Source organism: Streptomyces sp. NPDC045021 (assembly GCF_056432645.1).
Window position 1 is genome coordinate 56637 of the sequence record NZ_JBWKIQ010000014.1, and the last position, 55628, is coordinate 112264.

The 55628-nt window shown below is 71.4% G+C and carries 53 protein-coding genes and 1 other RNA gene (1 of these 54 only partly in view); 22 read left to right on the plus strand and 32 right to left on the minus strand.

The window, feature by feature from the left end:
* Nucleotides 1-36 precede the first annotated feature (36 nt).
* The 3 genes from AC07DC_RS33460 to AC07DC_RS33470 are packed head-to-tail and all read left to right on the plus strand — an operon-like array spanning nucleotide 37 to nucleotide 2944.
* Nucleotides 37-972 carry a Nif3-like dinuclear metal center hexameric protein gene (locus tag AC07DC_RS33460; protein WP_478918250.1) on the plus strand — a complete coding sequence of 312 codons (936 nt, stop codon included), beginning with the start codon at nucleotides 37-39 and terminating at the stop codon, nucleotides 970-972.
* The gene (locus AC07DC_RS33465) at nucleotides 969-1712 is read left to right on the plus strand and encodes a zinc ribbon domain-containing protein (protein WP_478918381.1); all 744 of its coding nucleotides are present in this window, start codon (nucleotides 969-971) and stop codon (nucleotides 1710-1712) included. The genes AC07DC_RS33460 and AC07DC_RS33465 overlap by 4 nt, the downstream gene beginning before the upstream one ends.
* Entirely contained in the window at nucleotides 1712-2944 is a 1233-nt protein-coding gene (locus AC07DC_RS33470) for a bifunctional RNase H/acid phosphatase (protein WP_478918251.1), read from the plus strand. The genes AC07DC_RS33465 and AC07DC_RS33470 overlap by 1 nt, the downstream gene beginning before the upstream one ends.
* A gap of 148 nt (nucleotides 2945-3092) precedes the next feature.
* On the opposite strand, the gene eda is transcribed toward AC07DC_RS33470, so the two are convergent.
* Nucleotides 3093-3710: a bifunctional 4-hydroxy-2-oxoglutarate aldolase/2-dehydro-3-deoxy-phosphogluconate aldolase gene (eda, locus tag AC07DC_RS33475; protein WP_478918252.1), complete on the minus strand. Its 618-nt coding sequence runs from the start codon at nucleotides 3708-3710 to the stop codon at nucleotides 3093-3095.
* Between the two features lie 106 nt (nucleotides 3711-3816).
* Entirely contained in the window at nucleotides 3817-4605 is a 789-nt protein-coding gene (gene yaaA, locus AC07DC_RS33480; protein ID WP_478918253.1) for a peroxide stress protein YaaA, read from the minus strand.
* A 67-nt stretch (nucleotides 4606-4672) separates the two neighbouring features.
* On the opposite strand from yaaA, the gene AC07DC_RS33485 reads away from it, so the two are divergent.
* Entirely contained in the window at nucleotides 4673-6199 is a 1527-nt protein-coding gene (locus AC07DC_RS33485; RefSeq protein WP_478918254.1) for an RNB domain-containing ribonuclease, read from the plus strand.
* A gap of 18 nt (nucleotides 6200-6217) precedes the next feature.
* Nucleotides 6218-6623: RNase P RNA component class A (rnpB, locus tag AC07DC_RS33490), an RNA gene on the plus strand.
* A 76-nt stretch (nucleotides 6624-6699) separates the two neighbouring features.
* Here the strand turns inward: rnpB and AC07DC_RS33495 are convergent.
* The 4 genes from AC07DC_RS33495 to AC07DC_RS33510 all read right to left on the minus strand — a co-directional run bounded on the left by AC07DC_RS33495 (nucleotide 6700) and on the right by AC07DC_RS33510 (nucleotide 9175).
* Nucleotides 6700-7179: a hypothetical protein gene (locus tag AC07DC_RS33495; protein WP_478918255.1), complete on the minus strand. Its 480-nt coding sequence runs from the start codon at nucleotides 7177-7179 to the stop codon at nucleotides 6700-6702.
* Between the two features lie 54 nt (nucleotides 7180-7233).
* Nucleotides 7234-7590 (minus strand): molybdenum ABC transporter substrate-binding protein, encoded by a 357-nt coding sequence (locus tag AC07DC_RS33500; RefSeq protein WP_478918256.1) that lies wholly within the window; start codon nucleotides 7588-7590, stop codon nucleotides 7234-7236.
* 52 nt (nucleotides 7591-7642) lie between these two features.
* Nucleotides 7643-8383 (minus strand): nucleotidyl cyclase domain-containing protein, encoded by a 741-nt coding sequence (locus AC07DC_RS33505; protein WP_478918257.1) that lies wholly within the window; start codon nucleotides 8381-8383, stop codon nucleotides 7643-7645.
* Nucleotides 8384-8497: 114 nt separating this feature from the next.
* Nucleotides 8498-9175: a hypothetical protein gene (locus AC07DC_RS33510; RefSeq protein ID WP_478918258.1), complete on the minus strand. Its 678-nt coding sequence runs from the start codon at nucleotides 9173-9175 to the stop codon at nucleotides 8498-8500.
* Between the two features lie 233 nt (nucleotides 9176-9408).
* Between AC07DC_RS33510 and AC07DC_RS33515 the strand changes: the two genes are divergently transcribed.
* Both AC07DC_RS33515 and AC07DC_RS33520 read left to right on the plus strand, forming a co-directional pair.
* Complete coding sequence (locus AC07DC_RS33515) at nucleotides 9409-10083, plus strand: Crp/Fnr family transcriptional regulator (protein WP_478918259.1); 675 nt, start codon at nucleotides 9409-9411, stop codon at nucleotides 10081-10083.
* Between the two features lie 337 nt (nucleotides 10084-10420).
* Nucleotides 10421-12052: a TROVE domain-containing protein gene (locus tag AC07DC_RS33520; protein WP_478918260.1), complete on the plus strand. Its 1632-nt coding sequence runs from the start codon at nucleotides 10421-10423 to the stop codon at nucleotides 12050-12052.
* A 36-nt stretch (nucleotides 12053-12088) separates the two neighbouring features.
* On the opposite strand, the gene AC07DC_RS33525 is transcribed toward AC07DC_RS33520, so the two are convergent.
* The 3 genes from AC07DC_RS33525 to AC07DC_RS33535 form a co-directional block, all read right to left on the minus strand.
* Complete coding sequence (locus AC07DC_RS33525) at nucleotides 12089-12952, minus strand: PhzF family phenazine biosynthesis protein (protein ID WP_478918261.1); 864 nt, start codon at nucleotides 12950-12952, stop codon at nucleotides 12089-12091.
* Nucleotides 12953-13021: 69 nt separating this feature from the next.
* Nucleotides 13022-13948 carry a tyrosine-protein phosphatase gene (locus AC07DC_RS33530; RefSeq protein ID WP_478918262.1) on the minus strand — a complete coding sequence of 309 codons (927 nt, stop codon included), beginning with the start codon at nucleotides 13946-13948 and terminating at the stop codon, nucleotides 13022-13024.
* Between the two features lie 111 nt (nucleotides 13949-14059).
* A complete protein-coding gene (locus AC07DC_RS33535) occupies nucleotides 14060-14824 on the minus strand; it encodes an SDR family oxidoreductase (protein WP_478918263.1) in 765 nt (254 codons plus the stop codon).
* A gap of 76 nt (nucleotides 14825-14900) precedes the next feature.
* On the opposite strand from AC07DC_RS33535, the gene AC07DC_RS33540 reads away from it, so the two are divergent.
* Nucleotides 14901-15212, plus strand: a complete 312-nt coding sequence (locus AC07DC_RS33540) for a 4a-hydroxytetrahydrobiopterin dehydratase (protein WP_478918264.1) — start codon at nucleotides 14901-14903, stop codon at nucleotides 15210-15212.
* A gap of 108 nt (nucleotides 15213-15320) precedes the next feature.
* Here AC07DC_RS33540 and AC07DC_RS33545 read toward each other — a convergent pair whose 3' ends face one another.
* Complete coding sequence (locus tag AC07DC_RS33545) at nucleotides 15321-16235, minus strand: DUF4429 domain-containing protein (RefSeq protein ID WP_478918265.1); 915 nt, start codon at nucleotides 16233-16235, stop codon at nucleotides 15321-15323.
* A 95-nt stretch (nucleotides 16236-16330) separates the two neighbouring features.
* Nucleotides 16331-17473 carry a Gfo/Idh/MocA family protein gene (locus AC07DC_RS33550; RefSeq protein WP_478918266.1) on the minus strand — a complete coding sequence of 381 codons (1143 nt, stop codon included), beginning with the start codon at nucleotides 17471-17473 and terminating at the stop codon, nucleotides 16331-16333.
* A gap of 53 nt (nucleotides 17474-17526) precedes the next feature.
* Here AC07DC_RS33550 and AC07DC_RS33555 point away from each other — a divergent pair, with 53 nt between their 5' ends.
* Genes AC07DC_RS33555 through AC07DC_RS33565 form a run of 3 tightly spaced genes read left to right on the plus strand, consistent with a single transcriptional unit; the run spans nucleotide 17527 to nucleotide 20091 of the window.
* Complete coding sequence (locus AC07DC_RS33555) at nucleotides 17527-18795, plus strand: multidrug effflux MFS transporter (protein WP_478918267.1); 1269 nt, start codon at nucleotides 17527-17529, stop codon at nucleotides 18793-18795.
* A gap of 17 nt (nucleotides 18796-18812) precedes the next feature.
* Nucleotides 18813-19010 carry a hypothetical protein gene (locus AC07DC_RS33560; RefSeq protein ID WP_478918268.1) on the plus strand — a complete coding sequence of 66 codons (198 nt, stop codon included), beginning with the start codon at nucleotides 18813-18815 and terminating at the stop codon, nucleotides 19008-19010.
* Entirely contained in the window at nucleotides 18976-20091 is a 1116-nt protein-coding gene (locus AC07DC_RS33565; protein WP_478918269.1) for a serine hydrolase domain-containing protein, read from the plus strand. The genes AC07DC_RS33560 and AC07DC_RS33565 overlap by 35 nt, the downstream gene beginning before the upstream one ends.
* A gap of 22 nt (nucleotides 20092-20113) precedes the next feature.
* Here AC07DC_RS33565 and AC07DC_RS33570 read toward each other — a convergent pair whose 3' ends face one another.
* Nucleotides 20114-21304, minus strand: a complete 1191-nt coding sequence (locus AC07DC_RS33570) for a YncE family protein (protein ID WP_478918270.1) — start codon at nucleotides 21302-21304, stop codon at nucleotides 20114-20116.
* Nucleotides 21304-22068, minus strand: a complete 765-nt coding sequence (locus AC07DC_RS33575; protein ID WP_478918271.1) for a polysaccharide deacetylase family protein — start codon at nucleotides 22066-22068, stop codon at nucleotides 21304-21306. Before AC07DC_RS33575 ends, AC07DC_RS33570 begins: the two co-directional genes overlap by 1 nt.
* A 188-nt stretch (nucleotides 22069-22256) precedes the next feature.
* On the opposite strand from AC07DC_RS33575, the gene AC07DC_RS33580 reads away from it, so the two are divergent.
* Nucleotides 22257-22949, plus strand: a complete 693-nt coding sequence (locus tag AC07DC_RS33580) for a CDP-alcohol phosphatidyltransferase family protein (RefSeq protein ID WP_478918382.1) — start codon at nucleotides 22257-22259, stop codon at nucleotides 22947-22949.
* Nucleotides 22950-23041: 92 nt separating this feature from the next.
* Here AC07DC_RS33580 and AC07DC_RS33585 read toward each other — a convergent pair whose 3' ends face one another.
* The gene (locus tag AC07DC_RS33585; RefSeq protein ID WP_478918272.1) at nucleotides 23042-23497 is read right to left on the minus strand and encodes an FAD synthase family protein; all 456 of its coding nucleotides are present in this window, start codon (nucleotides 23495-23497) and stop codon (nucleotides 23042-23044) included.
* A gap of 230 nt (nucleotides 23498-23727) precedes the next feature.
* Here AC07DC_RS33585 and AC07DC_RS33590 point away from each other — a divergent pair, with 230 nt between their 5' ends.
* The 3 genes from AC07DC_RS33590 (at nucleotide 23728) to AC07DC_RS33600 (ending at nucleotide 28043) form a co-directional block, all read left to right on the plus strand.
* Nucleotides 23728-24999 (plus strand): glycosyltransferase family 4 protein, encoded by a 1272-nt coding sequence (locus AC07DC_RS33590; RefSeq protein ID WP_478918383.1) that lies wholly within the window; start codon nucleotides 23728-23730, stop codon nucleotides 24997-24999.
* A 66-nt stretch (nucleotides 25000-25065) separates the two neighbouring features.
* Nucleotides 25066-26742, plus strand: a complete 1677-nt coding sequence (locus AC07DC_RS33595) for a tyrosine-protein kinase domain-containing protein (RefSeq protein ID WP_478918273.1) — start codon at nucleotides 25066-25068, stop codon at nucleotides 26740-26742.
* Nucleotides 26739-28043, plus strand: coding sequence for an MATE family efflux transporter (locus tag AC07DC_RS33600; protein WP_478918274.1), 1305 nt, complete (start codon nucleotides 26739-26741; stop codon nucleotides 28041-28043). The genes AC07DC_RS33595 and AC07DC_RS33600 overlap by 4 nt, the downstream gene beginning before the upstream one ends.
* Here AC07DC_RS33600 and AC07DC_RS33605 read toward each other — a convergent pair.
* The 5 genes from AC07DC_RS33605 to gmd all read right to left on the minus strand — a co-directional run bounded on the left by AC07DC_RS33605 (nucleotide 27948) and on the right by gmd (nucleotide 34644).
* Nucleotides 27948-29432, minus strand: coding sequence for an O-antigen polymerase (locus AC07DC_RS33605; protein ID WP_478918275.1), 1485 nt, complete (start codon nucleotides 29430-29432; stop codon nucleotides 27948-27950). The two genes, AC07DC_RS33600 and AC07DC_RS33605, sit on opposite strands and share 96 nt — an antisense overlap.
* A gap of 28 nt (nucleotides 29433-29460) precedes the next feature.
* Complete coding sequence (locus tag AC07DC_RS33610) at nucleotides 29461-30621, minus strand: glycosyltransferase (RefSeq protein ID WP_478918276.1); 1161 nt, start codon at nucleotides 30619-30621, stop codon at nucleotides 29461-29463.
* 7 nt (nucleotides 30622-30628) lie between these two features.
* Nucleotides 30629-31318 carry a hypothetical protein gene (locus AC07DC_RS33615; RefSeq protein ID WP_478918277.1) on the minus strand — a complete coding sequence of 230 codons (690 nt, stop codon included), beginning with the start codon at nucleotides 31316-31318 and terminating at the stop codon, nucleotides 30629-30631.
* A complete protein-coding gene (locus AC07DC_RS33620; RefSeq protein ID WP_478918278.1) occupies nucleotides 31315-33525 on the minus strand; it encodes a LamG-like jellyroll fold domain-containing protein in 2211 nt (736 codons plus the stop codon). Before AC07DC_RS33620 ends, AC07DC_RS33615 begins: the two co-directional genes overlap by 4 nt.
* Nucleotides 33526-33630: 105 nt before the next feature.
* Nucleotides 33631-34644 carry a GDP-mannose 4,6-dehydratase gene (gene gmd / locus AC07DC_RS33625; protein WP_478918279.1) on the minus strand — a complete coding sequence of 338 codons (1014 nt, stop codon included), beginning with the start codon at nucleotides 34642-34644 and terminating at the stop codon, nucleotides 33631-33633.
* Nucleotides 34645-34741: 97 nt separating this feature from the next.
* Between gmd and AC07DC_RS33630 the strand changes: the two genes are divergently transcribed.
* Entirely contained in the window at nucleotides 34742-35686 is a 945-nt protein-coding gene (locus AC07DC_RS33630; RefSeq protein ID WP_478918280.1) for a GDP-L-fucose synthase family protein, read from the plus strand.
* A 34-nt stretch (nucleotides 35687-35720) separates the two neighbouring features.
* On the opposite strand, the gene AC07DC_RS33635 is transcribed toward AC07DC_RS33630, so the two are convergent.
* Nucleotides 35721-37199 carry a sugar transferase gene (locus AC07DC_RS33635; protein WP_478918281.1) on the minus strand — a complete coding sequence of 493 codons (1479 nt, stop codon included), beginning with the start codon at nucleotides 37197-37199 and terminating at the stop codon, nucleotides 35721-35723.
* A gap of 308 nt (nucleotides 37200-37507) precedes the next feature.
* Between AC07DC_RS33635 and AC07DC_RS33640 the strand changes: the two genes are divergently transcribed.
* Nucleotides 37508-38506: a small ribosomal subunit Rsm22 family protein gene (locus AC07DC_RS33640; protein ID WP_478918282.1), complete on the plus strand. Its 999-nt coding sequence runs from the start codon at nucleotides 37508-37510 to the stop codon at nucleotides 38504-38506.
* A 112-nt stretch (nucleotides 38507-38618) separates the two neighbouring features.
* Here AC07DC_RS33640 and corA read toward each other — a convergent pair whose 3' ends face one another.
* The 4 genes from corA to AC07DC_RS33660 form a co-directional block, all read right to left on the minus strand.
* Entirely contained in the window at nucleotides 38619-39707 is a 1089-nt protein-coding gene (corA, locus tag AC07DC_RS33645; RefSeq protein WP_478918283.1) for a magnesium/cobalt transporter CorA, read from the minus strand.
* Between the two features lie 59 nt (nucleotides 39708-39766).
* The gene (locus tag AC07DC_RS33650; RefSeq protein ID WP_478918384.1) at nucleotides 39767-41350 is read right to left on the minus strand and encodes a phytoene desaturase family protein; all 1584 of its coding nucleotides are present in this window, start codon (nucleotides 41348-41350) and stop codon (nucleotides 39767-39769) included.
* Nucleotides 41351-41402: 52 nt separating this feature from the next.
* Nucleotides 41403-42221, minus strand: coding sequence for a dimethylargininase (ddaH, locus tag AC07DC_RS33655; protein ID WP_478918284.1), 819 nt, complete (start codon nucleotides 42219-42221; stop codon nucleotides 41403-41405).
* Nucleotides 42222-42593: 372 nt separating this feature from the next.
* On the minus strand, nucleotides 42594-43247 hold the full coding sequence (locus tag AC07DC_RS33660) for a biliverdin-producing heme oxygenase (protein ID WP_478918285.1): 654 nt from the start codon (nucleotides 43245-43247) through the stop codon (nucleotides 42594-42596).
* Between the two features lie 199 nt (nucleotides 43248-43446).
* Here AC07DC_RS33660 and AC07DC_RS33665 point away from each other — a divergent pair, with 199 nt between their 5' ends.
* Complete coding sequence (locus tag AC07DC_RS33665; RefSeq protein ID WP_478918286.1) at nucleotides 43447-44157, plus strand: bifunctional DNA primase/polymerase; 711 nt, start codon at nucleotides 43447-43449, stop codon at nucleotides 44155-44157.
* A 28-nt stretch (nucleotides 44158-44185) separates the two neighbouring features.
* Here the strand turns inward: AC07DC_RS33665 and AC07DC_RS33670 are convergent, their stop codons facing one another.
* The 5 genes from AC07DC_RS33670 to map all read right to left on the minus strand — a co-directional run bounded on the left by AC07DC_RS33670 (nucleotide 44186) and on the right by map (nucleotide 49500).
* Nucleotides 44186-45160, minus strand: coding sequence for an SCO2278 family lipoprotein (locus AC07DC_RS33670; RefSeq protein ID WP_478918287.1), 975 nt, complete (start codon nucleotides 45158-45160; stop codon nucleotides 44186-44188).
* Nucleotides 45042-46004, minus strand: a complete 963-nt coding sequence (gene efeU / locus AC07DC_RS33675) for an iron uptake transporter permease EfeU (protein ID WP_478918288.1) — start codon at nucleotides 46002-46004, stop codon at nucleotides 45042-45044. The genes AC07DC_RS33670 and efeU overlap by 119 nt, the downstream gene beginning before the upstream one ends.
* Nucleotides 46005-46010: 6 nt before the next feature.
* Complete coding sequence (gene efeB, locus AC07DC_RS33680; protein ID WP_478918289.1) at nucleotides 46011-47333, minus strand: iron uptake transporter deferrochelatase/peroxidase subunit; 1323 nt, start codon at nucleotides 47331-47333, stop codon at nucleotides 46011-46013.
* 12 nt (nucleotides 47334-47345) lie between these two features.
* The gene (gene efeO, locus AC07DC_RS33685; RefSeq protein ID WP_478918290.1) at nucleotides 47346-48476 is read right to left on the minus strand and encodes an iron uptake system protein EfeO; all 1131 of its coding nucleotides are present in this window, start codon (nucleotides 48474-48476) and stop codon (nucleotides 47346-47348) included.
* A gap of 166 nt (nucleotides 48477-48642) precedes the next feature.
* Complete coding sequence (gene map, locus AC07DC_RS33690) at nucleotides 48643-49500, minus strand: type I methionyl aminopeptidase (RefSeq protein WP_478918291.1); 858 nt, start codon at nucleotides 49498-49500, stop codon at nucleotides 48643-48645.
* Between the two features lie 67 nt (nucleotides 49501-49567).
* On the opposite strand from map, the gene AC07DC_RS33695 reads away from it, so the two are divergent.
* Nucleotides 49568-49816 carry a hypothetical protein gene (locus tag AC07DC_RS33695; protein ID WP_478918292.1) on the plus strand — a complete coding sequence of 83 codons (249 nt, stop codon included), beginning with the start codon at nucleotides 49568-49570 and terminating at the stop codon, nucleotides 49814-49816.
* A gap of 18 nt (nucleotides 49817-49834) precedes the next feature.
* On the opposite strand, the gene AC07DC_RS33700 is transcribed toward AC07DC_RS33695, so the two are convergent.
* Both AC07DC_RS33700 and AC07DC_RS33705 read right to left on the minus strand, forming a co-directional pair.
* Complete coding sequence (locus AC07DC_RS33700) at nucleotides 49835-51184, minus strand: MFS transporter (RefSeq protein WP_478918293.1); 1350 nt, start codon at nucleotides 51182-51184, stop codon at nucleotides 49835-49837.
* Nucleotides 51185-51290: 106 nt separating this feature from the next.
* On the minus strand, nucleotides 51291-51962 hold the full coding sequence (locus AC07DC_RS33705; protein WP_478918294.1) for a hypothetical protein: 672 nt from the start codon (nucleotides 51960-51962) through the stop codon (nucleotides 51291-51293).
* Nucleotides 51963-52060: 98 nt separating this feature from the next.
* On the opposite strand from AC07DC_RS33705, the gene npdG reads away from it, so the two are divergent.
* A complete protein-coding gene (npdG, locus tag AC07DC_RS33710) occupies nucleotides 52061-52798 on the plus strand; it encodes an NADPH-dependent F420 reductase (protein WP_478918295.1) in 738 nt (245 codons plus the stop codon).
* 96 nt (nucleotides 52799-52894) lie between these two features.
* On the plus strand, nucleotides 52895-53092 hold the full coding sequence (locus tag AC07DC_RS33715; RefSeq protein ID WP_478918296.1) for a hypothetical protein: 198 nt from the start codon (nucleotides 52895-52897) through the stop codon (nucleotides 53090-53092).
* Here AC07DC_RS33715 and AC07DC_RS33720 read toward each other — a convergent pair.
* The gene (locus AC07DC_RS33720) at nucleotides 53065-53835 is read right to left on the minus strand and encodes a site-2 protease family protein (protein WP_478918297.1); all 771 of its coding nucleotides are present in this window, start codon (nucleotides 53833-53835) and stop codon (nucleotides 53065-53067) included. The genes AC07DC_RS33715 and AC07DC_RS33720 overlap by 28 nt on opposite strands.
* 68 nt (nucleotides 53836-53903) lie before the next feature.
* Between AC07DC_RS33720 and AC07DC_RS33725 the strand changes: the two genes are divergently transcribed.
* A protein-coding gene (locus AC07DC_RS33725; RefSeq protein WP_478918298.1) for an AfsR/SARP family transcriptional regulator crosses the window boundary here: on the plus strand, nucleotides 53904-55628 show its 5' portion. Its footprint extends 1638 nt past the window's final position; 1725 of the gene's 3363 nt are visible here — the first part of the coding sequence; the start codon lies at nucleotides 53904-53906; its stop codon lies beyond the right edge, outside the window.

The following is a 55628-nucleotide window of genomic DNA, read 5'->3' on the forward strand; positions in this document are numbered from 1 at the left end:
CCGGTCGGCGCGGGGGAGGGCGGTAACCTTCCTACCGTGCCCTCACTGTCCGACGTCATCGCCGCGCTCGAAACCCTCTGGCCCCCTCATCAGGCCGAGCAGTGGGATGCCGTGGGCCTGGTCTGCGGCGATCCCGGGGCGGAGGTCACGCGGGTGCTGTTCGCCGTCGACCCCGTCCAGGAGGTCGCCGACGAGGCCGTACGGATCGGCGCCGACCTGCTGGTCACCCACCATCCGCTGTACCTGCGCGGTACGACGACGGTCGCGGCGACCGGCTTCAAGGGCCGCGTCGTGCACACATTGATCAAGAACGATGTGGCCCTGCACGTCGCGCACACCAACGCCGACCGCGCCGACCCCGGAGTCTCCGACGCTCTCGCCGGCGCCGTCGGGCTGCGGATCACCGGCCCGCTCGTACCGGACGCGACCGACCCGTCGGGCCGCCGCGGTCTCGGTCGTATCGGTGAGCTGGACATTCCGCTCACCCTGGCCGAATTCGCCGCCCGGGCCGCCCGCGGCCTGCCGCGTACCGCGACCGGGCTGCGCATCGCCGGGGACCCGGAGCAGCTGGTCCGCACCGTCGCCGTCTGCGGCGGTTCGGGCGACGGCCTCTTCGACGACGTCCGCGCGGCGGGCGTCGACGTCTACCTCACCGCGGACCTCCGCCACCACCCGGCCTCCGAGGCCCAGCAGCAGGGACTGTCGTCCGACGGTAGGCCGGCGCTGCTGGATGCCGCACACTGGGCAACCGAGTGGCCGTGGTGCGAGCAGGCCGCGGGCCAGCTCGACGAGATCTCGGACCGGCACGGCTGGGCCCTGCGGACGTATGTGTCGCACCAGGTCACCGACCCGTGGACAGCCCACGCCCCCGCCCCGGAAGCTTTGTCCACCACCTCTTCGTCCCGCCAGTCGCCCGAAGCCACCCCGACGAGCGCCTCGCGCCCGCAGTCTCACCCAGGAGCCCCCCGCTGAACGCCGCCCCCGCCGACCAGATCCGCCTCCTCGAAGTCCAGGCGCTCGACTCGCGTATCCAGCAGCTGGAACACAAGCGGCACCACCTCCCCGAGCACGCCGAGCTCGACCGCCTGAACGCCGATGTCACCCAGCTGCGCGACCTGCTCGTCGCCGCGCAGACCGAGGAGAGCGACACCGCCCGCGAGCAGGTCAAGTCCGAGCAGGACGTGGACCAGGTGCGCCAGCGCGCCGCCCGCGACCAGCAGCGGCTCGACTCCGGCGCCGCGGCCTCCCCGAAGGACCTGGAGAACCTGCAGCGCGAGATCGTCTCGCTCGCCAAGCGGCAGAGCGACCTCGAGGACGTCGTCCTGGAGGTCATGGAGCGCCGCGAGACCATGCAGGAGCGGGTCCAGGAGCTCTCCCACCGGCTGGAGTCCGTGCAGGCCAAGGCCGTTGAGGCCGAGACCCGCAAGGCCGTCGCGCTGGGGGACATCGACGCCGAGAGCTCCAAGGCGGTCAAGGAGCGCGAGATCGTCGCCGGCGCCGTCCCGGCCGACCTGCTGAAGCTCTACGACAAGCTGCGCTCGCAGCAGGGTGGCGTCGGCGCCGCCCGGCTCTACCAGAAGCGCTGCGAGGGCTGCCGCCTGGAGCTCAACATCACCGAGCTGGGCGAGGTGCGGGCGGCTCCGGCCGACGCCGTCGTCCGCTGCGAGAACTGCATGCGCATCCTGGTCCGTACCGCGGACTCCGGCCTCTGATGGCTCGTGGTTTCGTCGTCGAGGCCGACGGCGGGTCCCGGGGCAACCCGGGCCCCGCGGGGTACGGCGCGGTCGTCCTCGACCCGGCGACCGGCGAGACCCTCGCCGAGGCCGCCGAGTACATCGGTCACGCCACGAACAACGTCGCCGAGTACCGGGGTCTGATCGCCGGGCTGCGGGCCGCCAAGGCCCTCGATCCCGAAGCCGCGGTCCGGGTCCGGATGGACTCCAAGCTCGTCGTCGAGCAGATGTCGGGGCGCTGGAAGATCAAGCACCCGGACATGCGCCCGCTCGCCGCCGAGGCCAAGTCCGTACTGCCGGCCGGCCAGGTGACGTACGAGTGGATCCCGCGCGAGAAGAACAAGCACGCGGACCGGCTCGCGAACGAGGCGATGGACGCGGGCAAGAAGGGCAGGCAGTGGGAGCCCAACGCTCCCATCGTCCGCAGCGAACTCGGGCTGGGCGGCGGCCAGGACACCGGCGGCGTCGAGCTTTCGGAGCAGGGTTCGGCTCAGGTCCCGGGCCAGGATCCGGGCCAGGTCCAGGGCCCGCTTCAGGACGCGCTTCCGGAGACCGCACCGAGCGCGGGCTGGTCTTCGGCCGCCGACCTCGGGACGCCCACCACGTTCGTCCTGCTCCGGCACGGCGAGACGGCTCTCACGCCCGAGAAGCGGTTCTCGGGCAGCGGCGGTTCCGATCCCGACCTGTCGGAGAAGGGCCGCTGGCAGGCCCAGCAGGCCGCGAACTCGTTCGCGGCCCGGGGCACCGTGCAGGCGATCGTCAGCTCCCCGCTGGCCCGCTGCCGGCAGACGGCGGAGGCCGTCGCGACCCGCCTCGGCCTCGACGTACGGATCGACGAGGGTCTGCGCGAGACGGACTTCGGTGCCTTCGAAGGGCTCACCTTCGCCGAGGTGCGGGAGCGTCATCCGGCCGAACTGGACGCCTGGCTGGCCTCGGCCAAGACCTCCCCGCCCGGCGGCGAGAGCTTCGCGGCGGTCGCCCGCCGGGTCGCGCTCTCCCGCGACAAGCTGATCGCGCGGTACGCCGGGAAGACGGTGCTGCTGGTCACGCACGTCACCCCGGTCAAGACACTGGTCCGGCTCGCGCTGGGCGCGCCGCCCGAGTCCCTGTTCCGCATGGAGCTCTCGGCGGCCTCCGTCTCGGCGGTGGCCTACTACGCCGACGGCAACGCCTCGCTGCGCCTGCTCAACGACACGTCGCACCTGAGGTAGTCCGGGGGGCCGAGCGGCGGTGGCCTTGCCCGCCGGCCCTTGCTCGCACCGGCCTTGCTCGCCTGTTTGCCGCCTGCCTGCCCGCCTGATTGCTCGCCTGCCTGCCTGCCTTGCTTTGTCGCCGTCCGGCGCGTCCGGCCCTCCGGGGTCAGCCGCGCAGGGCGGCGGCTTCGCGTGCGAGGGCCTCGACGCGTCCCCAGTCCTTGGCGCGGAGCGCCTCGGCCGGCAGCATCCAGGTGCCCCCGACGCAGCCGACGTTGGGCAACGCCAGGTAGCGCGGCGCGGCTGCCGCGTCGATCCCGCCCGTGGGGCAGAACCGCGCGAGCGGCAGCGGTGAGGCGAGCGACGTCAGATACGCGGTGCCGCCGGCGGCCTCGGCCGGGAAGAACTTCAGCTCCGTTATGCCGCGTTCCAGCAGCGCGACCACTTCCGACGTCGTCGAGACGCCGGGCAGGAAGGGCAGCCCCGAGGCGCGCATCGCCTCCAGCAACCGGTCGGTCCACCCCGGGCTCACGAGGAAGCGGGCCCCGGCGGCGACCGCCGCGTCGACGTGCTCGGGCGTCAGCACCGTGCCCGCGCCCACGACCGCGTCCGGGACCTCGCGCGCGATGGCGGCGATGGCGTCGAGCGCGGCGGCCGTCCGCAGGGTGACCTCGATCGCGGGCAGCCCGCCCGCGACGAGGGCGCGGGCCAGCGGTACGGCGTCGGCGGCGTCCTCCAGGACGACGACGGGGACGACGGGGGCGAGGTCGAGGACGGAAGTCATGCCCGCCATCCTGCATGCGGCCCAGCATCATGCGCAACGAGCGTTGCACATGATGCAATACGCGTTTCCGCGGCTCGTGTGTCGGCGCGAGCCGGTCCCCGCAGGCTCAGTGGATCTCGGTCACCAGCACGTCGAGCTTCCCCGGCGCCTGCTCCTCGATCACGAAACCCAGATCCCGCAGCGTCGCCGCGAGCTTCACCGGAGTCTTCGGCTTCGCGCCCGACTCCAGGAGGGCGCGCACCAGCCGGCCCTTGGTGGCCTTGTTGAAGTGGCTGACGACGGACCGCTTCTCGACGCCGTCGACCACCGTCACCTGCAGCACTCGCACGGTGGCCGTCAGCGCCGCGAGCTCGCTCCGCGGCTTCGGCTTCCACGCGCTCGCGTACGCCGACGACCGCAGGTCCAGCACCAGGCCCTCACCGGCCGCCTCCGGGACGACGCCGGCCATAGGCTCCCGCCAGTACGCGCCGAGCGCGCCCAGCGCGGGCAGCTTCACCCCCATCGAGCAGCGGTACGACGGGATCCGGTCCGTGATCCGCACCGCGCCCCACAGCCCCGAGAAGACCAGGAGGGAGTCCTTCGCGCGCCTGCGGGCGGCGGCGCTCAGCGTCGCGAGCCCCAGGGCGTCGTAGAGCACGCCCGTGTACAACTCCCCGGCCGGCAGCGTCGGCGCGGTGAGCAGCCCCGCGTCCTTGGCGACCTCGCCGCGCAGCCCGGGGCTCAGCCCGAGCACGTCCGCGGCCTTCTCCTCGTCGCCCGAGCACAGCTCCACCAGCTCCGCCAGCACCGTCGACCGCGTCCCGGTCAGCCCGGGAAGCGAGAGCGACCCCAGCTCGACGGCGGGACCGGCACCCACGGTGGCCTTGCCCTCGGACGGCGGAAGCAGGACGAGCACAGCAGTTCTCCCTCGGACGGACCAACACGAACCGGATGCAGCCTACGGCCCGCCATACGCTCACTTCATGCCCCGCCGCCACCTGCTCGTCCCGGCCGCCGACGGAACCCTGCTGCGCGACGCGCTGCGTGAGCTGCGCGTCCGGCTCGACGTGCCGGGCGACTTCCCGGCAGCCGTGCTCGCCGAGGCCCGGCAGGCGGCGGAGAACCCCCGGATGCCGGAGCTCGACGCCACCGACATCCAGCTCTTCACGATCGACCCGCCGACGTCCACGGATCTCGACCAGGCCATGCACCTCGCCCGCCGGCCGGGACCGGGCGGGGCAGGGGTCGGGGCCGGGACTGGGACTGGGACTGGGACTGGGGGCGGGGGATACCGGGTGCACTACGCCATCGCCGACGTCGCGGCCTTCGTCACGCCCGGCGGCGCCCTCGACGCCGAGGCGCACCGCCGCGTCACCACTCTCTACTTCCCCGACGGACGCGTCCCCCTCCACCCCCAGATCCTCAGCGAGGGCGCCGCCAGCCTGCTCCCCGGCCAGGACCGCCCCGCCCTGCTGTGGCGGATCGACCTCGACGCAGCCGGCCAGGTCACCGCCACCGATGTCCGCCGGGCGCGCGTCCGCAGCCGCGCCAAGCTCGACTACGCGGGCGTCCAGCGCTCCATCGACGACGGCACCGCTGAGGAGACCGTCGCCCTCCTCAAGGAGATCGGACTGCTGCGCGAGCAACTCGAACGTGACCGTGGCGGTATCTCCCTCAACGTTCCCGAGCAGGAGATCGAGCAGCGCGCCGACGGCGACGGCTATGTACTCGAATACCGCGCCGTACTGCCCGCCGACGGCTGGAACGCCCAGATCTCGCTGCTCACCGGCATGGCCGCCGCCGACCTGATGCTCCGGTCCGGCACCGGCATCCTCCGGACGCTCCCCGCCGCCCCCCAGAGCGCCGCCGACCGGCTCCGACGCGTCGCGGAGGCCCTCCAGGTCGACTGGCCGGCGGGCGCCCCGTACGCCGATGTCATCCGCTCCCTCGACCCCCGGCGCCCCAACCACGCCGCCTTCCTGCAGGAGTGCACCTCCCTGCTGCGCGGCGCCGGCTACACGGTCTTCGACGGCGCCGCCCCCGAACACGCGGAACACGCCGCCGTGGCCGCCCCGTACACCCACTGCACGGCCCCCCTGCGCCGCCTCGTCGACCGCTACGCCGGCGAGCTCTGCGTCGCCGCCGTCGCGGGCGAACAACCCCCGGACTGGGTCCGCGCCGCCCTCCCCGACCTCCCCAAGGAAATGGCCGAGGGCACCCAGCACGCCAACCGCGTCGAACGCGAATGCGTCGACCTGATGGAGGCGGCCCTCCTCAGGGACCGGGTCGGCGAGGTCTTCGACGCCTTCGTCATCGACCTCGACGAACGCGAACCCGGCAGCGGCACCATCCACCTCGACGACCCCGCCGTCGTAGCCCGCATCGAATCCCCGCCGCCGGCCCCCGCTCTCCCCCTCGGCCACCACCTCCGAGTCCGCCTCACCGAAGCCGACCCCACCACGTCAACGGTCCTCTTCGCCCCGGCCCAGCAGCCCGGGCACGTCGACTAGGATGGGCGGCACGGCGGACGAGCCGGCCGGGCGGTCGCGGCGGGATCCTTGTGATCCTTCCGAGGAACGTCCGGGCTCCACAGGGCAAGGTGGTGGGTAACGCCCACCCGGGGTGACCCGCGTGCCAGTGCCACAGAAAACAGACCGCCGGGAGCCGCAAGGCACCCGGTAAGGGTGAAACGGTGGTGTAAGAGACCACCAGCGTCCAGGGTGACCTGGACGGCTAGGTAAACCACACCTGGAGCAAGGTCAAGAATGGGCCGCCGCAAGGCAGCTCTGCGCGGATGACTGAGGGCTGCCCGCCCGAGTCCGCGGGTAGACCGCACGAGGCCGGCGGTAACGTCGGTCCCAGATGGATGACCGCCTCCCCATGGCCCGCAAGGACCACGGGAGACAGAACCCGGCGTACAGGCCGACTCGTCCGCCGCCTGTGCTTTTCTCGGTGGTCCGGCGCCGCCCTCGCCCCCGCTCGCCTCCGAGTGGGGGCTGGCCCCCGGGGGTTACCAGAAGAGGATGCGGAAGCGGCCGCCTCGGAAGATGTAGGTCGCGTAGCAGCCGCTCAGGACGGCGACGACGAACTTCCAGAGGAACGTTCCGAAGGTTCCGGAGCTGAAGCTGCTGTTCAGGAGGAATACGCAGACGATCGCCCAGAAGCCTCCGTAGATGACGCGCGAGAAGACTTCGCGAGCGCCCAGCGGGGCACGGAGCGGGGCGTTCTGCGGGGTGGTGTAGCCCAGGTGGTCGGAGAGGGCGGGGCTGATGGTCGGTGGGGTCATGACCGGGGGTTGGCTGGGCTTGGCCGGTACGGGGTAGCCGAGTCCCTGGAACAGGTCGGGGCCGGGCCGGGTTCCGGTCTGCCGGCTGCATCCGGGACACCGGCCGCCCAGCGCGCGCTTGTTGAAGTGCGGGCAGTCCCGGTTGAGGCAGGTGGACTGTCCGGGCCGGGCCTCGTTCGGAGCGTAGGCGGGTTGTTCGGGCATGGCTTCTCCGTGGTGGTGTGATGGCCTTCCGGGTTTACCTTTTGGTCTCTGCGGTCAGCTGAGGCTGAGGCCGAGAGGATGGCCGCAGAGAGCGGCCACGTTCGTGGTGGCGTTCATGAGTGCGGCACCGTTGGTGGAATCCGAATCCGCGATTTTCTGCAGGCTTTTGGCGTCGCCCGCCAGATTGTCGGGACCCGGATAGCGGTCCGCCGCATCCGCCAGGTCGCCGGCGCTGTTGAACACCGCGTTGTCGAAGAAGCCGTTGGCGCCCAGGAGTTTGCGTCCGAGGGTGCTGTAGTTGTCGCAGACCTCGTCCTTCGTCGACGGGCCTTTCGACGCGCAGTTGCCGAGCGTGAGGACCAGCAGCACCGTGATGGCCGTGGTCCCCAGAATGCGTGTGGTTCCGGGCATGGGAATTCCCCCCTTGGATCGAACCCGATGTGCTGTTCACCCCCGGTGACGGTCAGCCGGGGCGCTGCCACCAGCGCTGCCGCCCGCTGCCGTAGGTGATGTCCCCGCCGGCGATCGTTCCGCGCGACATGTTCAGGTCGCCGCCCGCCCGGAGGGAGACACCGCGCGCCGGGGCCCCGGCCCCTGGCGCGGCGGATGCCGCTTCGACCGCTTCGGCCGCTGCTTCGCGTGCCACATTGCGGGCGCTCTCGCCGTCGCCCGCGACATGCAGCCATGCTCCGGCCCGGGTCTCCTTCACCCGTACGTCCACCGCGTGGAACGAGACCGGGTCGATCCCCTCGTAACCGCCGCGTACGACGCCGTCGTAGATGGCGTCCGAGATCAGCAGGGCGCTGTCGCTGCGCGCGCTGCGCAGCGCCTTGCGGAGGAGGTCGCTGTCGACGAGCCGGAAGGCGTGGTTCACCGCGTGCCCGCCGATCCCGTTCGGGTCGAAGTGCACTTCGCCGGCGTGGACGCCGATGCGGACGCGCAACAGTGGATCGCTCCGCCGCCGCAGCGCGAGAGCGGCGTCCAGGCGGGGCAGGACGCCGCCGATGATCGCGGACTTCGGAATCCCGGGCGGGACCACGATCAGCAGGCCGTCACCGCGGTCCTCCTGCCGGCACTGGTCCCACAGGCCCACGCCGAAAGCGCTGCGGAACTCCTCGTACATGTCCCTCCGGGTACGCATCTGTTCGGTGTCGCTGCGGCCGGAGAACGCCTCGACATCGCCGACGATCACCGTCGCGTGCATGGGATTGGGCATATCCCGGACCCCCCTGTGTTTCCGTGTATCCGTGTACCCGTCCTGTGTGTCCATGGCCGATGTCCGCGGCTACTGGACGCCTGCTGGATGACGTCCGGATGCCTACTGGATGGGGATGCCGCCGAGCTTCAACTGCCCGTTGGTGGAGTCGACCAGGGACAGGAAGACTCCGCCGGCCAGCTTGACCATCCCGTAGTTCCCCGCGCTCATCTGCCAGCGGCCACCGGACCACACCAGCGGCACCGAGCCCTGCTTGGCGTTCTGCCACGTCAGCGGCACCTGGGCGTCCGTACCCGACACGAGCGCCTGGCCGACGCCGATCTTGTCGACCTGGTTGCGGTACTCCTGCGAGCGCCGGTCGAACTGCCCCTGCATCGACCGGGCGCAGCCGGCGTCGCTCGGCGCGACGATGGCGCACCAGGAGGTCGCGTCGGCGCTGCGCTCCGCCTTGCGGATCTGGTTCGCGGTGCCCACGGCGCCCTTGGCGCCGCTCTGGGTCACCACGGAGAGGTCGACGCCGGAACCGGGCGAGCTCGTGAGGTTGACGCCTCCGTAGATCACCAGCGAGAGCGTCACTCCGGAGAGCGCGATGGCCGCCAACGGATGCCTTCGGACGACCTGCTTGATCTTGACGAGGTCGCCGCCGACGATCGTGGCGTGCTGGAAGTCGGCGTCTCGGCCGACCTGGATGTTCGCGTTGCTGCCGCCGCCTCCCGCGTTGTTGTGAATGGACTGCGAGGTCGGAGGTGGTACGGGTCTCTGCTGCGCCTCATGCGACAAGGGACTCTCCTGGCACGGTTCTGGCACCGTCACTGGTGCTGGCGCACAGCTGAGCAGTTCGATCCCGGACGCTGAGCGTCAAGTGACATATAAGAGCCAAAGAACCATGAGATTTTACAAAAGGTGACGAAATATCAGATCATGTGGTACGGCTCCATCTGTCCTGTTGTACGCCGACAACTGAATATGCAATGTGCCCACATAGCCGTACTTCTCGGCGCGATACTGGCTGCATGCCGGCGGTGCGATTCTGGGATGTCCTCAGTGAAGCGGAGCGGTCCGAGCTGACGAAGCGCGGTCGCTGCCGCCACTATGCGGAGGGCGACCAGATTCTGCCCTCGGCCAGGGACGACGGCTGGACAGCAGTGATTATGAACGGCAAGTGCCGCGTGGTGGCGCACCACGAGAACGGCACCGGCGCGTATCTGGCGGTACGTCAGGCCGGCGACATTCTCGGGGAGATGGCCGCGATCTCGGGGGGCCGGCGTTCCGCGACGGTCGTCGCAGTGTCCGCGGTGGCCGTCCGGGTGTTCCCGAAGTCGATCTTCCAGCAGTTGATGGAGACCCATCCCCTCCTGCGGCAGCACCTTCTCCTCGTCCTCATCGCCCGGTTACGGGAATCGGACCAGTGCCAGGCCGATCTTTCGGTGGGGGGCTCGCAACTCCGGCTGACCCGGCTGGTGCTCCGGATCGCCGACGCCGAGGGCGTCCGCACGGACCAGGGCATCGAACTCAGAGGGTTCACACGGCTGGACCTGGCCAACTGGTGCGGCAGCAGCCGTGAGTCGGTTCAGCGGCATGTGAAGGCGCTGACGGAGTTGGGCATCCTGGGCCCGGTGCGGGTACGCCAACGGCTTGTGGTGGTCGACCTGGAGAAGCTCCGGAAGTGCGCCGAGAAAACCGGGTGAATCCCTCCGAGCCGGTCATTAGAGTCGGTCATGTCCAGGTGCGCAGGCCGGGGTTACTTCCAATGTTAATGGTGGTGTCGCGGGTTCGAGTCCCGCCGCCGGTCGTGAGACCGGTGTAGCTCAGTGGGTAGAGCACATTGTCACCTCAGCCGACTCTGATCTCTGGACAGCTGTTCTCTGCACCTCCCGGTGCGAAGGCGACGGTTACTTCTCTGGTTGAAACGCGTTCACGCGTGGGGTTCGAATCCCTCTCGGCCGCCGCCAAGACTGATCTCGGGAGGCAACAGCACCGGCATGCCCGGTGCGTGGCGCCTCCCCTCCTTGTGAGGGGTTTTTCATGTCCCGTTTCAATACCCGTACGGCCAAGCCGTCCGTCGTCTCGCCCGTGACCAGCACGGGGGAGCGGACCGTCACGCACCAGGGCGGTACCGGATATCTGCGCGACGCCAAGAGCGAGCTGTTCCTGCTCGCGGTCGCCAATTTCGTCGGGCAGGACACCTTCTACGAGACGGGCGGACACCGCGACGACCGTTTCACCGCCCTGATCCGGCAGCTCGCTGTCGAGGACCCGCGATGGACGGCCGGCCTGCTCGGCTGGCTGCGCGGGGACGGCAACATGCGGACGGCGGCGATCGTCGGCGCCGCGGAATTCGTCAAGGCGCGCCTCGAGGACGGAAAGAGCCTGGACGTTTCCAACCGGGCAGTCGTCGATTCCGTGCTGCGGCGTCCGGACGAGCCGGGCGAACTGCTGGCGTACTGGACGTCGCGATACGGCCGGAACGTTCCGAAGCCGGTGAAGCGCGGTATCGCGGATGCGGTGCAGCGGCTCTACAGCGGAAAGTCGCTGCTGAAGTACGACACCGCGTCGAAGGGCTACCGCTTCGGCGACATCCTCAACCTCGTGCACGCCGCTCCGGACGCCGGAAAGCCTTGGCAGGGCGAGCTGTTCCGCTACGCGCTCGACCGCCGGCACAACCCCGACGCGGCGGAGCCGCCGGCGTCGAACCGGACGCTGACCGCGCACCGCGTGCTGATGGCCGTGCCGGTGGCGGACCGGCGGGCGCTGGTGACCGGTCCCGACGGTCCTGCGCGGCTGGCGGAGGCCGGGATGACGTGGGAGGCGCTGGCGGGGTGGCTGCAGGGACCGATGGACGCCGCCGCGTGGGAGGCCGTGATCCCGTCCATGGGATACATGGCGCTGCTGCGCAATCTCCGCAACTTCGACGAGGCGGAGGTGAGCGACGAGGTCGCCGAGGGAGTCGCGAAGCGGCTCGCCGACCCGGAGCAGGTGGCGCGGTCGCGCCAGCTGCCGATGCGGTTCTACTCGGCGTACAACGCGGCGCCGTCGCTGCGCTGGGGGTACGCGCTGGAGAAGGCGCTCACCGCGTCGCTGGCCAACATCCCGGTGCTGGGCGGCCGGACGCTGGTCCTGGTGGACACCAGCTCGTCCATGGAGGCCGGTTTCTCCCGGGACGGCTCGCTGATGCGCTGGGACGCGGCCGCGCTCTTCGGGATAGCGCTGGGACAGCGGTGTGCCGACGGCGATGTCGTGTCGTTCTCCAGCGCCCGCTACTACGTCAGCGACAAGCCGGGAGCGCGCACGAAGGCGTTCCCGCAGCCGCGGGGCGAGTCGCTGCTCAAGGCCGTCGGCCGGTGGAAGGACGGCGGCTGGTTCCTGGGCGGCGGTACGGACACGGCTGCCGCGCTGCGGCAGGAGTTCAAGGGTCACGACCGGGTGGTGATCGTCACCGACGAGCAGGCCGGCATGGACGCGAAGGAGGTCACCGCGGCGGTCCCGGCCACGGTGCCCATGTACACCTGGAACCTCGCGGGCTACCGCGCCGGCCACGCGCCCTCCGGCGACGCGAACCGTCACACGTTCGGCGGGCTCACCGACGCGGCGTTCCGCATGGTTCCACTGCTCGAGGCCGGCCGCGACGCCAAGTGGCCCTGGGAGGCGACGGCCTGAGCATCTGTCAGATCTGATGAGTCTCTGTCAGATCTGTCACGCCGGGTCCGGGATGACGGCCCCCGTTCCGCTGACGCGGATGCGGGGGTCGTTCTCGCGCAGTTCGACGGTGAGGAGGCCGGGGCGGCCGAGGTCGTCGCCCTGGTGGAGGGTGAGGATGGCGGGCGCGGTGACCAGGCGCTGGTCGCGGAGGTACGCGCCGAGCGCCAGGGCAGCCGCGCCGGTGGCCGGGTCCTCGACGACGCCGCCGACCGGGAACGGGTCGCGGACGTGGAAGACGGAGTCCGAGGCGCGCCAGACCAGTTGGACGGTGGTCAGGTCGAGGCTGAGCATGAAGGCGGCCAGCCGCTCGAAGTCGTAGTCGAGCGCGGCCAGGCGCTCGCGGGTGGCGGCGCCGAGTACGAGGTGGCGGGCGCCGGCGTAGGCGATGCGCGGGGAGAAGGCCGGATCGAGGTCGGCGGCGGGCCATCCCAGTGCTTCGAGCGCCTCGGTGACGGCCGCTTCGGGGACCTCCTCGACGTGCGGCTCGACGCTGGTGAGGGTGGCGCGCAGGGCGCCGGAGGCGTCCGCGGCGACCGTGACGGGGACGTCGCCCGCGCGGGTCGAGAAGAGCAGGTCACCGGCGCCGATCCGCTCGGCCAGGGCGACCGCGGTGGCGACGGTGGCGTGCCCGCAGAACGGCACTTCGGCCTTCGGGCTGAAGTAGCGGACGGTCAGCGAGCGTCCCTGCGAGGCGGTGATGAAGGCCGTCTCCGAGTAGCCGACCTCGGCGGCGACGGCGAGCATCTCCGTCTCGCCGAGGCGGGCGGCGTCCAGGACGACACCGGCCGGGTTGCCCCCGGCCGGGTCGTCGGAGAAAGCGGTGTAGCGGAGCACCTCGGTGCCGTAAATGGACGTCATGACCTGCACCAACGACCCCGGCCGCCACGATGTTCCCGCGTCCTTGCCGGGGCTTCGCGGGTCAGCCGATCAGCCGACCAGCCGCAGGCGCAGCCGTAGCAGCGTCGCCGGGTCCAGTCCCAGGCCGTCGGTCAGGAAGCGGCCGAAGGATCCGTAGTCGTGCGCCGCCTGGTCCCGGAAGGCGGCGAGGTACTCCGTCCTGACCTCCTGGAGCGGGATGAGGAGGTCCGGGTTCTGCATCAGGCCCAGCGCTTTGACCTGGTCGCGAACGGCCCGGTCGGCGGCGGCGCGCAGGTCGTTGGAGAGCAGGTAGTCGGCGGTGGTCGTGGTCTGCGGTACGCCGACGGCCCGCAGGACCGTGTCGACCAGCACGCCCGTACGGTCCTTGCCCGCGGTGCAGTGCACCACCACCGGTCCCGTGGAGTCCGCGATCCGGCGGATCGCAGCGCCCAGGGCGGCGCGGTTCGCCGCGGAGGTGACGAAGCCGCGGTAGGCGGTGCGCATCCGCTGCGCCGCCCTGTCCCCGCCGAGGGCCGCCTCCTGCGCAATCGGGTCGGCGCTGCCGACGACCTGCGCGATGAACAGGTACAGGCCGGTGTCGTCGACGGGCAGCGCGACGGCTACGGGCCCGGACGGGAGCCGGTCGGGCCCGTCGGCCCGGACCTCCGAGGGGCTGCGCAGGTCGATGACGGCGCGCAGCCCGAGGCCGGCGAGGGCGGTGACGCCGGCCGGCGGGAGCTTGGCCAGGCTCTCGGTCCGGTAGAGGGTGTTCCACCGGGTGGTGGCGCCGTCGTAGGTGCGGTAGCCGCCGGTGTCCCGGGCGTTGACGGTGCCGGGGACGGCGAGCACCCGGTCGTGCACCTCGGCCGTCGGGGCTACTGAAGTCGGCGGGGCTGCCGGCGAGCCTGTCCCCGCCGCCCGGGCGGCGGGGACGAGCGGTCCTGCGAGGACGAGTGCGAGGGCGAGCGCGGTGGCGGCGCGTGCTCCGGTCCGCATACGAGGGTCCCTTCCTGGTCGGGAGCGGGACCGTAGCGCGAGGATCTTGAGAGCGGAATGCCCGTGCTGACGAAGTGTCAGCAATCTCTTCGAGTACGGCCGCCGAACGGATCAGCCGCGCCCGATGTACGGCATCGTCGTCGCCATCACCGTCGCGAACTGCACGTTCGCCTCCAGCGGTAGCCCGGCCATGTGCAGCACCGTGCGCGCCACATCGGTCACGTCCATCACCGGTTCCACCGCCGTCGTGCCGTTGGCCTGCTGGATCCCGGTCGTCATCCGGGTGGTCATCTCGGTCGCCGCGTTGCCGATGTCGATCTGGCCGCAGGCGATCCGGTAGGCGCGGCCGTCCAGGGACAGGGACTTCGTCAGGCCGGTCATCGCGTGCTTGGTGGACGTGTACGCGACGCTGTTCGGGCGCGGCACATGCGCCGAGATCGAGCCGTTGTTGATGATCCGGCCGCCCTGCGGGTCCTGCTCCTTCATCGCCCGGAACGCTGCCTGTGCGCAGAGGAACGCGCCGGTGAGGTTGACGTCGACGACGGAGCGCCACTGCTCGTACGTGAGGTCCTCCAGCGGCACCGGCGGCCCGAACATCCCGGCGTTGTTGAACAGCAGGCCGAGCGGCCCGAAGCTGCTCCGTACCGTCGCGAAGAGCCGGTCGACGTCCTCGGGCCTGGTCACGTCCGCGGGTACGACGAGGGTGCGCCCGTCCGTGGCCTCCGCCTCCGCCAGCCGGGCTGTTTCTTCCAGCGCCTCCGGGCGGCGGCCGGCGAGCGCCACCGACCAGCCGGCCCCGGTCAGCGCCAGCGCCACCGCGCGCCCCACGCCGGAACCGGCGCCCGTCACCACTGCCACCTTCTGGATCTCACTCATGGCATCGCAGGGTATGCGGTGCGAGGATGGAGATCAGCGCCGCCCCGAAGGTGACCACCGTCCCGCAGGAGGCCATATGCCGATCGTCGACCCGCTGTCCGACAAGGAGATCGCGGACCGTCTCGCGGAACTCCCGGGCTGGCAACTCTCCGCCGACGGGACCTCTCTCGTCCGCACGTACCGGCTGGCGCACCTGGCAGCCGCGATCCTCGCCGTGCACATCGCGCAGGTGCAGGCCGAGCTGGACCACCACTCGGATCTCACCCTCGGTTACGACACGCTCGGCGTGTCGATCACCACGCATTCGGCCGGCGGCCGGCTGACGTCGAAGGATTTCGGCCTGGCCACCCGCATCGCGGCCATCGCACCGGCCCACGGAGCGCAGTAGCCGGAGCGCGGTAGGGCCGGATCCGCCCGGCCCGACCCGCCCGATCCGCCCGATCCACCTGGTCCGCCGGTCCGCCGGTCCGCCGGTCCGCCCGGCCCGTCGCGCCCCTCAGCCGAAGCGGCGCAGCAGGGCGGACTTGGCGGCGGTGAACTCCTCGTCGGTCAGTATTCCGTCGCGCTTGAGGTCGCCCAGTTCGCGCAGCCGCCGCAGCAGCGCGTCCGGGTCCTCGGCGTGGTCAGAGACCAGCGCCGGGACGGCGTCATCCGCCACCGGCTGCTTGGCGAGCAGTTCGGGTCGCGCGTCCGCCTGAGCGGAGTCCGAGGGGTGCGGCAGCCGCGCGGCGACGGCCGCCGCGAGGAGGGCGGTGTGCCCGATCTCCTTCTTCAGGCCCCACAGGACGATGCTGTTCGGGTCGTGCTTGGGCGGCTGGGTGGTGGACTGCGCGCCCCTGACGCGGAAGCGCAGGTGCCCGTTCTCCAGGCCGACGTTGGGGCGCCACTCCACGCCGACCAGGTCGCCGAGCGGCAGTTCCCGGGCGCCGGCCGACTTCTTGCTCTCCTCGGCCATCCAGTTCCAGCTGATGGCCACCCGGTCGCCGTCGAAGGTCGCGGCGCCGTCGCCGCCGCTCGCCGACAGGGGCACCTTGGGGCCGGGGAGCAGATAGGCGTCGGTCGGCCCGGTCGGCACCTGTTCCAGCAGCAGGGCGTTGCGCACCTCGTCGGCGAAGTACTCGGCGACGCCGGTGCGGTCCGGGTCCACGGCCACCTGGTACGGGTCGGCGGCGTCCGGCAGGCCGCCGCCCGTGGCGTACAGGAGCGGGTCGGCGCCGTCCCGCAGCCGCAGCCGGAGCCGGCCGCCCTTGCGGCCCGGCTCGTAAGCGATGCCGGCCACGGCGCGGAGCGGTACGGCGACCTCGCCGAGCATCTGCCGGAGCTTGTGCACGCCCCGGTCACGGCCTGGGACGATACGGATGACCCTGTCGTCGAACGTCCACGTCCCGTCGTGCGTCAGCAGCTCAGCCATGGGCCGATCCTAATTCTCCGGGCACCGTCCGCCGGGCTCTCCGGAAGATCCGGAGCAGCACCGACGAAGCCCGCCGATCCCGGGGAGGCGAGCGGTCACTCGCCCGGGTACCGCACGCCGATCTGCTCGCGGACGGTGTCCAGGGTGCGCATGACGGCGAGGGTTCCGGACAGCGGCACCAGCGGCGACTGGGTCTCGCCGGCCCGCAGGCAGCGCATGACCTCGGCGGCCTCGTGCCGCATGCTGTCGCGCTCCGGGACGTCGGTGACCTCGGAGAGCAGGTACTCCCGCGGCTCGTGGCCGTCGCGGTACAGGGTGAACCGGTCGGGGAAGAAATAGCCGTACGGGATCTCGATGCGTCCGGCGGTGCCGGTCACCGAAGCGGTGACGGGTGTGCCGGAGGTGATGGAGCAGCTGAGGAGGGCGAGGGCGCCGCTGTCCCAGCCCAGGACGATGCCGGTGTTGTCGTCGACGCCCTCAGGGGTGAGGTGGGCGGTGGCCAGGACGGAGTCGGGCTCGCCGAGCAGCAGCTGCGCGAAGGAGACGGGGTACACGCCGAGGTCCAGCAGCGCGCCGCCGGCCTGGGCGGGGTCGCGGAGCCGGTGGTCGGCGGTGAACGGGCCGGCGAGTCCGAAGTCCGCGTGGATGGTGCGGATCTCGCCGATGGCGCCGTCCCGTACGAGGTCGAGCAGGCGCAGGATCAGCGGGTTGCAGTACATCCACATCGCCTCCATGAGGAAGCTGCCGCGGTCGGCGGCGAGGGCGGTCAGCTCGACGGCCTCGCGGACGTTGACCGTGAACGCCTTCTCGCACAGCACGGCCCGGCCGGCCTCCAGGCAGAGCCCGGCGGCGGCGCGGTGCGCGGAGTGCGGGGTGGCGACGTAGACGACGTCGAGGGTGTCGTCCTGGGCGAGCTCGGCCCAGCTTCCGTAGGCGCGGGCGATGCCGTAGCGGTCCGCGAAGGCCTTGGCCGAGTCGATGCCGCGGGAGCCGACCGCGGCGACCTCGGCGTCCGGCAGGGTCAGCAGGGCCTCGGTGAAGGTGGCGGCGATGCCGCCGGTCGCCAGGATTCCCCACCGGATCCGCCGGTCACGGCCCGCGCCCTCGGTGCCCCGCGCGTCCCCCGTACCCCGTGCATCCTCCGCGCCCCGCGTGCCGGAAACGCCTTCTGTTCCGTGTCCGCCGTCTGCGTCATGCTCGCCGTGCACCATGCGTCCGCCCCACCAGGTCTCGACCACGTGTGAATGCCTGAAAGGATAGGCAACGATTCAACTATTACCGGGGGTGCCCCATGCAGGAAGCCGGCCCGACCGCCGACGCGCGAATATCCGGCGCGCGACAGCTCGCCGCGCAGCGCCGTACCGGGTGGCTCGTCACGCTGGTGCTGGGCGGGCTGACCGCGCTGGCACCGCTCTCCATGGACATGTACCTGCCGGCCCTGCCGAAGGTCACCGACGCGCTGCACAGCCCCGCCGCGACCATCCAGCTCACCCTCACCGCCTGCCTGGCCGGCATGGCGCTCGGGCAGCTGGTCGTCGGGCCGATGAGCGACAAGTGGGGGCGCCGCCGTCCGCTCCTGGTCGGCATGGTGGTCTACGTCGTCGCCACCGCCGTATGCGCCTTCGCGCCCAGCGCCGAGCTGCTGATCGCCTTCCGGCTCTTCCAGGGCCTGGCGGGCGCCGCGGGCATCGTCATCGCCCGTGCCGTCGTCCGTGACCTCTACGACGGCGTCGAGATGGCCAAGTTCTTCTCCACCCTCATGCTCGTCTCCGGGGTCGCCCCGGTCATCGCACCCGTCATCGGCGGGCAGGTGCTGCGGCTCACCGACTGGCGCGGCGTCTTCGGCGTACTGACCGTGATCGGGGTGCTGCTCACGCTGCTGGTCTGGCGGCAGCTGGACGAGTCCCTGGAGCCGGCGGACCGGCACAGCGGCGGCCTCGGCCAGACGCTCTCCGCGATGCGCGGGCTGCTCGCCGACCGGGCCTTCACCGGCTACATGCTCGCGGGCGGCTTCGCCTTCGCCGCCCTCTTCGCCTACATCTCCGCCTCGGCCTTCGTCGTCCAGGACATCTACGGCGCGTCACCGCAGACCTTCAGCCTGCTCTTCGGCCTGAACTCGATCGGGCTGGTCGCGGCCGGCCAGCTCAACGGAAAGGTGCTGATCGGCCGGTTCAGCCTCGACAGGACGCTCGGAGTGGGCCTCGCGGTGATCACGCTGGCCGCCGTCGCGCTGCTGATCATGGCGTCCGGGGTCTTCGGCCGGGTGGGGCTCGTGCCGATGGCGGCGGGCCTGTTCGTCCTGATGTCCGCGATGGGCCTGGCGCTGCCCAACACGAACGCGCTGGCGCTGATGCGCACCAAGCACGCGGCCGGCTCCGCGTCCGCCCTGCTCGGTACGACGTCGTTCCTCATCGGCGCGGTCGTTTCGCCGCTGGTCGGGATCGCCGGCGAGCACACGGCGGTACCGATGGCACTGGTCCAGCTGGCCTGCGCGCTGGTCGCCGTCGGATGCTTCGCCGGGCTGTGCCGCCCGTGGCGTCGTAGGGTGGATGCACCGTAGTTCATCAGGAGGCAGGAATGTCCGAGCCGATCGACGGGAACCGCTGGGCGTTCAAGACCGCCGACAGCGTGCTGCACACCGGGTCCGAGAACCCGGTCGATCCGGAGGACCTGGTGATGCTCTCCGGCCGCGAACCCACTCCCGCCCGGATCGAGAGGGCCCGCAAGGAGCTGGAGGAACATGGCGCCGCGGCTATCGAGAGGTACCTGCCCTGAGGCGGGCCTCGACGCCGTAGAACTGCAGCGGATCGTCCCCGGGCTGAGGACGGCCCTGGAGGCCTCGCCCGTCCACCCCTGGTGTGCGGGCGCGGTCGTACTCGCCGGGCGCGGCGATGTCGTCGCGCTGCACGAGGCGGTCGGCTGGGCGGTGCGGTACGCGGCCTACGACGAGGCCGCCGACCGCGGTGTGGAACTGCCCCCTGAGCAGTGGGTGCCGATGCGGCCCGACACGATCTTCGACCTGGCGTCCGTCAGTAAGCTCTTCGCGGCCGTCCTCGCGGTGCGGCACCTGGAGCTGGACCGGCCGGTGGCCTCGTACGTGCCGGAGTTCGTGGCCGCGGGCAAGGCGGACATCACCGTACGGCAGTTGCTCGACCACACCTCCGGCTTCCGGCCCGAGCTGCCGCTCTACGACCTGCCCACCGCGCCGGCCCGGCTGCGGCTGCTGTGGGACGAGAAGCCGCTGCATCCGCCGGGCACCGTCCGGATCTACTCCGACCTCAATCTGATCGCGCTCCAGCAGGTGCTGGAACGCGCCACCGGCCGGCCGTTGGACGTCCTGGTCAGCGACGGGATCACCGGGCCGCTCGGCATGACCGACACGGGGTACAACCCGTCCGCCGCCCTGCTGCCGCGGATCGCCGCGACCGAGGACCAGCGCCGGCCGTGGGGCAAGCTCGACCGCGGCATGGTGCACGGTGTCGTCCATGACGAGAACGCCTACGCGGCGGGCGGTGTCAGCGGGCACGCGGGGCTCTTCTCCACCGCCTGGGACCTGGCCCTGTTCTGCCGGGCGCTGCTCGACGGCGACGGGCCCTACCCGGCGTCCCATCCCGGGTCCTACCCCGGGTTCGAGACCGACCAGCCGGCCCTGATGGGCGAGCTGGCCGGGCACGGCGCCGTCGGGCACAGCGGCTTCACCGGTACGAGCCTGGTGATCGATCCCGCCACCGACACGTTCCTGGTGCTGCTCACCAACTCGGTGCACCCCAGCCGCACCTGGCGGGAGGGCAGCGCGCCCCGGGCCGCGGCCGCCACCCTCCTGGCGCGGAGCGTGCTGCCGTCACCCGGCGGTTAGGACCTGTCCGGCCGGGCAGGTCCTAACGGAAGATGCCGGTGTGGCCCAGCGAGTAGCGGCCGGGCTGCGGATAGACGGCCAGGCCGTGCGGGCCCGAGCCGACCGGGATCTTGGCGATGGTGTGGCCGTCCGCGGTGTCCATCGCGTAGACCTCGGAGTTGTAGCGCCCCGACAGCCACAGGACCTTGCCGTCGGCGGACACGCCGCCCATGTCGGGGCTGCCGCCGCCGGGGATCCGCCACTTGTGGATGAGCTTGTTGGTGGCGAAGTCCAGCACCGACACAGACCCCTCGCCGCGGTTGGAGATGTACATCGACCTGGAGTCACGGCTGACGTAGAGCCCGTGCGTGCCCTTGCCGGTGGGCATCAGGTACGGCTTGGAGAACGTGTCGCCGTTGAGCACCCACATGCCGTCGGCCATCATGTCGGCGACGTACCAGGTCTTGCCGTCGGGGGACATCTTCACGTCCTGCGGCATCGCGCCGTCGAACGGCAGCCGCTGCTGGCCGACCACCTCCATCTTCTCGGTGTCGACCTTGAGCAGCTCGCCGGAGAACTCGCAGGAGACGAGGAAGTACCGGCCGTCGGGGGAGAAGTCGGCGTGGTTGACGCCGTAGCAGGACACCGGGACGGTCTTCCTGATCGCCATGGTGTGCGCGTCCCGGAAGACCAGCTCGCGGTCGAGCGAGGCCATCACCACCGCGTACTTGCCGTCCGGGGTGAAGTACAGGTTGTAGGGGTCGTGCACCGCGACCGTCTTGCCGACCTCGCCGTTGGCCGGGTTGATCGGGGTCAGCGTGTGGCCCCGGTTGTTGTTGACCCAGAGCGTCTTCAGGTCCCAGGACGGGACGACGTGCTGCGGCTGCTCGTCGACCGGGATCGTCTCGATGACCTTGTACGTCTTCGGGTCGATCACCGACACCGTGTTGTCGTTGCTGTTCGGCACGTACACCCGGGACGGGAAGTTCCGCACGGCCGGGGAGAGCGCGTTGGGGCGGTCCGCCGCGTAGACGTCCTTCGGGTCGAGCACCGGCGGCATGCCCGGCAGGCCCTGGGGCGCCACCTTCGGGGCGGTCCTGACGGCGGCCTTGGTCACCGCGGGAGCGGGCGCGTGCTGCTCGCTGCCGCCCTTCCCACAGCCGGCGGTGGCGGTCACGAGGGCGATGGCGGCGGCGATCAGGGCGGCGCGGCGCGCACGGTACACAGGACGCATCAAATCAGTAGCTCCGTCGTGGTCACAGCGCGCAGCCCGCGCCGTTTCAGGTCGTCGAGGATCCCGGGCAGTGCGGCGATCGTGCCGGCGTACCCGAAGTGCAGGCTCACCACGGATCCGGGGCCGACGTCCTTGGCCACCTTGGCGCGGACGGCCCCGGTTCCGGGTTCGGTGAAGTCGAGGGAGTCGACGTCGTACGCGAGGACGTGCTCGTATCCCGCCTGCCGGGCGAGGCGTTCGACGAGCGGGGTGGCCAGTCGGGCCTGGGACGGCCGGAACCAGCGGCCGGGCGAACCGGTGAGCTTGCGCAGCCGGTCCGCGCAGCCGGTGATCTCCGCGGTCGCGGCGGCCGCGTCCATTGCGCAGATGTTGCCGTGGGTCTGGGTGTGGTTGCCCAGCTCATGGCCGCCGTCGAGCACCCGGCGGGCGATGTGGGGGTGCTCGTCCAGCCACTCGCCGACAGCCAGCACGGTCAGCCGCGCCCCGGCCTTCTCCGCCTCCGTCAGCAGGGCGGTGGCGATGGCCGGTTCGCCCCGGCCGTGGAAGGTGAGGGCGACCTGGGGGCGGTTCCTGGGCCCGTGCTCGATCTGCGCGGGCAGGCCGGGCGGCAGCGGGCGCAGGACGGGAGGGGAGGAAGCGGGAGGCGCCTGGCTGGCCGCCGGATCCGGGGAGACCCCGGACGCGGGGGGCCGGCCGTCCGCACAGCCGGTGAGCAGGGCTCCGGCGGCGGCGACCTGCAGCACGGTACGGCGGGTCATGGACATTGAGGACCACTTTAGGGCGCAATGCCCGATCTTTTGATGTTATTGGGGCGGCGCGGCGCGTGGCGGAACCGGCTGACATGATGTGGACCCGCGGTACGCGAGCGGCCAGAGGTACGTACGACGTGGGGGGCTACGTGGTGGAGACAACGGCGGTGCGGGAGGCCGGTTTCGGCACTGCGCTGCGAGAACTGCGCACCGCGCAGAAGTCGGCGAAGGGGGTGTCGCTGTACTCGCGCTACATCAACCGGCCCGCCGGCCGGGTGCTCGCCGCGGCGGCCTACCGGGTCGGATTGACACCCAATCAGGTGACGCTGGTCAGCGCGGCATTCACCTACGGCGCCATCGCGGCGGTGGCGCTGGTGCGCCCGTCCTGGACGCTGTCGGTCGCGGTCTACCTCGCCCTGGTGATCGGTTTCGCCTTCGACTCGGCCGACGGCCAGCTGGCGCGGCTGCTGCGCCGCGGCAGCCCGGCGGGGGAGTGGCTGGACCATGTGGTGGACTGCGGGAAGATCACCGGCGTGCACGCCGCGGTGCTGATCTCCTTCTACCGCTTCTTCGATCTGCCGGGCGAGGGCTGGCTGCTGCTGCCGCTCGGCTTCCAGTTCGCCGCCGTGCTGATCTACGTCGGCGGGCTGCTGACCGAGAAGCTCAAGCCGAAGCCCGCGCCCGGATCCGTACCGGCCGCCCCGTCGCGGATCAGGGCCGTGGCCCTGCTGCCCGTCGACTACGGGGTCTTCTGCGTGGTCTTCCTGGCGCTGGGCGGCGGGCGGGCGTTCCTGTGCGCCTATGCCTTCCTGTGCGGGGTGTACGTGCTGTTCCTGGGCGCGTTCCTGGCGAAGTGGTTCCGCGAGCTGAAGGCCGTGGGAGCCCCCGCAGCCTGATCCCCCCGCCTGACCCCCCCGCCTGATCTCGCCGCCTGACCCGCCGACTGACTCCGTCGGCCGACCGCGCAGCTCGTCCCCGCCGCTCGACCCTAGCCGCGCCGCTCGGCGCCTTCCGGGGTGACGGGTTCGGTGAGGACGTCCAGTGCCCGGCGCAGCTGGGTGCTGGACGTGTGCACGGTGTACGGGAAGTACACGACCTCGACGCCGACCGCGGCGAAGTCCCGCTCCAGGCGCGCGCCCTTCTCGGTGCCGCGCCAGTCGTCGCCCTTGAAGATGACGTCGAAGCGCACCTGCTGCCAGGTCTCCACCTTGTCGGGGACGGTCTCGACGAAGGCCGCGTCCACGAAGCGCACGCTGCGGACGATTTCCAGCCGCTCGATCAGCGGGACCATGGGCCGCCGGCCCTTGGCCAATTCGGCCATTTCATCGGAGACGACCCCCGCGACGAGATAGTCGCACTGACTCCGGGCATGCCGAAGGATGTTGAGATGCCCCACGTGGAAGAGGTCGTAGACCCCTGGCGCGTAGCCGACACGGTGTGCCACGAAACGACCCCCCAGCCGTACTGCCCCGCCTGGTAACGACCATGGCGATGGTGAGCCTCAGACGATAGCCGGACGCCGCAGATACTAAGGGACGATTTGCGAAAGAAAGACCGCCTGGAATCATCAACATGTAGCACTGGTGAACAGTTAGGGTGGACGCTTGGTCACTTCTGGGGGGAACGGGGCTCGGCGTGTCGGCTCTTGACAGTTTTCGCCACAAACGGCTGTTGTTGGTTTCAACCAATTACGCGCCGGAGCACACCGGCATCGGGCCGTATGCCACGCAGATCGCCGAACACTGGGCGGCGGGCGGCGCCGAGGTGTCGGTGCTCGCCGGGATGCCGCACTACCCGGCCTGGGAGACCGACCCCGCCTACCGGGGGGTCTGGCGGACCGAGGAGGAGCGCGGCGGGGTGCGGGTGCACCGTCGCCGGCACACCGTGCCACCGCGCCAGACGGCCGTGCGCCGCGCCCTGTTCGAGGCGTCGGTGCTCGCCCACGGCCTGCTCGCGCCACCGCCCGTTCGGCCCGACGTGGTCGTCGCACAGCTGCCCAGCCTGGCCGGCGGCGTCCTCGGAGCACGGGCCGCCCGGCGGCACGGCGTCCCCTACGTCCCCATCGTGCAGGACCTGATGGGCGCGGCCGCCAAGCAGAGCGGCATCAGCGGCGGGGACCGGGCGGCATCCGCCGCCAGCGCCGTCGAGTCGTACGTGCTCAAGCGCGCGACGCTGGTCGGCGTCATCCACGAGAGCTTCACCGACAAGGTCGCCGCGCTCGGCGTACCGCGGGAGCGGATACGCGTCGTCCCCAACTGGTCGCACGTGGCCCGCCCCTCCCGCCCCCGCGCCGAGATGCGCGCCCGGCTGGGCTGGCGCGAGGGCCAGACCGTCGTCCTGCACTCGGGCAACATGGGCCTCAAGCAGGGCCTGGAGGTGCTGGTCGAGACGGCCCGCCTGGACCCGGCCGTCCGCGTCGTCCTCATGGGGGACGGCAACCAGCGCGAGCAGCTGCGCGCGCTGGCCGGCGGGATGCCCAACCTGGAGTTCATGCAGCCGGTCGACGACGCGGAGTTCCCCGACGTCCTCGCCGCCGCCGACGTCCTCGCCGTCACCCAGCGCGCGTCCGTCCTCGACATGAGCATCCCCTCCAAGCTCACTTCGTACTTCGCCACCGGGCGGCCGGTCGTCGCCTCGGTGGCCGCCGAGGGCGGCACGGCGGAGGAGGTGCTGCGCTCCGGCGCGGGCGTCCTGGTGGCCCCCGAGGACCCGCACGCACTGCTGAGAGCGGTCCTCGGACTCGCCCAGGACCCAGAAGCGGCCGACGAGCTGGGGTCCCACGGGCCGCGCTACGCCGACGCGCATCTCAGCCGTACCGCGGGCCTGGAGCGGATCGACGCCCTCGTGGCCGAAGTCCTCGACACCACCCCGCCGGCCCCGGCCGCGCCACCCGTACCCCGCACCGAACCCGCGCCGGCCCCGGAGCCCGCGCATTCGGACACCTGATCCGTTGACGAACGCGCATAATGAGCGAGCGCATGGGGAGCGCGCGCCTGAGGGGGTTTCACGCACGTGATCGAGCAGCATGACGAACCGGACCTGTTGCGCGACCAGTTCCGCCAGCTGATCCGCTACCGGGCACTGATCGTGGTCGGTGTGGTGATCGGGCTGCTCGGCGGCGCTGCGCTGGCCCTGTCGGGCGCGGACAAGTACGTCGCGACGAGCGAGATCACCGTCCGGGCCGCCTCCGTGAACCCCTTCGCCACCGGCGCGACCCCCGACAAGATCCTGAACATGGGCTCGGAGCGGCAGACCGCCGCCAGCGGCGTCGTCGCGGAGCGCGCGGCCAAGGCGCTGGGACAGCCGGACGCGGCCATCGAACTGCTCGCCAACCTGCAGGTGACCAACCCCCCGCAGACCACGGCCCTGGACTTCGCGTACACCGGTCACAGCCCGAAGGAAGCGGCGGCGCGGGCCAACGCCCTCACCCAGGCGTACCTGGACAACCGGCAGCAGCAGACCGCGTCGAGCATCGCGATCATGGTCAACGGCTACAAGATCCAGCTGGACCCGCTGGTGAAGCAGTCCGAGGCGCTGCGCAAGCAGATCGAGCGGCAGAACCTCAAGGACGCCAACAGCGTCGCCACCAACACCAACGCGCAGACCAACCTGCTGGGCCGGATCTCCGAGCTCAACGGCAACATCAGCGAGCTGAAGGCCCTCGACACCACCTCGGGCAATGTGATCCGCACGGCCGTCCCGCCGACCTCGCCCGCCGGGCTCGGACTGCCGATGGCCCTCGGCCTCGGCCTCGCCGTCGGGATCGCCATCGGGCTGCTCGCCGCCTGGGTACGACTGGTCTTCGACCCGGCCGCCCGCTCCGACAGCGATGTGGTGCGCGCGCTGCGCGCCCCCGTCCTCGGGACGCTGCCGCGGGTCCGCGACAGTCGTGAGCCCGGCCCGCTGCTCGCCCTCGACAACACCGAGAGCCGGCTCGCCGAGGCGTACCGCTCGGTGGCCTTCCGGCTCGCCTACGACCAGCGGTTCGCCGACCGCCGACGGCTGCTGGTGGTCGCGCCGCGCGGCTCCAGCGAGACCGCCACCGCCGTCTCGGTCAACCTGGCCGCCTCCTTCGCCGAGACCGGCATGGAGGTCCTGCTCATCGAGGCCGACCTGCGCACCCCGACACTGGCCGAGCGGCTGCGCTCCGGCGACGGCTCCCGTCCGGCCTGGGCCCGTACCCCCTCGGTGGGCGACGGCGGCTGGCCGGCCGGCCACCAGATCTCCGTCGACGCCGGCGAGTCCGGCTCCTTCGACCTGGTGCCGGGCCGCCGGGTCCGCAACGTCGCCCGCGCGCTGACCTCGGTGCCGGCCACCCGGCTCATCTCCGAGGCCGACGCGCCGAAGTCCGCGGTCATCGTCCACGCGCCCGCCGTGCTCGCCTACGCCGACGCGCTCGCGCTCGTCGACCGGGTGGACGGCGTCCTGGTGGTCTGCGACCCGCGCGAGGTGCACCGGGCCGACCTGGAGCGGGTCCGCGAACTCATCAGCGGCGCCGGCGGCACCGTGCTCGGCGCGGTGCTGCACTCGTCGGGCGGCACCGGATTCACCCTGCCGTGGCGGCGCTCCCAGGACCGTACGGCCCCCGCTCCCGCGCCGGCCGATAACGGCGGCAGCGCCCCCGGGTCCGCGACGGCCGACCTGCTGGAGGGCGTCGTCCCGGAGCCCGAACGATCGCCCGTGTCGTGATCGGCCGGACAGGCCCGAAAGCCTCCATAGCCTGCTCCGTCGCGGACCAGGGCGTCTCGGCGCTCACCAACATCCTGGTGCTGGTGGTCGCCGCGCGGCTGTCCAGCGCCGCCGGGTTCGCGGTCTTCTCCATGGTCTACATGGTCTTCACCATCCTGCTCGGCGTGGGCGTCAGCTACGTCGGTCAGGCGCTGGTGCTGGTCCGCGGCGAGGACCGGGTGATCCGTGCCGCCTGCCGCTCGGCGGCGGTCTTCACCGTCGTCGCGTCCACCGTCATCGGGTTCACGGCCGCGGCGGTGCTGGCCTTCGTGCCCGGCGACACCGCCGCCGCGCTGGCCGTCCTCGGGCTCATCCTGCCCATCGCCCTCACCCAGGACGGGATCCGGTACTGCTTCTCCGCGCTGCGGCTGCCGCACTACGCGCTCGCCGCCGACCTCGTACGGCTCGCCGTCGCGCTGCCGGCGCTGGCCGTGCAGCCGCACGGCGCGGGCCCGGCCCGGCTGGTGGAGGTCTGGGGCCTGTCGGCGCTGCCCGCGCTGCTGACCGCCTTCGCCCTGCTCGCCCCGCTGCTGCGCGATGTCCCGGCGGACCTGCGGAAGTATGTGCGCCGCGGCCATCTCGGACAGCGCTTCGTCGTCGAGTTCGGTGTCGGCAACGGATCCAGCCAGCTGGCGATCCTCGGCCTCGGGCTCTTCGCGACCCCGCTGGCGGTCGGCGCGCTGCGCGGCGCGACCACCCTCTTCGGGCCGCTGAACGTCCTGTTCAACGCGTCGACGGCGTTCGGCCCGCCGCTGCTGAACCGGACGGAGAGCGTACGCGGCCAGGTCCGCGCCACCGCCGTGCTCGCCGCCGTGCTGGCCGGCGTCGCCGCGAGCTGGGCCACCGTGCTGTACCTGCTGCCGGACCGGATCGGCAGACAACTCCTCGGTGACACCTGGCCGAACGCCGCCCATCTGCTGCCGGCCAGCGGCAGCCAGTACACGGCGATGGCGGTCGGCACCTGCGGGCTGCTGACGCTGCGGGTGCTGCGCCCGCGCACCACGCTGCCGATCCAGGTGGTCTTCTCGCTGGCGGCGGTGGCCTTCATGCTCACCGGCTACGCCATCGGCGGTGTCCTCGGCGCTGCCTGGGGCCTGGGCCTCGGCTCCGTCTCGAAGGCGGTCGCCACCTGGCTGCGGATCGGCTCGGTCAGCGCCTCGGCGGCGTCAGCGCAGGAGCTTGCGCGGGTCGGTGCGGAAGGAAGCGACCATGGCCAGGCACAGCACGGCGATCCCGATCCGGCCGGAGGCCTGGAGAAGTGAACCGCGCAGCAGGATGAAGGAGTAGCCGGCGATCAGCGGCACGATGATGGCCGTCATGTCGCCCGGCCGCCCGCCGTCCGCGGTGCGCAGCGCGTAGCGCCGGTCACCGCGCGCCGCGAGATAACCGACGCCCAGGAAGCCGACGGTCATGCCGATCGGTCCGAAATCCAGCCACAGTTCGGACCACAGCGGCGAGGAGAGGTTGGTGTTCTTGTTGCCCATCCACTGGCCGAGCATGATGCCGGTGTCGAGCGCCTTGTCGGGCCAGGCCGAGCGGGGCACGTAGAAGAAGACCGCGCCGGCGAGCTGGTGCCCGTAGGTGTGACCCGCGCCGGAGTGCACCTCGGTGATGGCGTTGGCGAACATCACCGTCTGGTCGTAGTCCTTGCGCGCCAGCGGTTCGAGGACCGAGTTGGTCTCCATGGGCTTGTAGTCGGCCGCGTCGTAGCGGAACCGGTCCATGAAGGGGAACACCAGCAGCGCCGCGACGACGCCCAGGGCCAGCGCGGAGCGGTACATCACGGGGCTTCTCGGGAACGCCGTGAACAGGATCGAGAAGAGCACCGTCAGGAACCAGAACCGGGCGTTGGAAATCGGGTTGTTGACGACGATGTTCAGCCCGGCCGTGGCGATCCACAGCAGGATCGGCAGCGGCCGCCGGCGTGCGATGCGCGAGGTCACCAGCCAGCGGGTGAGGAAGAGCAGCGCCAGCAGCGCGGGCACCGTCCCGAAGCCGCGCAGCGTCGCGGAGCCCGCGTGCGAACCGGCGGTGGCCACCCCGGTCTCCGCGAGGGTGTCGCTGATCTCCTGGCGGCTGCTGAACAGCACCGCGGGCCCGCCGAGCTTCATGACGTAGTAAGAGCTGGCCACGAACGCCAGCACCACCAGCAGATAGAGCCGGCGCGGGCTCACGGAGGCCGCCGGGCGCTCCTTGCGCCCGGTGCGCACCGGGCGGTGCCGGGCCAGCAGGACACCGACATCGAAGGCGACACAGCCCACGAGGGTCAGCGCGAGGGCCGCCGACAGGTCGCTGCGCGGGCCGACCAGCGGGGTCGGGACGCGGCCCAGAACGAGCTGGGCGAGCGAGGCGACACCCATCGCCGCGTAGACGAAGAGCCAGAACGACCCCTGGATGAGCCGGCGGCGGCGGGTGGTGAGGATCATCGACGACAGCCGGGCCCCGGCGTAGCAGGTCAGCGCGATCTGCAGCCAGTACGCCTCGTCATGCACGCCCGCGCCCGGCTGGAGGGCCACGGCGGCGGGCAGGAAGACGACCAGGCCGAGCACCAGCGGCACGGCCAGGGCGCGGGAGAGCACGGCCCGGGGGGACACCGCGGGCAGCTCGGGCCGCCGCATCCCCGCCTCGGGTCCCCGTACGTCAACCGCCATGGCTCCAGCCCCCATTCCGTGCGCCCGATCAGCGTCGCACGTCCGCGTACACCTTTTGCAGGTGGTCCACGATCGCGTCGATGGTGAAGGAGTCGTGGATCAGCCGGCGGGCCGCGACGGAGGCCGCCGCGTGCACCGCCGGGTCGAGCAGTTCCAGGATCGCGCCGGCGATCCGGGCGCCGTTCTCGGCGCCGGTCTCCTCGCGGCTGTCGACGAGCCGTCCGGCGCCCGCCGCCTCGATGTCGGGGGCCAGCCCGCAGGTCCTGGTGACGACCACCGGCGTGCCCACGGACATCGCCTCGGCCGCGGAGAGCGAGAACGACTCCTGGATCGACGGGATGACGTAGACGTCCGCCCGCCGCAGGTGCTCGTACACCTCGGACCTGTCGAGCGCGCCGACGTACTCCACCGACCCGTCGACCCCCAGCGCGCGGGCGCGGGCGAGAGTCGCGTCGAGCCCGCCGGTGTCGGGCCCGGCGAGCACGAAGCGTGCTTCCGGGTACTTGCCGAGCACACCAGGGACCGCCTCGATGAAGTCCTCGGGCCGCTTGGCGGGGTGCAACCGGGCCAGATACAGCACCGTGGGCGGCCCGCCGTGCGCGGAGGCCCGCCGTTCCGGGAGGTACTCGCCCTGCGGCTCCACTCCGTTGGCCAGCCGTACGGTGTTGGTCAGCTCGACCGGTTCCACCACGGCGTTGACGTTGCGGCGCTCGGTCTCCGTCAGGCACAGCACCGCGTCCGCGCGCCGCAGCACCCGCCGCACTCCGAACGCGTCGGAGATCTTGGCGGGGAGCCGCTCGGTCGGGTCGATCATCCCGTGCGTCTGCAGGACCAGCGGCCGGCCGCACTGCAGGGCGGCGAGCGCGATCGGCAGGGTGACCAGGTCCCGCATCAGATGGACGTGCACGATGTCCGCCGACTTCACCAACCGGCGCGCCCCGGCCAGCAGCGACGGGGAGGTGATCCCCGCGACGCCGAACCGCCGGATCAGGTGCCGGGCCTGGAAGAGCCGGGCCGGCACTCCTTCGACCTCGTCGGGCAGCGGCCCCTCGAACTCGTCGCCGAGGGTGACCAGCCGGGCGTCCACCCCGCGCTCGCGCAGCCCGCGCGAGAGGCTGAGCGCCACCCGCGTCGGACCGCCGAAGGCGTGGCTGGGCGTGTGCAGGGTGACGGCGTGCAGAACCCGCATACGCCGGTCACTCCCCCTTCGAGAAGAGCCACACGGAGCAGCCCGTGCTGGAGAACCCGCGCGCGCCGACCGGGACGGTGACCAGGGCCTTGCCGCCGGAGACCGCCTTGCCGTCCGCACCGGTGATCTTCCAGGAGCAGTTCTTCGACGGGGTCGGCGCGTGGTAGGTGCCGGGGGTGATGACGCTGCCGGTCTTCGGCTTGTTCCCGACGGTGAAGGTGCCGTCGGTGAAGCCGTGTTCGGCCGCGTCGAGTATCGGCTTCTGCTCGGGGCAGAGCGCGATGACGGCGTCGTGCGCGCCGGAGATCTGGCCGAGGACGATGCCGCTCGCCGCCGCGTCGGGGTTCCGTTTGGCGATGAACTTGATCTTGTCGCAGGACTCCTGGCCGACTTCGAGCACGGCCGCCGGGTCCGATCCCTTGGGCACCCGGCCGTTCAGGTACTGCTTCTGCTGCTTGGTGAACGAGCCCGTCACCGGCGTCAGCTCCGCCGCCGGAACGGTGGGTCCCGGCGTCGTCGGAGCGGCGGTCGCGGTGGGGTTCTGGTCGAGGCCCCCGGAGGCGGGGGCCGAGGCGGAAGGACCGTTCCCCGCGGACGGGGCGGCCGTGTCATGGCTGCTGGAGCAGCCGGTCAGGAACACCACCGCCGCTGCCGTCGTGATGACGGCAGCGGCGGTGGCCCGGAGCGGGTGGATCATCCGGTGAGCCCCAGGGTGTGGTGCTGGGCGATCTGCGTGGGAGTCAGAACGCTCGGGTAGATCGCGGTCTCGTCGATGGAGCCCGCGAAGTAGCTGCTCGCGGGCTGGCTCGGCCAGCCGTTGAGCTGGTCCCCGCCGACGTGCCAGTAACCGGTGTAGTCCTGGCTGGTGGTGTAGGTGGTGTTGCCGGCCACGAGGTTTCCGTCGACGTACAGCCGCATGCCGTTGGATCCCTGGGTGCCGACCACGTGGTGCCACTGGCCGTTGTTCAGGCCGGCGGCGCTGCCGATGGTGCGCGTCCCGTTGGCGTATGCGCCGAAGATCAGCGAGCCGTTGTTGGTCATGTAGATGTGCTTGTCGTAGTTGGAGCTGAGCCGGCCGTTGGTGTTGCTGCCGAAGCCGACGAGCTTTCCGCCCTGCGTGGTGGTGGTCTTGAACCAGGTCTCCACGCTGTACGAGGCCGGCCGCGGGAAGGCGCGGTCGCTGTAGGAGTACTGGCTGGTGCCGTTGTACGTGACCGCCGTGCTGTTGCCCTGCACCGCGGCGGGGACGACCCGGCGGGTCGAGTAACCGACGTTGTCACCGGCGACCTGGCTGCCGGAGGCGTCCGCCAGGTAACCGGCCGTCTCGTCGTAGCGCCAGTACAGGCCGGCGCCGTCGGCGACGACCTTGGCGGGGTACGACTCGGCGGTGGCCGCGGCGACGGTCGTCGCGTTGGCCGACTTGGCGCTGACGTTGGTGCCGTCGCTCGCCGACACCCGGTAGGTGTACGAGGTGCCCGCCACCACATTGGTGTCGGTGAAGGTGAGCTGCGGGCGCACCCACGGCAGTGAGGAGGCGCTGACGGTGTAGACCGGGGTGGCACCGTTGTTCCGGTACACGTTGTAGGTCAGGTTGCCGTCGTCGAGGTCCAGGCTGGTCTGCCAGCGGACCTGGACCTTGCCGGGCTCCACGCTCGACGCGACGACCTGGGGGATGCTGGGCGCCCCGGTGTCAGGTCCGTTCGAGAAGCGCGTCAGACCCTGCTGGGCCTTGAGGTTGGTGGTGGTGAAGCCACCGCCGGCCCAGAGGTAGTCCTTGCCGCCGCCGGACGCCACGATCAGGACGCGCGGGCCGACCAGCTCGCCGATACCGTCGTTGGTGTCGGGGAACCAGGGCAGCAGCGTCGGGCTGTCGACCGACTCCGCCAGCAGGTGCTTGCGGGTGCCGTCCGGGTACTCGCCCATGGTCGAGCAGTCGTGGGCGTGCGAGCCGCTGTACAGGACCGACTGGTAGAGCGCCAGGTTCTGGGTGGCGCCCAGGCAGGTGTCACGCCAGCGCTGGTTCCAGTCGCTGTAGTTGAAGGCGATCCGGCCGTCGAACACCCCGCCGCCGGTGCCCTCGTTGGCGACGTAGAAGCCGGTGCTGTCGGTGATGATGTCCTTGACGACCGACGTGTTGTCGATGAAGCCGTTCGGGTAGTTCTTGGTGACGGCTCCGGTGGTCGCGTCGACCACCGCCAGGGCGTGTGAGTTCGCGCCGTTCACGGTGTAGAAGTCACCGCCGACGATCACATGGGTGCCGTCGGCCGCCACCTCGACGGCCCGCGCGGTCTCGTCGGTGTCGACCGTCCACGGCTTCAGGTCGCCCGCGGTGTTGATCGCGGCCAGGTGGCCGCGGTTCTGGCCGGCGACGGTCTGGAAGTCGCCGCCGAGGTAGACGGTGTCGCTGGTCGCCGCCAGCGCGCGCACGGTAGCGGTGACGTTGACGTGGAAGTCGTTGCGCGGGGTGCAGGTGGCGATGTCGATCGCCGCCAGGTTGCTCACCCCGACGCCGTTGACGGCGCCGAAGGAGCCGCCCGCGTAGAGCGTCTTGTGGTCCGGCGAGACGGTGAGCGCGCGGACCGTCTCCGTGCCGCCGGTGAAGGACAGGTTGCACCCGGTGGGTGCGCCCGTCGTGGTGTCGAACGCGGCGAAGTTGACCGCGGGCTGCTCGTTCTGGCCGGCTGCCGAGCCGGGCGGCCGGATGGCCGTGAACGTGCCCCCGGCGAAGACCACCCCGTCCGCCTGGGCGAAGGCCCAGACGATCCCGTTGGTCTGCCAGGTCGAAAGGTCGTCCGCCGTGATGGCGACCGGCGGAGTCAGTGCCGTCGCGGACTGCGACGTCATGGCTCCCAGTGTCGCGGCCGCCAAAGCGATGGCAACCGAGAACACCCCCAATTTACGCATGCGTAGCCCCCCAGGCCCTTAGCGTTTGCCCGCGGCTCGTACAGCCGGCGGTGCTGGGCAGAGTAGGGCGATCAGTAAGCCCCGGTCTGCACTTTTGGCGAAACATCAACGATCGATACGGACAGTTGCGCCCGCCAACTGATCAGAGACATGACGGATATCGGCATCCACCATGATCCGGGCCAGTTCGTCCACCTTGACCGATGCCTCCCAGCCAAGGAGATCGCGGGCCTTGCTCGCGTCCCCGATGAGCGCGTCGACCTCGCTGGGCCGCTCGTACTTGGGGTCGTAGCGAACATGTTCAGCCCAATCCAGTCCCGCATGGGCAAAGGCGGTCTCCACGAACTGGCGCACCGTAGCAGGTTGGCCGGTGGCCACCACGTAGTCGTCCGGTTCGTCGCGCTGCAGCATCCGCCACATCGCGTCCACGTACTCCGGCGCGTATCCCCAGTCGCGGACCGCGTCCAGGTTGCCGAGGTAGAGCCGGTCCTGCAGGCCGGCCTGGATCCGGGCGACCGCGCGGGTGATCTTCCGCGTGACGAAGGTCTCGCCGCGGCGCGGGGACTCGTGGTTGAACAGGATCCCGTTGACGGCGAACATCCCGTACGCCTCGCGGTAGTTCACCGTCGACCAGTAGCCGAAGACCTTGGCGCAGCCGTAGGGGCTGCGCGGGTGGAACGGCGTGCTCTCGTTCTGCGGCGGCGGCGCGGCGCCGAACATCTCCGACGACGAGGCCTGGTAGACGCGGGTGCTGATACCGCTCGCGCGGACCGCCTCCAGCAGGCGCAGCGCGCCCAGCCCGGTCACGTCGCCGGTGTAGAGCGGCGCGTCGAAGGAGACCCGGACATGCGACTGCGCGCCGAGGTTGTACACCTCGTCGGGCCGCAGGTCGCGCAGCAGGTTGACCAGGGCGACGCCGTCCGACAGATCGGCGTGGTGCAGCACGAGGGAACGATTCACCTCCTGCGGGCCCTGGTAGATGTGGTCGATCCGCTCGGTGTTGAAGCTGGACGACCGGCGCACGAGACCGTGCACCGTGTAGCCCTTGGCGAGCAGCAGTTCGGCCAGGTACGAGCCGTCCTGGCCGGTGACGCCGGTGATGAGTGCGCTCTTGCTCACGCGGTCCCCCCTTAGGGATCCGGATATATTGCTGTTTTCGTACGGAAGGCTGGACTCAGATCCGCATGGGTGATGCCGCAGGGCATAATCCGGTGCCATGACGGCTACGAGGGAACTTCTCCCGCCCAGCGCCCGGATCTTCGTCGCGGGACACCGCGGTCTGGTCGGCTCGGCGGTCACCCGCCAGCTCACCGCCGACGGCTACCAGGTGATCACCCGGGGCCGGGACGGGCTGGACCTGCGGGACGCCGCGGAGACCGGGAAGTTCCTCGCGGAGGTCCGGCCGGACGCGGTCGTGCTCGCCGCCGCCAAGGTCGGCGGGATCATGGCCAACAGCACCTACCCGGTGCAGTTCATCGAGGACAACCTGCGGATCCAGCTGAGCGTCATCGCCGGCTCGCACGCCGCCGGGGTGGGTCGGCTGCTCTTCCTCGGCTCGTCCTGCATCTACCCCAAGCTCGCCCCGCAGCCGATCCGCGAGGACGCGCTGCTCACCGGCCCGCTGGAGCCGACCAACGAGCCGTACGCGCTCGCCAAGATCGCCGGCATCGTCCAGATCCAGTCCTACCGGCGGCAGTACGGCGCCGCGTACATCTCCGCGATGCCGACCAATCTCTACGGTCCCGGCGACAACTTCGACCTGGAGACCTCGCATGTCCTGCCGGCCCTGATCCGCCGCTTCCACGAGGCGAAGCGCGACGGGCGCGAGAGCGTCGAGCTCTGGGGCACCGGCTCCCCGCGGCGCGAGTTCCTGCACGTCGACGATCTCGCCGCCGCCTGCGCGCTGCTGCTGCGCACCTACGACGGCGACGAGCCGGTCAACGTCGGCTGCGGCGACGACCTGACGATCCGCGAACTCGCGGAGACCGTCAGGGACGTCGTCGGCTACGGGGGTGCCATCGCCTGGGACTCGACCAAGCCCGATGGCACCCCGCGCAAGCTGCTGGACGTGTCCCGGCTGACGGATCTCGGCTGGAAGCCGACGATCCCGCTGCGGGACGGCATCGCCTCGGTGTACACCCAGTGGCGGTCCGAGGCGTGAGGGGTTGGTGGGTGGAGGAACGAAAGGCACCGGTCTAATACGCTCCTCGCCCGTCGACCACGGCACGGAGCGTGCGGGCCATCACGTCGACATCACTGGTGAACGACCAGTTGTCGACGTACTGCAGATCGAGTGCGACCGTCTCGTCCCAGGACAGGTCGGAGCGTCCGCTGACCTGCCAGAGTCCGGTGATACCCGGTTTGACGGCGAGCCGGCGCAGCTCGATCTCGTCGTAGCGGGCCACCTCCTCGGGCAGCGGCGGGCGCGGCCCGACCAGTGACATCTCGCCGCGCAGCACATTGACGAGCTGCGGCAGTTCGTCGAGCGAGCAGCGGCGCAGCAGTCGGCCGACGCCGGTGACCCGGGGGTCGCGGCGCATCTTGAACATCAGGCCGTCGTTCTCGTTGGCCGCGGTCAGCTCGGCCTTGCGGGCCTCGGCGTCCACGACCATGGTGCGGAACTTCCACATGGTGAACGGCGCGCAGTTCTGGCCGTGCCGGGTCTGCTTGTGGAAGGCCGGGCCCGGTGACCCGAGCCGGATGGCCGCCGCGATCAGCCCGAACAGCGGTGCCAACACCAGCAGTCCGGCGGCGGCGCCGGCCCGGTCCATGGCCGACTTGGCGTGGATCTGGACCCCGCGCCGGGTGGGCGGGGCGATATGGAGCATCGCCAGCCCGGCGGGCGCGGCGAGCTGGACGCGGCGCACGGCCACGTCCACCAGTCCCGGCAGGACCGCCAGCGGCAGTCCCGCGTCGTGCAGCGCCCAGGACAAACGTTTCAGCCGCTCTCCCGCCATCCGCGGTCCCGGTGCCACCAGCACGAGTTCCGCACGGTGGTCCCGGGCGGCGCGCAGCACCAGGGCGGAGTCGCCGCTCGGGGCGCTGGGCGTCACGGAGCCCAGCCGGGCACTGACCGGGGCGCCGCATTCGAGGTTGGCGTTCCCGACCGGGACGACACCGACGACCACATAGGCGTGGTCGGTGCGTCCGGCCAGGTGGCCGACGACATGGTCCGCGGCGCTCGGCTCGCCGATCACCAGGACCTTGCGCACCGCGTGCGCCTCGCGGCGGGCCGCCGCGAGATGTCGGTGCGTCATCTTGCGGCAGGAGGCCGTCAGCAGCAGTCCGGGCGCGAGCCCGAGCAGCGCCAGCGAGGGTTCGGAGATCTCGCCGACCGCGGTACGCGCCACGGCCAGCACTCCGAGCAGGATCAGCCAGTCGTACAGGACCGGCAACGCGGCCCGGGACTCGCCGAGGGACCGCGCCGCGTATCGGTGCCGGCCGGTCTGCACGCACAGCCAGGCCACCGCGGCCACCACTGCGCATGCCCTTGGGTACGGTTGACGCGTCGCCTGGAACACGAGCGCCACGGGCAGCGCGATTCCCACCGCGTCGACGGCGAGCGCCACCGGCAGGTACCACGTCGGTTTGTCGCTGAGTCCGCGCGGAGCCTTGCTCCGCACGGGTTTCGGTTCGGCTTCGATCAGACCATTGGGTACTTCGACACGCCGCATGGACCCCCCTGGCACATCGCGACCGGCTGGGCGCGGTTGCTACTTCCCCAAGTAGCAGTGCGCCGTGATACACCGGAACGCTAGGCCAAAAGAGTGGTCATCCGCTGCGGTTTACGTATATTCGAGCCGTTGTTGTGTCCAAGTTAATAGCTCAGCTGCACAAGATGGCCATACAGAGTATGGCGGGCGTCCACTTCATGGTTGCGTCCAGAAGGCGGTGCCACCCGGACGGTACCGGCCCGGTGCGGGACCGCATGCGGAGGGTAAGGGTCCGGCGCCCATGGCGGCGCCCCTTACAGTTGTCGCTTGTGTCCACCTTGCAAGCCCCCGATGACCTGCGCGCCGCACTGAACGGCCTGCTCGACGGTCTGCCGCCGAGCCAGGCGGCCCAGGCGGTCGACCGGCTGATCGCAGCCTACCGAGGCGTGACGCCGACCGATGCCCCGATCCTGCGGGACGCCTCCGACGTCGCCGCGTACGCGGCGTACCGGATGCCCGCCACCTACGCCGCCGTCCGCTCGGCGCTCGCGGAGTTCCAGGCGCGGGCCGGCGCATGGGCCCCGGCCACCCACCTGGACGTGGGCGGCGGCACGGGGGCGGCGATCTGGGCGGTCGCCGACACCTGGCGGCAGGACACCCACACCAGCGCCGTCCTGGACTGGTCGGAAGCCGCCCTCACCCTCGGCCGTGAACTGGCCGCGGGCGCCGACTCCGCCGCGGTGCGCGCCGCCGAGTGGCGCCGCGGCCCGCTGGGCGGCGCCGTACGCCTGCCCGAGTCCGACCTGGTCACCATTTCGTACGTGCTGGGCGAGCTGGAACCCGCCGCCCGCACGTCCGTCGTCGCCGAGGCGGCCCGCGCCGCGCTGGGCGCCGTGCTGATCGTCGAACCCGGCACCCCCGACGGCTACGCCCGGGTCATCGCCGCGCGCGATCAGCTGCTCGCCGCCGGATACACCGTGCTCGCCCCCTGCCCGCACGACGGTGCCTGCCCGATAGAGGGCACCGACTGGTGCCACTTCGCGGCCCGCGTGAACCGCTCCTCGCTGCACCGCCAGATCAAGGGCGGCTCACTGCCGTACGAGGACGAGAAGTTCAGCTACGTGGCGGCCGCCCGCTTCCCCGCCACGCCTGCCGCCGCGCGCGTCGTGCGGCACCCGCAGATCCGCAAGGGGCAGGTGCTGCTCGACCTGTGCACCCGGGACGACGGACTCTCCCGCAGCATCATGACCAAGAAGCGGCACGGCGACCTCTACCGCGCCGCCCGCGACGCGGACTGGGGCGACACGTGGCCGCCAGCGGCGGGCTGAGGATCCACTCCGTCCTGGCCGCAGCTCCCGGCGACAGCCGGGGCTGACGACCGGGGTCCGGGGCGGAGCGAGCCCCGGTTTCGGGAAGGGGCGGGGTGCGGGAAAGCCCGGCCTAGAGCCAGCCGTAGCGCCGGAAGGCCCGGTAGACCACCGCGGACAGCGTCGCCGTGACGCCGAGCATCAGCGGATAGCCGAAGGTCCACTTCAGTTCCGGCATGTGCTCGAAGTTCATTCCGTAGAAACCGGCGATCATCGTCGGGATCGCCAGGATCGCGGCGGCCGCGCTGATACGCCGCATATCGGTGTTCTGCTGCACGGCGAGCTGGCTGAGATTGGCCGACAACAGCCCGTCCACCAACTCGGTGTAACCGGCCAGGCGCTCCCGCACATGGGAGAGATGGTCGGCGACGTCCCGCAGATAGCGGGCCACCTCGGCGCCGATGATCGGGTGCGGATCGTCCGCGAGGCTCCGCAGCGGGCGGGCCATCGGATGGACCGCCCGCTTGAACTCGATCAACTCGCGCTTGAGCTGGTAGATCCGCTCCGCGTCGTCGCCGTGTCCGGCCGAGAACACATCGGACTCCAGCTGGTCCACATCGAGCTCCACCCGGTCCGCGACGTCCAGGTAGTCGTCGACGACCTGGTCCGCGATCGCGTGCAGCACCGCCGCCGGACCCTGCGCCAGCATCTCCGGTCGGCCCTCCAGCGCGCTGCGCACCCGGGACAGGCCCGGCGCGCTGCCGTGCCGGACGACCACGATGAAGTCCTTGCCCAGGAACATCATGATCTCGCCGGTGTCGACGACCTCACTGGTCGCCGTCAGCTTCTCGTGCTCCACGAAGACGATCGTCTTCAGCACCAGGAAGAGCGTGTCGCCGTAGCTCTCCAGCTTCGGCCGCTGGTGCGCCTTGACGGCGTCCTCCACCGCGAGCGGATGCAGGCCGAACACATCGGCGATCTCCACGAGGTGCTCGGCGTCCGGCTGGTAGAGCCCGATCCAGGCGAAACCGCCCCGCTCCCTGGCGGCGGCCAGCGCCTCGCGCGGCGGCAGGGTCGCGGAGCGCTTGCCGTCCTCGTAGACGGCGCAGTCCACGATCACGTCCGCGGTGCACTTGCGGGGCGCGGGCAGCGCGCCGCCGCTCTCGTCGAGGGTGTGCCACTTGCCCCCGCTCCCGCTTCTGCGCCACTGCCGACCTGTCATCGTGCCCTCCTCGGTGCGTACCCGACGAAGTATCGCCGATCGGGCCGGTCGGCCGTCCTTCAGCCCTGCGGCGCGCCCCCGGCGCCGGCCGTCCCGTGCAGGACCGCCATGGCCGCGTTGTGCCCGGGGATCCCGCTGACCCCGCCGCCGCGCACCGCGCCGGCGCCGCACAGCAGCACCGCGGGATTTTCGGTCTCCACACCCCAGGGTCCGGTGTCCGGGGAGGCGTACGGCCAGCTCAGGTCGCGGTGGAAGATATGGCCGCCGGGCAGCCCGACCTCGCGCTCCAGATCGAGCGGGGACTTCGCCTCGATGCACGGCCGGCCGTCCGCGTCCAGTGCGAGGCAGTCGGCCAGCGGCTCGGCCAGGACCGCGTCGAGCTGGGCGAGGGTGGCCTTGAGCAGGGCCTCCTTCGTACCGGACGGGTCGGCGTCGAACAGCCGCGCGGGGGCGTGCAGGCCGAAGAGGGTGAGGGTGTGCGCACCCTGGCCGGCCAGGGCGCGGGAGAGGATCGAGGGGTCGCTGAGCGAGTGGCAGTAGATCTCGGACGGCGGGGCGGCCGGGATCCGGCCCGCCGCGGCCTCCTCGTACGCGGTCGCCAGCTCGCCGTACGACTCCGCGATGTGGAACGTGCCGGCGAACGCCTCCCGCGGGTCCACGGAGGTGTCCCGCAGCCGCGGCAGCCGGCGCAGCAGCATGTTGACCTTGAGCTGGGCGCCTTCGGGCCGGGGTGGCGCGGGCTCGCCGAGCAGCCCGGCGAGCGTGTGCGGGGCGGCGTTCACCAGCACGTGCCCGGCCCCCACCCGGCCGCCCTCGAAGGAGACCTCGGCGCGCCCGCCGTCCGTCGCGATCCCGGTCACCTCGCAGCCGGTGACGATCTCCGCGCCGGCCGCGCGAGCCGCCCCGGCCAGCGCGTCCGTCAGCGCGCCCATGCCGCCCACCGGCACGTCCCAGTCGCCGGTCCCGCCGCCGATGACGTGGTAGAGGAAGCAGCGGTTCTGCCGCAGCGTCTCGTCGTGGGCGTGGGTGAACGTGCCGATCAGCGCGTCGGTGAGCACGATGCCCCGGACCAGTTCGTCCTCGAACGTCGCCTCGACGGTCTCACCCAGCGGCCGTTCGAAGAGCGCCTCCCAGGCGGCCGGATCGTCCACGATCCGTTCCAGTTCCGCCCGGGACGGCAGCGGCCCGGTCAGCGTCGGGAAGACCCGCTCCGCCACCTGCCGCGTCATCGCGTAGAAGCGCTGCCACGCCTCGAAGTCCCGCTCCGAGCCGGTGCGCCGCACGAAGCCCTCCCGGGTGCGGGACGGATCCTGCGAATCGACCAGCAGTCCTCCCCCAACCTTCGGCCGGGGGGACCCCCAGCCGTAGGGCGTGTACGAGGAGATCCGGCGGCGGCGCACCGCGAAGCGCAGCCCCAGCTCCTCGGTGATCTTCTTCGGCAACAGGCTGACCAGGTACGAGTAGCGCGACAGCCGGGCGTCGACCCCGGTGAACGCCTGGGCGGACACGGCCGCGCCGCCGGTGACCGGCAGCCGCTCCAGCAGCAGCACGCTGCGCCCGGCACGGGCCAGATAGGCGGCGGCCACCAGACCGTTGTGGCCGCCGCCCACGATCACGGCGTCGTACGAGGAACGCTTCGGCACACGGGACGAAGCGGGTGAGGATGCGGGTGTGGAGGACATGCTGGCACGGTAACTACCGCAGCTCCTGGGTGCAGCACTTCACGCTGCCGCCCGCCTTGTGGAGCTCCGACAGATCGACACCGATGGGTTCGAAACCGCGCTCGCGCAGTGGTGCGAAGAGCCCGGTGGCGCCGCGCGGGAGGAGTACGTGGTGTCCGTCGCTGACGGCGTTCAGCCCGAGTGCGGCGGCGTCCGCCGAGGTCGCGAGCAGAGCGTCGGGGAAGAGCCGGGCCAGTACCTTGCGGCTGCCGGGCGAGAACGCGTCCGGGTAGTACATGACCTCGCCCGTGGCGTCGTCGAGGACGGCGAACGCGGTGTCGAGGTGGTAGTAGCGGGGGTCGGTCAGTTCCAGTCCGATGACGGGCCGGCCGAAGAACTCCTGCGCCTCGGAGTGCGAGAGCGGGCTGCTGCGGAAGCCCATTCCGGCCAGGATCCACTCCGAAGTGACGGCGAAGTCGCCCTCGGCCTCGTTGATGTGCTGCGGTTCGCGCACCTCGGTGAATCCGTTGCGGCGGAACCACGCCAGGTGCGCCGGCGCCTCCGCGGTCCGCTCGGCGTTGAAGAACCGGGCGCCGAGCACCCGGCCGTCCACGACGGTCGCGCCGTTGGCGGCGAAGACCATGTCGGGCAGGTCCCCCACCGGGGCGAGGACCTCGACGGTGTGGCCCAGCGAGCGGTAGCGGTCCCGCAGTTCCTCCCACTGGAAGAGCGCGAGTACGGGGTCGACCGGCTTGGCCGGGTCCATCCACGGATTGATCGAGTAGGTCACCCGGAAGTGCTCGGGCGGGCACATCAGGTACCGCCGGGGTGTGGCGGTGCGGACTGTGCGCAATGCGGGCTCCTCGTCGTTTGAGGCTCCGGCGGAACGCCGATGGGGGCTGCGTACGCGCATCGGGGTTACGTACGCGCACAAATCGTCCACCCTCGGCGGCCGAAACGCATCGAACCATTTGGGTGGTTCGCACGATCGTTTTCATACACGGCGGCCTATCGCACCGGCTTTCCCGGCGCACCGGGTCGTTACCGGCGGGGGAGTACGAGCGGACCGCCGGTCCTGGGGTGCGCGAGCACCTCGACCGGGTGCCGGTACACCGCGCTGAGCAGCTCCTCCCCCTGGCGCGGCGTCCCCGGCACGCGAAGACGCCTGCGGGGCCCGGCCTTTCGGGTCCCGCAGGCGTCTTCGTGATTCCGGGCCGGGCAGGTGCTAGGCGCTCAGCGGGTAGCAGTGGCCGAGGTCGGCGAAGACGGCGCTGTTCAGGGCGAAGGCGGTGCGGCACTCGTCCACGACGCGCTGCTTCTCCAGATCGTCGACGGCCAGGGCGTCCAGCAGCTCGCGGTACTCGCGCTTGAACGCGGCCGGGTTCCCGATCTTCTCGAAGACGTAGAACCGCACGCCGTCACCCTTGCGTTCGAATCCCCAGGTCTTCTCCGCGATGCCGCGGATCACCTGTCCGCCGGACAGGTCCCCCAGATAGCGGGTGTAGTGATGTGCCACATACCCCGCGGGCCACGTCCTGGCGACCTCGGCGACCCGCTCCGCGTACGCCGCGGTGGCGGGCAGCGGCACCGACCGCTGCTGCCAGCCCGCGCCGAGCAGGTGGTCCAGGTCGCGCTCCAGTTCCGCGACGCGCAGCAGTTCGGTGCGGACGAAGGGGCCGGCGACCGGATCCCCGGCCAGCGACTGCGCAGCGTCCTCCAGTGCCCGGTAGACGAACCACAACTGCTCGGTGTAGCGGGCGTACGCGTCCACGCCGAGCCGTCCGCCGAGCAGATCGCTCATGAAGGTCGAGTTCTCGGCCTCGGTGTGCTGATCGTGGCTGGCGGTGCGGATCACGGTGGAGAACGGGGACGGCGTCAAGGGGACCTCCTGCTTCGGGCGTGCCGCAATCCGTGCAACTTAGGTATACCTAAGTCAAGAGGATGCCGACAGCCTGTCGGGAACCACGCTACTCCACTCCTTCCACCCCGGCTGTGCGTTCATTCCGGACAAGAGGCAGGATGAGCCCCACCACCCGCGTACCGTTGACTGTGGACGCGGGGGCGAGGGAAGGAGCCCGATGGCAGGCAAGAGCAGGTTGTCCGAGTGGCTGCGCCGCCGATCGGCAGGCTCGGACAGCGATCCCGGATCTGCTCCCGCCCTGCTCCGCGAGGATCTGATCCGTTCCGCGGCCACCGCCGGTTTCCCCGTCGCACCGGCCGCGCACCCCTCCGGCTACGGCTGTTCCTGCGACCGCGTGGGCTGTCCCACCCCGGGCATGCACCCGGTCTCCTTCGCCTGGCACACCCAGGCCACCATCGATCCGCAGAAGATCGACCACTGGCTGCGCACCCAGCCGCTCGCGAACTTCATCTCCGCCACCGGCGCCAGCCATGACGTCCTGGACGTGCCGGCCGACGCGGGCCGTATCGCGCTGGACCGGCTCGCGGCCGAGGGCGGGGACGCCGGCCCGGTCGCCGCCTACGGGGACGACCGGCTGCTGTTCTTCACCGCCACCCGCGGCACCCCCGTCGACGAGGACGAGTGGTGGCCCTGCGAGCTGGACTGCCATCCCGAGACCGTCGACGAGCATCCCGGCCTGCGCTGGCACTGCCGCGGCAGTTACGTCCTGCTGCCGCCCGCCAAACTGCCCACCGGTGGCGCCGTGACCTGGCTGCCCGACCGCGGCCCGGACCGCCCGCTCCCCGACCCGCTGCCGCTCCTGGAGGTCCTCATGGATTCCTGCGCACAGGTCGAGTACGTCCCCGAAACGGTGGGCTGGCGGCTCTGACCGCCAGGGCCGGTCCGGCCGGCCCGGTTCACTCGCCCTTGGCGGAGACCAGACCCAGCAGACGGCTCAGGAAGACGACCTTCCCCTGCGCGTCGTTCGCCGGCGGGACCGTGACGGCCTGCTCCGCCACCCGGATCAGGGTGACCGAGTTCTTCGGGGTGCCGGTCATCAGCGCCTTGGTGTTGGGGTCGTCGACCTTCAACGGCTTGCCCGGCGTGGTCAGCCGCGACTGGTGGCGGGAGGCGAAGAACACCAGCGCCCCGCCGTCCGTGGTCCGCAGCCCCACCGGGGGGAACTCGCCCACACCCACCGCCTGGTCGGCGTACTCGGTGACCGCCGCCGAGGAGCGCGCGCCCTTGCTGCGCTCCTGGCGCAGCTGCGAGGTCTGGGAGCCGTCGGCGAAGGCGAGCGTCGCCGCGGTGCCGCTCTGCAGGTACGAGGTGTACGCGGAGCTGAGCCGGCCGGGCTCGACCAGCAGCCCCGAGTCGTCCAGCGGCACCGGCTCGGCGTAGCCGTCGCTGTCCAGAGCGAACTTCGGCATCCGGTCGGCCGCGACGACCGCCAGGTACGAGGCCTTCCACGGGTCGCTCACGGAGGACCGCTGGAAGAGCAGCAGCCAGCGGGCGCCGCCGGCGCTGCTGGCGGCGTCGGCGGCGAACCACTTGGGCCAGCCGCGCTGCTTGGGTATCAGGAAGTGCGCGTCGGTGAGCTTGACCGGCACGGCGGCCGGATTGCCCTCCGGGTGGTTGGCGTGCCGGGCCGTCAGACCCGCGTGGTCCATCGCGCCGAGCGCGCCGGTCTCGGCCTTCTCCAGCGTCGCGGGGTCGTAGCTCCGCTTGGCGTCGTTGTTGAGCCGGGTGAAACGGTCGAGGGCCTTGGTGGCCTCAGCCTTCGTCACCGCCGGTACGAGCGCCTGCTCCCCGTGCACGGTCACGCACCCCGTCACCGGCAACAGCACGAGAAGCAGAACTGCGGCTGTCAGGGACAACCTGCGGCGGGTCATTGGGCGTCGGCTCCTTCGGGGCTGCTGCGGTCGGCGCAACCCTACCGGGGGCGAGGAAGAAGGCCATGGTCGGTACGAGATACAGAGCCCACACCGTGACCTGGGCGACGGTCGGATCCGGCTGGAAGTTGAGGACGCCCTTCAACAGGGTGCCGTACCAGCTGTCCTGCGGGATCGTCGAGCTGATGTCGAAGGCGACCGAACCGAGGCCGGGAAGCCAGTCGGCCTCCTGAAGGTCGTGCACGCCGTAGGCGAGCACACCCGCCGCGACCACGACGAGCATGGCGCCGGTCCAGGTGAAGAACTTGGCCAGGTTGATCTTCAACGCGCCGCGGTAGAAGAGCCAGCCGAGCACCACCGCGGTGGCCAGGCCCAGCGCGACGCCGATCAGCGGCTGCGTCGACCCGTCCTCGGAACCGGCGGCCGCCACCGCCGCCCAGACGAACAGCGCGGTCTCCAGGCCCTCGCGGCCGACCGCCAGGAGCGCGGTCGCGACGATCGCGACGGTCCCCATGGCCAGCGCCGCGTCCAGCTTGCCGTGCAACTCGCGCTTCAGATGCCGCGCGGTGCGCCGCATCCAGAAGACCATCCAGGTGACCAGGACGACGGAGAGGATCGACAGCGAACCGCCGAGCGCCTCCTGCGCCTCGAAGTCCAGCGACGAGGAGCCGTAGTGCAGCAGCGCGCCGAAGGAGGCGCTGATGACGACCGCAACTGCCACGCCGATCCACATCGGCAGCAGCGTGTCACGGCGCCCGGACTTCACCAGGTAGGCGATCAGGATGCAGACGACCAGGCTGGCTTCGAGGCCCTCGCGCAGCCCGATCAGATAGTTGCCGATCACCGCCGGTCACTTCCCTTCGAAGAGGCCGCGGCCCCACCAGTCGGCGCTGTCGCGAACACCGGGAGGGCAGGCGAAGTGCGCGGAACCGACGTGCTGGATGTACTCGTTGAGGGCGTCGGTGCGCGCCAGCCGGTTCTGCACCGGGATGAACCCGGACCGCACGTCGCGCTGGTAGGCGAGGAAGAACAGCCCGGCGTCGAGCCGGCCCAGGCCGTCCGTGCCGTCGGTGAAGGAGTACCCGCGGCGCAGGATCGTCACCCCGGCGTTGCTGTCCGGGTGCGCCAGGCGGACGTGCGCGGTCGGCAGCATCGCCTTCAGGTTCGGGGTGTCGTGCTCGCGCTGCTTGCCGGCAGGCGCGCCCTCGCCCTTGTTCCGCCCGAAGATGTCCTCCTGCTCCTTGAGCGGAGTGCGGTCCCAGGTCTCAATGTGCATCCGGATGCGCCGGGCGACGAGGTACGAGCCGCCGGTCATCCAGGCCGCGCCGTCCTTCGCGGACGCCCACACATGCTCGTCCTGCGTGGCCCGGTCGGTGCCCGCGACGTTGTGCGTACCGTCCTTGAACCCCATCAGGTTGCGCGGAGTCTGCTCGTCGGGCGTCGTCGAGGAGGTCTTGCCGAAGCCCAGCTGCGACCAGCGCACGGCGACCTTGCCGAAGCCGATGCGCGCCAGGTTGCGGATCGCGTGCACGGCCACCTGCGGGTCGTCCGCGCAGGCCTGGACGCAGATGTCGCCGCCGCTGCGGGTCGCGTCGAGGTTGTCGTGCGGGAACGCCGGCAGGTCGACGAGGGCGGTGGGGCGCTGGGCCTTGAGGCCGAAGCGGTCCTTGCCGTCCTTCTCGAACAGCGTCGGGCCGAAGCCCACGGTGATCGTCAGCCGGGAGGACGGCAGGCCGAGCGCCTCGCCGGTGTCGTCCGGCGGGGCCTCGGGCAGACCGCCGACGGCGCCCGCGCCGACCGGCTTGCCGGCCGTCATCGCGGCGGCCGCGGCCGTCCACTCCTTGAGGAGCGCGATGAGTTCGGCGCGGTCCTCGGTCTTGACGTCGAAGGACGCGAAGTGCAGCCGGTCCTGGACCGGGGTGGTGATACCGGCCTGGTTCGTGCCGTGGAACGCGATGACGTCGCCCGCGGCGCCCGCCGGCTGGACGTCGTTCCCGGTGCGCACCGCCGCGGCGGCCCCACCTGCGGCGGCCGCGCCGAGCGCGATGCCGGCCCCGGTCCAGCCGATGACGGCCCGCCGGGAGACCGGGCCCCTGGCCCGTTCCGCCGTGGTGTCCACGTCCGCTCCGTCCGTCCGGGGCGCACTCGCTTCGGTGGTGATCTCGTCAGCCATGGAAGAACTCCGTTACTTCGCGACGGCCGCGGCGAGCTTGGAGAGCGGCTCGGCCAGCGCGTTGACGCCGTCCGAGAGCTCCTTGCGCTGGGCCGCGTTCACGGTGTCGTACGAGACGAAGGTGTCGCCGGTCCGGTACTTGTCGAGCAGCGTGTTGATCGCGGTGAACTGCTTGTCCAGCTCCTTGGCCAGCTCGGGGTTGTTCTGCGAGGCGACCGGCTTGAGCAGCTCGTAGGCCTTCTGCGCGCCGCCGACGTTGGCCTTGAAGTCCGACAGGTCGGTGTGGCTGTAACGGTCTTCCTCACCGGTGACCTTGCCGGTGGCGACCTCGTCCAGCAGCTCCTTGGCGCCGTTGGCCATGCTGGTCGGGGTGATCTCCGCCGTGCCGACCCGCTTCTGCCAGTCGGTGAGGTCGGTGTAGAGCTGCGCGGCGAGCTTCTTGTCGTCCTCGGTGATCTTCTTGTCGGCCCAGAGCGACTTCTCGAGCTTGTGCCAGCCGGTCCACTTCTGGCCGGGCTCCAGGCCGTCCTCGCGGGTGTCGGCCTTCGGGTCGATGTCACCGAAGGACTCGGCTATCGGCTCGGTGGACTCCCAGCCGGTGCGGGACGGGGCGAAGGCCGCCTTGGCGCCCTCGATGTCGCCCTTGACGACCGCGTCGGTGAAGACCTTGACCTTCGGCAGCGTGGCGTCGGCCTCGCTCTGCGCCCACTTGCGGTACTCGGCGACGGCCGTGTCCAGCCGCGGGTCGTTCTTCTTCGGCGCGTTCGCGCCGGTGACGGTGACCTTGGTGCGCAGGCCGTCACCCTTCATCCCGGGCTTGCAGGTGACCTCGTACTCGCCGGCCTTGAGCTCGGCGGAGATGTCGGCCTTGGTGCCGGGGCCGATGTTCTCCCGCTCGGTCATGATCTTGTCGCCTGGGGCGTACACGTACAGCTCGTTGACCTTGGAGCCCTTGTTCTCGAACGCGAACTTCACGTGCCCGGCGGGGAAGCTGGTCTTCGAGACCTTGCACGAGTCGTCGGTCGCGGTGACCTGGACCGCGTCGGACGCCTTGGCGTCCGTCTTCTCGGAGCAGCCGCTGACAGCGGCGAGCGCGGCCGCGACCGCGACAGCGGTGACGACGGAGAGACGGGCTGCGGACATACGGGGCTCCAGGCTGCTCAAGGACGCTCAAGACGGGTTGGCCGGGTGAGGCTGGCCTAACTTATCTGAGCCTTGCCTTTGTAGTACCCGCAGGGTCCGGTGAAGTCCAGTGATTCCCGTCTCACCGGTGCACGCGGGGGCGCGTCGCGGCGCGCCCCCGCTCCCGTCATGGCAGCGTGAGCACCTCTGCGCCGGTTTCGGTCACGACCAGGGTGTGTTCGAACTGGGCGGTGCGCTTGCGGTCCTTGGTGACCACCGTCCAGCCGTCCTCCCAGATGTCGTAGTCGTGGGTGCCCAGTGTGAGCATCGGCTCGATGGTGAACGTCATGCCCGGCTTGATCACGGTGGTGGCGTGCGGGGCGTCGTAGTGCGGCACGATCAGCCCGGAGTGGAACGACGTGTTGATGCCGTGCCCGGTGAAGTCCCGCACCACCCCGTAGCCGAAGCGCTTGGCGTACGACTCGATGACCCGCCCGATCACGTTGATCGCCCGGCCGGGCTTGACCGCCTTGATCGCCCGGTTCAGCGACTCCTCGGTGCGCTCGACAAGCAGCCGGGACTCCTCGTCGACGTCACCGCACAGGTACGTGGCATTGGTGTCGCCGTGCACCCCGTGGATGAACGCCGTCACGTCCAGGTTCACGATGTCGCCGTCGCGCAGCTCCGTCGAGTCCGGGATGCCGTGGCAGATGACCTCGTTGATCGATGCGCACAGCGACTTCGGGAAGCCCCGGTAGCCGAGGTCCGAGGGGTAGGCGCGGTGGTCGCACATGTACTCGTGCGCGACACGGTCCAGCTCGTCCGTCGTCACCCCCGGGGCGATGTGCTTGGCCGCCTCCACCATCGCCCGGGCGGCGATCTGCGACGCGATCCGCATCTTCTCCACGGTCTCGGCGTCCTGCACCTCCGGCCCGGTGTACGGAGTCGGCGCGGGCTTGCCCACGTACTCGGGCCGGGGGATCGAGGGGGGCACCGGGCGCGGCGGGGAGAGCTTGCCGGGAACGAGAAGCGACTGACCAGACATGGCGACGAGTGTATCGGCGGGCGATCGGGCAGGCTGGCGGCAGGTACTCGTACATCAGGAGGCAGTCATGGCGCTGTTCAGGGCGAAGAAGCCGACCGGCAAGCCCGGCGAGTGGTTCTACTGCCTGGAGCACAAGAAGGTCGAGGAGGGGCCCGAGTGCCCGGCCAAGGACCGCTTCGGCCCGTACGCCACCCGCGGCGAGGCCGAGCACGCGATGCAGACGGCGGCCGACCGCAACCTCCAATGGGAGACGGACCCCCGCTGGCACGACAAGGAGGCGGGCGCCGACGACGAGCCCGGCCCGTCCGGCACCTGACGCGCCGGAGCGGACGCGTCAGCCCGCCGGGGAAGCGGCGGGCACGGCGGACGGGTCGGACGAGGCGGCGGGTTCGGCCTTGGCCTTCCGCATGCGCACGGCGTGCTCATTGGTCCGGGCGTCGTACGACATCAGCCGGGGAAGGGCCAGGGCCAGCAGCCCCACCGCCGCCACGCAGGCCACGCCGCCGCTCCAGACCGAGGTGCGGGCGCTGGTCAGCGCCGCCATGCCACCGGCCCTGACCTGGCCGAGCTGCGGCCCGACCGAGTACGACAGCAGCTCGATCCCGGCCAGCCGGCCGCGCAACTCGTCCGGGATCGTCTGGTTCCACATGGTGCTCCGGCCGATGCCGCTCACCATGTCGCAGCCGCCGGCGACCGCCAGAAGCAGCAGGACGAGCCAGATGTCGCCCATCCAGCCTGCGACCGCCATCGCCAGCCCCCAACCGATCGCCGAGACCACCACCAGCCGGCCGTGCCGGTGGATCCGCGACGTCCAGCCGCTCGTCATGCTGACCACGAGCGAACCGACCGACCCGGCCGCGTACATCAGGCCCAGCGCCCAGGGCGCGTGCAGGTCGTCGGCGAGGAACGGGAAGATCGCGGTGGGGAAGGCGAAGAACATCGCCGCCAGGTCGATCGCGTACGTGCCGAGCAGTTCCTTACGGCTCCAGGCGTAGCGCGCGCCCTCCGCGATACCGCGCAGCGACGGCTTGTCCGCGTCGTGCGCGGCGGGTGACGGCCGCAGTCCCACGGCCAGGCCGACCGAGGACACGAACGTCCCGATGTCGATCGCGTACGCCCACGACAGACCGGCGAAGGCGATGAGCACCCCGGCCAGCGACGGGCCGGCGATGGCGCCGACCTGCCAGCGCAGCGCGTTCAGCGACGCCGCGGCGGAGAGCTGGTCGTGCGCGACGATCCGCGGCACGATCGAGTCCAGCGCCGGACGTTGCAGCCCGGTCAGGGCGCTCGACAGCGCCGCCACCACGTACAGCGGCCACACCATCGGACGCGGCAGCAGCGTGTTGGCCAGCAGCAGTGCCGACAGCAGACCGAGCGCGGCCTCGCTGTAGAGGATCAGCTTGCGGCGGTCCATGGCGTCGGCGAGGGCGCCCCCGTACAGCCCGAACACGATCAGCGGTACCAGCTCGACTGCGCCGATCGCACCGACGGCGACCGCGGACCCGGTCAGTTCCTTGATCTGCACCGGCAGCGCGACGAAGGTCAGGAAGCTGCCGAAGACCGTCACGACCCCGGCCATCCACATGAGGCGGAAATCGCGCGAGGAGCGCCACGGGGCCAGGTCGGGGAGCAGGGCTCTCAGCCGGGACGGAGGCGGGCCGGGTTCGGGCGGGCTGTCGTTCACGGGTTCGCATGCTCCGCCTCCGGGCCGCGGGGGGCAAATGGTTTTGGGCCCGGGGCCGGATCTTCGCGGACGGTCATCGAGGACGGCTGCCGCGTGCCGCGTGCCGCTACCAGCGGGCGGGCGGCGGTGACGTCAGCTGTTCCGCCAGCCGGGACAGCCGGTCGCGGAACGAGCCGTGGCGGCGGGCGGCGGGCAGGCTGTTCTCGCCGGCCGCGGCGGCGACGAGATGCTGCAGCAGATCCATCCCCATCGGCGCGGGGGCTGCCGCTTCCACCGGCGCCGGGTCCGGGTCCGGAGCCGGTTCGCTTTCCGTTTCAGTTTCCGGCTCCGGCGGTACGGTCAGCGCGTCGTGCGCCAGTTCCCGCAGGCCCGGGTCGCCGGCGTCCATCGCCAGCACGGTCGCGCCGGCCCGGCGGGCGTCCGCCACCCGCTCCAGGAGCGCGGCGCCCGGAGCCTGCGGGCTGACCACGAACACCGTCTCCCCGCGCCGCGCGGCCTCCAGCCGCCGCAGTCCCACGGCCAGATGGGCCGGGGCCCCCGCCGGAATCCGGAACCGCACCAGCGTCGGCGACAGCCCGGTCAGCCCGCTCCACGCCGCCTCGTCGTCCAGGTGCGCCGCCAGGTGCCAGGGCTCGTACCCCCGGGTCCCCACCAGCAGCAGCCCGCCGGGCCGGCGGTGCACCGAGGCCCGCAGCGATCCCGCGAAGGACCGCGTGCTCTGGAGCCACTCGGTCCCCGCCAGTACTTCCCGCAACAGCGCCACGCGTACAGCGTCCATGCCGGGCATCCTGCCGGACCGGTGGCACCGCACGGGTCCGCTCTCCGCACTTCCCCCGTAACGAGTGGCGGTTCGTGGGGCGTGGCAGGATCGCCCGCATGACTTCCCCTGACGATGTGAACAAGGCCCCCGCGACCGCTTCCGCGCCCGCCCCGAAGGCTCCGGCCAAGGACCCCTGGGACCTCCCGGACGTGTCCGGCCTGGTGGTCGGCGTGCTCGGCGGCACCGGCGACCAGGGCCGCGGGCTCGCGTACCGGCTGGCGAAGGCCGGGCAGAAGGTGATCATCGGATCGCGCAACGCGGAACGGGCGCAGACCGCCGCGGACGAGCTGGGTCTCGGCGTGGAGGGCGCGGACAACTCGGAGTGCGCCCGGCGCAGCGACATCGTGATCGTGGCGGTGCCGTGGGACGGGCACGCCAAGACCCTGGAGTCGCTCCGCGACGACCTGGTGGGCAAGCTCGTCGTCGACTGCGTCAACCCGCTGGGCTTCGACAAGCAGGGCGCCTACGCGCTGAAGCCCGAAGAGGGCAGCGCCGCCCAGCAGGCCGCCGCGCTGCTCCCGGAGTCCCGGGTGACCGCCGCCTTCCACCACCTGTCGGCGGTGCTGCTCTCCGACCCGGAGATCGCGGAGATCGACACCGACGTGATGGTGCTGGGCGAGGTCCGCGCGGACACCGACCTCGTCCAGGCGCTGGCCGCCCGCATCCCCGGGATGCGCGGCGTCTTCGCGGGCCGGCTGCGCAACGCGCACCAGGTCGAGTCGCTGGTCGCCAACCTGATCTCGGTGAACCGCCGCTACAAGGCCCACGCCGGGCTGCGCGTCACCGACGTGTAGTCGCCGGCCCGGCCGGCGGGTCGTGGGGCACGGCGGGGTGTGGGGGACAATCGTCGGGACCGTATGTCACCGGTTTCCGGACAGGAGCTCCTCCCCATGCCCCGCCTTGCTGTCTACGCCCTCGCCGTGTGCGTGCTCACGGTCGCCGCGGCCGTCATCTCCTTCGCGAACGGCAGCTGGACCGGTGTCGTCTGGATCCTGCTGGCGGGCCTGTCCAGCAACATGTGCTGGTACTACCTGCGCAGGGCGAAGGCCGACGCCAGGGCTCAGGAGACCCAGAACCTGAAGAGCTGATAGCCGAACCTGGTCGCGCCTTCCGGCACGTCGAACCAGCCCATCACGGTGTAGACGAAGTTGAAGAAGGCGACGTTCACCTCGGGGATCCACAGGCACCCGAAGACCGCCAGCAGACCGAACTGCGCGAACGGCTCCACCTGCCGGCGGAAGTTGTACGACAGCCACGGCTCGATGATCCCGTAGCCGTCCAGCCCCGGCACCGGCAGCAGGTTCAGGACCGCCGCCGTCACCTGGAGCATCGCCAGGAACGCGAACGCCGCCAGGAAGCCGACCGGCCAGGAGTCCGTCGCGCCGAAGGCGAACGGCAGCATCAGGACAATCGCGAAGAGCACGTTCATCAGCGGTCCGGCCGCCGAGATCGCGCTGTGCTTCCAGCGCCCCCGGATCCGCCCCCGCTCGATGAAGACCGCGCCGCCGGGCAGCCCGATGCCGCCCATGATCACGAAGAGCACCGGCAGCACGATGCTGAGCAGCGCGTGCGTGTACTTCAGCGGGTTGAGCGTCAGGTAGCCCTTGGCACCTATGGTGATGTCCCCGCTGTGCAGCGCCGTGCGGGCGTGGGCGTACTCGTGCAGGCACAGCGAGACCACCCACCCGGACACCACGAAGAGGAAGACGGCGAAGCCGGGGCTCGACGAGAAGTCGGTCCACACCGCCCAGCCCGATACGGCCATGACCGCCGCGATCCCCACGAAGATCGGGCTGATCCGGTGGTCACTGCGGGTATCTGTGCTGCTCATACGGGGATCATGTCGCCGGGCGGCCGTAATTTACAAGCCTGTCCCGCGATTGAGGGCAAGATGGGGGCGTGCGTTACGCGATCCTCGGCACCACTCAGGCATTCCGCGACGACGGTGTCCCCGTCCCGCTCGCGGGGCTGCGCCTGCGCGCGCTGCTGACGGCGCTGGCCCTGCGCCCCGGGCGGCTGATAACCGCAGAGGCCCTGATCGACGAGTTGTGGGCCGACGATCCACCGGCGAACGCGACCGGCGCGCTCCAGGCACTGGTCGCGCGGCTGCGCCGGGCCATCGGCCATGACGCCATCGGTTCGGCCGACGGCGGGTACCGGCTGTGCGCCGCACCCGAGGCGGTCGACGTGCACCGCTTCGAGCGGCTGGTGGACGAGGGCGGCCGGGCGCTGGCCGACGGCGACCCGGTGAAGGCCTCCGACCTGCTGGAGGACGCCCTCGCCCTGTGGCGGGGACCGGCGTTCGCCGATCTGCCGGACCGGGACACGCTCGCGGTGCGCTGCGACGAACTGCGGCTGGAGGCGGTCCGGTTGCGCCTCACCGCGGGGCTCGCGCTCGGCCGCGCGGCGCAGCAACTGCCCGAGCTCGCCGGGCTCGCCGCCGCGCATCCGCTCAACGAGTCGCTCCGCGCCCTGCACATCCGGGCGTTGCGCGACGCGGGCCGCACCGCCGACGCGCTCACCGCGTACGAGGACGTACGCCGCGACCTCGCCGACGAGCTGGGCACCGACCCGAGCGCCGAACTGCGCGCGCTGCACACGGAACTGCTGAACCCGGCGCCGGACGCTGAGCCGGAACCACCGCTCCCGGCCGCCGTCGGGACCGTTCCCGAGCCGCCGTCCGCGCCGGCCCCCCGCCGCTCGGGCAACGCCCGCGCCCGGCTCACCAGCTTCGTCGGCCGGGCGGCCGACCTCGCCGCGATCCGCGAGGACCTGGCCGCGGCCCGGCTGGTCACCCTCACCGGACCCGGCGGGACCGGCAAGACCCGGCTGTCGCAGGAGACCGGCGACCTGCTCCGCGACCGCTGGTCCGACGGCGTCTGGTACGCGGAACTCGCACCGGTCAGCGACCCGCGGACAGTTCCCGAGGCGGTGCTCACCTCGCTCGGCCTGCGCGAGACGCTGCTGCACCCCGGCAGCGCCGCGGAACAGGCGCTGAGCAGCGTGGAGGGCAAGACCAAGGACCCGGCCAGGATGCTCGCGGAGTACTGCGTGAGCCGCAGCCTGCTGCTCGTGCTCGACAACTGCGAACACGTCATCGACGCGGCGGCCGCCCTCACGGAACAGCTCCTCGCGCACTGCCCCGGCCTCACCGTCCTCGCCACCAGCCGCGAACCGCTGGGTGTCCCCGGCGAGCGGGTGCGCCCGCTGGATCCGCTGCCGGACCCGTTCGCCCTGCGGCTGCTCGCCGACCGGGGCGCCGCCGCGCGCCCCGGGTTCACGGTGGACGACGATCCGGTCGCGTGCGTCGAACTGTGCCGCCGGCTCGACGGGTTGCCGCTCGCCATCGAACTGGCCGCCGCCCGGCTGCGCAGCCTCACCCCGCGCCAGCTCGCCAACCGGCTCGACGACCGCTTCCGGCTCCTCACCGGCGGCAGCAGGACCGTACTGCCCCGCCAGCAGACGCTGCGCGCGGTCGTCGACTGGAGCTGGGACCTGCTGGACCCGGCGGAGCGCACCCTGCTGCGCCGGCTGGCGGTCTTCGCCGGCGGCTGGACGCTCGAAGCCGTCGAGGAGGTCTGCTCCGGCGACGGGATCGACGCCGCCGACGCCGCGGCCCTGCTC

Coding starts and splice junctions, on each gene's coding strand:
- AC07DC_RS33470 (WP_478918251.1), top strand. CDS start 1,712: ATGGCTCGTGGTTTCGTCGTCGAGGCCGACGGCGGGTCCCGGGGCAAC.
- eda (WP_478918252.1), bottom strand. CDS start 3,710: ATGACTTCCGTCCTCGACCTCGCCCCCGTCGTCCCCGTCGTCGTCCTG.
- AC07DC_RS33485 (WP_478918254.1), top strand. CDS start 4,673: ATGCCCCGCCGCCACCTGCTCGTCCCGGCCGCCGACGGAACCCTGCTG.
- AC07DC_RS33495 (WP_478918255.1), bottom strand. CDS start 7,179: ATGCCCGAACAACCCGCCTACGCTCCGAACGAGGCCCGGCCCGGACAG.
- AC07DC_RS33500 (WP_478918256.1), bottom strand. CDS start 7,590: ATGCCCGGAACCACACGCATTCTGGGGACCACGGCCATCACGGTGCTG.
- AC07DC_RS33505 (WP_478918257.1), bottom strand. CDS start 8,383: ATGCACGCGACGGTGATCGTCGGCGATGTCGAGGCGTTCTCCGGCCGC.
- AC07DC_RS33515 (WP_478918259.1), top strand. CDS start 9,409: ATGCCGGCGGTGCGATTCTGGGATGTCCTCAGTGAAGCGGAGCGGTCC.
- AC07DC_RS33520 (WP_478918260.1), top strand. CDS start 10,421: ATGTCCCGTTTCAATACCCGTACGGCCAAGCCGTCCGTCGTCTCGCCC.
- AC07DC_RS33525 (WP_478918261.1), bottom strand. CDS start 12,952: ATGACGTCCATTTACGGCACCGAGGTGCTCCGCTACACCGCTTTCTCC.
- AC07DC_RS33530 (WP_478918262.1), bottom strand. CDS start 13,948: ATGCGGACCGGAGCACGCGCCGCCACCGCGCTCGCCCTCGCACTCGTC.
- AC07DC_RS33535 (WP_478918263.1), bottom strand. CDS start 14,824: ATGAGTGAGATCCAGAAGGTGGCAGTGGTGACGGGCGCCGGTTCCGGC.
- AC07DC_RS33540 (WP_478918264.1), top strand. CDS start 14,901: ATGCCGATCGTCGACCCGCTGTCCGACAAGGAGATCGCGGACCGTCTC.
- AC07DC_RS33545 (WP_478918265.1), bottom strand. CDS start 16,235: ATGGCTGAGCTGCTGACGCACGACGGGACGTGGACGTTCGACGACAGG.
- AC07DC_RS33555 (WP_478918267.1), top strand. CDS start 17,527: ATGCAGGAAGCCGGCCCGACCGCCGACGCGCGAATATCCGGCGCGCGA.
- AC07DC_RS33560 (WP_478918268.1), top strand. CDS start 18,813: ATGTCCGAGCCGATCGACGGGAACCGCTGGGCGTTCAAGACCGCCGAC.
- AC07DC_RS33565 (WP_478918269.1), top strand. CDS start 18,976: ATGGCGCCGCGGCTATCGAGAGGTACCTGCCCTGAGGCGGGCCTCGAC.
- AC07DC_RS33570 (WP_478918270.1), bottom strand. CDS start 21,304: ATGCGTCCTGTGTACCGTGCGCGCCGCGCCGCCCTGATCGCCGCCGCC.
- AC07DC_RS33575 (WP_478918271.1), bottom strand. CDS start 22,068: ATGTCCATGACCCGCCGTACCGTGCTGCAGGTCGCCGCCGCCGGAGCC.
- AC07DC_RS33605 (WP_478918275.1), bottom strand. CDS start 29,432: ATGGCGGTTGACGTACGGGGACCCGAGGCGGGGATGCGGCGGCCCGAG.
- AC07DC_RS33610 (WP_478918276.1), bottom strand. CDS start 30,621: ATGCGGGTTCTGCACGCCGTCACCCTGCACACGCCCAGCCACGCCTTC.
- AC07DC_RS33615 (WP_478918277.1), bottom strand. CDS start 31,318: ATGATCCACCCGCTCCGGGCCACCGCCGCTGCCGTCATCACGACGGCA.
- AC07DC_RS33620 (WP_478918278.1), bottom strand. CDS start 33,525: ATGCGTAAATTGGGGGTGTTCTCGGTTGCCATCGCTTTGGCGGCCGCG.
- AC07DC_RS33630 (WP_478918280.1), top strand. CDS start 34,742: ATGACGGCTACGAGGGAACTTCTCCCGCCCAGCGCCCGGATCTTCGTC.
- AC07DC_RS33635 (WP_478918281.1), bottom strand. CDS start 37,199: ATGCGGCGTGTCGAAGTACCCAATGGTCTGATCGAAGCCGAACCGAAA.
- corA (WP_478918283.1), bottom strand. CDS start 39,707: ATGACAGGTCGGCAGTGGCGCAGAAGCGGGAGCGGGGGCAAGTGGCAC.
- AC07DC_RS33665 (WP_478918286.1), top strand. CDS start 43,447: ATGGCAGGCAAGAGCAGGTTGTCCGAGTGGCTGCGCCGCCGATCGGCA.
- AC07DC_RS33670 (WP_478918287.1), bottom strand. CDS start 45,160: ATGACCCGCCGCAGGTTGTCCCTGACAGCCGCAGTTCTGCTTCTCGTG.
- efeB (WP_478918289.1), bottom strand. CDS start 47,333: ATGGCTGACGAGATCACCACCGAAGCGAGTGCGCCCCGGACGGACGGA.
- efeO (WP_478918290.1), bottom strand. CDS start 48,476: ATGTCCGCAGCCCGTCTCTCCGTCGTCACCGCTGTCGCGGTCGCGGCC.
- map (WP_478918291.1), bottom strand. CDS start 49,500: ATGTCTGGTCAGTCGCTTCTCGTTCCCGGCAAGCTCTCCCCGCCGCGC.
- AC07DC_RS33695 (WP_478918292.1), top strand. CDS start 49,568: ATGGCGCTGTTCAGGGCGAAGAAGCCGACCGGCAAGCCCGGCGAGTGG.
- AC07DC_RS33705 (WP_478918294.1), bottom strand. CDS start 51,962: ATGGACGCTGTACGCGTGGCGCTGTTGCGGGAAGTACTGGCGGGGACC.
- npdG (WP_478918295.1), top strand. CDS start 52,061: ATGACTTCCCCTGACGATGTGAACAAGGCCCCCGCGACCGCTTCCGCG.
- AC07DC_RS33715 (WP_478918296.1), top strand. CDS start 52,895: ATGCCCCGCCTTGCTGTCTACGCCCTCGCCGTGTGCGTGCTCACGGTC.
- AC07DC_RS33720 (WP_478918297.1), bottom strand. CDS start 53,835: ATGAGCAGCACAGATACCCGCAGTGACCACCGGATCAGCCCGATCTTC.